The 51,458-nt window shown below is 70.5% G+C and carries 66 protein-coding genes and 1 tRNA gene (1 of these 67 only partly in view); 10 read left to right on the forward strand and 57 right to left on the reverse strand.

Annotation, left to right across the window (positions count from 1 at the left end; genetic code table 11):
- Together V7Z97_RS03060 and V7Z97_RS03065 are read left to right on the forward strand one after the other, a co-directional pair.
- Nucleotides 1-827, forward strand: the 3' portion of a protein-coding gene (locus tag V7Z97_RS03060) for a S8 family serine peptidase (RefSeq protein ID WP_334161351.1). Its footprint begins 391 nt before the window's first position; 827 of the gene's 1,218 nt are visible here — the last part of the coding sequence; its start codon lies beyond the left edge, outside the window; its stop codon occupies nt 825-827.
- 241 nt (nt 828-1,068) lie between these two features.
- Nucleotides 1,069-1,902, forward strand: a complete 834-nt coding sequence (locus V7Z97_RS03065) for a helix-turn-helix domain-containing protein (protein WP_334161353.1) — start codon at nt 1,069-1,071, stop codon at nt 1,900-1,902.
- A gap of 1 nt (nt 1,903) precedes the next feature.
- Here V7Z97_RS03065 and V7Z97_RS03070 read toward each other — a convergent pair whose 3' ends face one another.
- The 6 genes from V7Z97_RS03070 to V7Z97_RS03095 form a co-directional block, all read right to left on the reverse strand.
- Nucleotides 1,904-2,308, reverse strand: coding sequence for a DUF3574 domain-containing protein (locus V7Z97_RS03070; protein WP_334161355.1), 405 nt, complete (start codon nt 2,306-2,308; stop codon nt 1,904-1,906).
- Between the two features lie 14 nt (nt 2,309-2,322).
- Nucleotides 2,323-3,489 carry an isovaleryl-CoA dehydrogenase gene (locus tag V7Z97_RS03075; RefSeq protein WP_334161356.1) on the reverse strand — a complete coding sequence of 389 codons (1,167 nt, stop codon included), beginning with the start codon at nt 3,487-3,489 and terminating at the stop codon, nt 2,323-2,325.
- A gap of 46 nt (nt 3,490-3,535) precedes the next feature.
- Nucleotides 3,536-4,864, reverse strand: coding sequence for a lysozyme (locus V7Z97_RS03080; protein ID WP_334161357.1), 1,329 nt, complete (start codon nt 4,862-4,864; stop codon nt 3,536-3,538).
- A gap of 89 nt (nt 4,865-4,953) precedes the next feature.
- Nucleotides 4,954-6,366, reverse strand: coding sequence for a magnesium transporter (mgtE, locus tag V7Z97_RS03085; protein ID WP_334161358.1), 1,413 nt, complete (start codon nt 6,364-6,366; stop codon nt 4,954-4,956).
- Between the two features lie 133 nt (nt 6,367-6,499).
- Nucleotides 6,500-6,584: transfer RNA gene (locus tag V7Z97_RS03090), tRNA-Leu, on the reverse strand.
- 74 nt (nt 6,585-6,658) lie between these two features.
- Nucleotides 6,659-6,967, reverse strand: a complete 309-nt coding sequence (locus V7Z97_RS03095; protein ID WP_334161359.1) for a FliM/FliN family flagellar motor switch protein — start codon at nt 6,965-6,967, stop codon at nt 6,659-6,661.
- A 29-nt stretch (nt 6,968-6,996) separates the two neighbouring features.
- On the opposite strand from V7Z97_RS03095, the gene lipB reads away from it, so the two are divergent.
- The gene (gene lipB / locus V7Z97_RS03100) at nt 6,997-7,722 is read left to right on the forward strand and encodes a lipoyl(octanoyl) transferase LipB (protein ID WP_334161360.1); all 726 of its coding nucleotides are present in this window, start codon (nt 6,997-6,999) and stop codon (nt 7,720-7,722) included.
- On the opposite strand, the gene V7Z97_RS03105 is transcribed toward lipB, so the two are convergent.
- Genes V7Z97_RS03105 through V7Z97_RS03115 form a run of 3 tightly spaced genes read right to left on the reverse strand, consistent with a single transcriptional unit; the run spans nt 7,719 to nt 10,451 of the window.
- Nucleotides 7,719-8,126: a DUF805 domain-containing protein gene (locus tag V7Z97_RS03105; protein WP_334161362.1), complete on the reverse strand. Its 408-nt coding sequence runs from the start codon at nt 8,124-8,126 to the stop codon at nt 7,719-7,721. The genes lipB and V7Z97_RS03105 overlap by 4 nt on opposite strands.
- Before the next feature lie 25 nt (nt 8,127-8,151).
- Nucleotides 8,152-10,119 carry an acetyl/propionyl/methylcrotonyl-CoA carboxylase subunit alpha gene (locus tag V7Z97_RS03110; protein ID WP_334161363.1) on the reverse strand — a complete coding sequence of 656 codons (1,968 nt, stop codon included), beginning with the start codon at nt 10,117-10,119 and terminating at the stop codon, nt 8,152-8,154.
- Between the two features lie 8 nt (nt 10,120-10,127).
- Nucleotides 10,128-10,451, reverse strand: a complete 324-nt coding sequence (locus V7Z97_RS03115; RefSeq protein ID WP_334161364.1) for a heavy metal-binding domain-containing protein — start codon at nt 10,449-10,451, stop codon at nt 10,128-10,130.
- Nucleotides 10,452-10,504: 53 nt separating this feature from the next.
- Here V7Z97_RS03115 and msrB point away from each other — a divergent pair, with 53 nt between their 5' ends.
- A complete protein-coding gene (gene msrB, locus V7Z97_RS03120; RefSeq protein WP_334161366.1) occupies nt 10,505-10,996 on the forward strand; it encodes a peptide-methionine (R)-S-oxide reductase MsrB in 492 nt (163 codons plus the stop codon).
- On the opposite strand, the gene V7Z97_RS03125 is transcribed toward msrB, so the two are convergent.
- Both V7Z97_RS03125 and V7Z97_RS03130 read right to left on the reverse strand, forming a co-directional pair.
- Nucleotides 10,997-11,488, reverse strand: coding sequence for an ion channel (locus V7Z97_RS03125; RefSeq protein ID WP_334161367.1), 492 nt, complete (start codon nt 11,486-11,488; stop codon nt 10,997-10,999).
- Between the two features lie 54 nt (nt 11,489-11,542).
- Nucleotides 11,543-12,361, reverse strand: coding sequence for an aminoglycoside phosphotransferase family protein (locus V7Z97_RS03130; RefSeq protein WP_334161368.1), 819 nt, complete (start codon nt 12,359-12,361; stop codon nt 11,543-11,545).
- Nucleotides 12,362-12,433: 72 nt separating this feature from the next.
- Between V7Z97_RS03130 and V7Z97_RS03135 the strand changes: the two genes are divergently transcribed.
- Nucleotides 12,434-13,231 carry a phytanoyl-CoA dioxygenase family protein gene (locus V7Z97_RS03135; protein WP_334161370.1) on the forward strand — a complete coding sequence of 266 codons (798 nt, stop codon included), beginning with the start codon at nt 12,434-12,436 and terminating at the stop codon, nt 13,229-13,231.
- A 126-nt stretch (nt 13,232-13,357) separates the two neighbouring features.
- Here the strand turns inward: V7Z97_RS03135 and V7Z97_RS03140 are convergent, their stop codons facing one another.
- The 3 genes from V7Z97_RS03140 to V7Z97_RS03150 form a co-directional block, all read right to left on the reverse strand.
- Nucleotides 13,358-14,713, reverse strand: coding sequence for a BON domain-containing protein (locus tag V7Z97_RS03140; protein WP_334161371.1), 1,356 nt, complete (start codon nt 14,711-14,713; stop codon nt 13,358-13,360).
- A gap of 116 nt (nt 14,714-14,829) precedes the next feature.
- Nucleotides 14,830-16,356: an acyl-CoA carboxylase subunit beta gene (locus V7Z97_RS03145; protein ID WP_334161373.1), complete on the reverse strand. Its 1,527-nt coding sequence runs from the start codon at nt 16,354-16,356 to the stop codon at nt 14,830-14,832.
- 90 nt (nt 16,357-16,446) lie between these two features.
- On the reverse strand, nt 16,447-17,220 hold the full coding sequence (locus V7Z97_RS03150) for a hypothetical protein (RefSeq protein ID WP_334161374.1): 774 nt from the start codon (nt 17,218-17,220) through the stop codon (nt 16,447-16,449).
- A 139-nt stretch (nt 17,221-17,359) separates the two neighbouring features.
- Here V7Z97_RS03150 and V7Z97_RS03155 point away from each other — a divergent pair, with 139 nt between their 5' ends.
- The 4 genes from V7Z97_RS03155 (at nt 17,360) to V7Z97_RS03170 (ending at nt 21,866) form a co-directional block, all read left to right on the forward strand.
- Nucleotides 17,360-19,174, forward strand: a complete 1,815-nt coding sequence (locus tag V7Z97_RS03155) for a hypothetical protein (RefSeq protein WP_334161375.1) — start codon at nt 17,360-17,362, stop codon at nt 19,172-19,174.
- A 69-nt stretch (nt 19,175-19,243) separates the two neighbouring features.
- Nucleotides 19,244-20,011 (forward strand): sterol desaturase family protein, encoded by a 768-nt coding sequence (locus V7Z97_RS03160; RefSeq protein WP_334161377.1) that lies wholly within the window; start codon nt 19,244-19,246, stop codon nt 20,009-20,011.
- Between the two features lie 77 nt (nt 20,012-20,088).
- Nucleotides 20,089-20,901, forward strand: coding sequence for an alpha/beta fold hydrolase (locus tag V7Z97_RS03165; protein ID WP_334161379.1), 813 nt, complete (start codon nt 20,089-20,091; stop codon nt 20,899-20,901).
- 17 nt (nt 20,902-20,918) lie between these two features.
- A complete protein-coding gene (locus V7Z97_RS03170; protein ID WP_334161380.1) occupies nt 20,919-21,866 on the forward strand; it encodes a homocysteine S-methyltransferase family protein in 948 nt (315 codons plus the stop codon).
- 10 nt (nt 21,867-21,876) lie between these two features.
- On the opposite strand, the gene V7Z97_RS03175 is transcribed toward V7Z97_RS03170, so the two are convergent.
- From V7Z97_RS03175 to V7Z97_RS03215, 9 genes are all read right to left on the reverse strand, one after another.
- Complete coding sequence (locus tag V7Z97_RS03175) at nt 21,877-22,605, reverse strand: ATP12 family chaperone protein (protein ID WP_334161381.1); 729 nt, start codon at nt 22,603-22,605, stop codon at nt 21,877-21,879.
- Nucleotides 22,606-22,647: 42 nt separating this feature from the next.
- Nucleotides 22,648-24,141 (reverse strand): putative 2OG-Fe(II) oxygenase, encoded by a 1,494-nt coding sequence (locus V7Z97_RS03180; protein WP_334161382.1) that lies wholly within the window; start codon nt 24,139-24,141, stop codon nt 22,648-22,650.
- Nucleotides 24,142-24,201: 60 nt separating this feature from the next.
- The gene (locus V7Z97_RS03185) at nt 24,202-25,182 is read right to left on the reverse strand and encodes an RluA family pseudouridine synthase (protein ID WP_334161383.1); all 981 of its coding nucleotides are present in this window, start codon (nt 25,180-25,182) and stop codon (nt 24,202-24,204) included.
- Nucleotides 25,179-25,562, reverse strand: a complete 384-nt coding sequence (crcB, locus tag V7Z97_RS03190) for a fluoride efflux transporter CrcB (protein ID WP_334161384.1) — start codon at nt 25,560-25,562, stop codon at nt 25,179-25,181. Before crcB ends, V7Z97_RS03185 begins: the two co-directional genes overlap by 4 nt.
- 33 nt (nt 25,563-25,595) lie before the next feature.
- Nucleotides 25,596-26,096, reverse strand: coding sequence for a CC0125/CC1285 family lipoprotein (locus V7Z97_RS03195; protein WP_334161385.1), 501 nt, complete (start codon nt 26,094-26,096; stop codon nt 25,596-25,598).
- Between the two features lie 80 nt (nt 26,097-26,176).
- Complete coding sequence (locus tag V7Z97_RS03200) at nt 26,177-26,920, reverse strand: RluA family pseudouridine synthase (protein WP_334161387.1); 744 nt, start codon at nt 26,918-26,920, stop codon at nt 26,177-26,179.
- 9 nt (nt 26,921-26,929) lie between these two features.
- Nucleotides 26,930-27,391, reverse strand: coding sequence for a hypothetical protein (locus V7Z97_RS03205; protein ID WP_334161388.1), 462 nt, complete (start codon nt 27,389-27,391; stop codon nt 26,930-26,932).
- A gap of 70 nt (nt 27,392-27,461) precedes the next feature.
- Nucleotides 27,462-28,772, reverse strand: coding sequence for a replication-associated recombination protein A (locus V7Z97_RS03210; protein ID WP_334161389.1), 1,311 nt, complete (start codon nt 28,770-28,772; stop codon nt 27,462-27,464).
- Nucleotides 28,773-28,817: 45 nt separating this feature from the next.
- On the reverse strand, nt 28,818-30,053 hold the full coding sequence (locus V7Z97_RS03215; protein WP_334161391.1) for an acyl-CoA dehydrogenase family protein: 1,236 nt from the start codon (nt 30,051-30,053) through the stop codon (nt 28,818-28,820).
- Nucleotides 30,054-30,183: 130 nt separating this feature from the next.
- Here V7Z97_RS03215 and V7Z97_RS03220 point away from each other — a divergent pair, with 130 nt between their 5' ends.
- Nucleotides 30,184-31,029: a hypothetical protein gene (locus tag V7Z97_RS03220; RefSeq protein WP_334161393.1), complete on the forward strand. Its 846-nt coding sequence runs from the start codon at nt 30,184-30,186 to the stop codon at nt 31,027-31,029.
- A gap of 158 nt (nt 31,030-31,187) precedes the next feature.
- Here V7Z97_RS03220 and V7Z97_RS03225 read toward each other — a convergent pair whose 3' ends face one another.
- The 34 genes from V7Z97_RS03225 to V7Z97_RS03390 form a co-directional block, all read right to left on the reverse strand.
- Complete coding sequence (locus V7Z97_RS03225; RefSeq protein WP_334161395.1) at nt 31,188-31,475, reverse strand: GIY-YIG nuclease family protein; 288 nt, start codon at nt 31,473-31,475, stop codon at nt 31,188-31,190.
- 99 nt (nt 31,476-31,574) lie between these two features.
- On the reverse strand, nt 31,575-32,984 hold the full coding sequence (locus tag V7Z97_RS03230) for a Do family serine endopeptidase (RefSeq protein WP_334161396.1): 1,410 nt from the start codon (nt 32,982-32,984) through the stop codon (nt 31,575-31,577).
- Between the two features lie 68 nt (nt 32,985-33,052).
- The gene (locus V7Z97_RS03235) at nt 33,053-34,345 is read right to left on the reverse strand and encodes a TCR/Tet family MFS transporter (protein WP_334161397.1); all 1,293 of its coding nucleotides are present in this window, start codon (nt 34,343-34,345) and stop codon (nt 33,053-33,055) included.
- 56 nt (nt 34,346-34,401) lie between these two features.
- Nucleotides 34,402-34,863, reverse strand: a complete 462-nt coding sequence (locus V7Z97_RS03240; protein WP_334161398.1) for an SRPBCC family protein — start codon at nt 34,861-34,863, stop codon at nt 34,402-34,404.
- On the reverse strand, nt 34,860-35,192 hold the full coding sequence (locus V7Z97_RS03245; RefSeq protein ID WP_334161400.1) for an ArsR/SmtB family transcription factor: 333 nt from the start codon (nt 35,190-35,192) through the stop codon (nt 34,860-34,862). Before V7Z97_RS03245 ends, V7Z97_RS03240 begins: the two co-directional genes overlap by 4 nt.
- The gene (locus tag V7Z97_RS03250) at nt 35,189-35,641 is read right to left on the reverse strand and encodes a VOC family protein (protein WP_334161401.1); all 453 of its coding nucleotides are present in this window, start codon (nt 35,639-35,641) and stop codon (nt 35,189-35,191) included. Before V7Z97_RS03250 ends, V7Z97_RS03245 begins: the two co-directional genes overlap by 4 nt.
- Nucleotides 35,642-35,775: 134 nt before the next feature.
- Entirely contained in the window at nt 35,776-36,192 is a 417-nt protein-coding gene (rplQ, locus tag V7Z97_RS03255; RefSeq protein WP_325458292.1) for a 50S ribosomal protein L17, read from the reverse strand.
- Nucleotides 36,193-36,371: 179 nt separating this feature from the next.
- Complete coding sequence (locus V7Z97_RS03260; protein ID WP_334161402.1) at nt 36,372-37,388, reverse strand: DNA-directed RNA polymerase subunit alpha; 1,017 nt, start codon at nt 37,386-37,388, stop codon at nt 36,372-36,374.
- A 76-nt stretch (nt 37,389-37,464) separates the two neighbouring features.
- Nucleotides 37,465-37,854 (reverse strand): 30S ribosomal protein S11, encoded by a 390-nt coding sequence (rpsK, locus tag V7Z97_RS03265; RefSeq protein WP_056018114.1) that lies wholly within the window; start codon nt 37,852-37,854, stop codon nt 37,465-37,467.
- Between the two features lie 15 nt (nt 37,855-37,869).
- Nucleotides 37,870-38,238, reverse strand: a complete 369-nt coding sequence (gene rpsM / locus V7Z97_RS03270) for a 30S ribosomal protein S13 (RefSeq protein WP_296451334.1) — start codon at nt 38,236-38,238, stop codon at nt 37,870-37,872.
- Nucleotides 38,239-38,607: 369 nt separating this feature from the next.
- Entirely contained in the window at nt 38,608-39,180 is a 573-nt protein-coding gene (locus tag V7Z97_RS03275; RefSeq protein ID WP_334161405.1) for an adenylate kinase, read from the reverse strand.
- A gap of 59 nt (nt 39,181-39,239) precedes the next feature.
- Nucleotides 39,240-40,589 (reverse strand): preprotein translocase subunit SecY, encoded by a 1,350-nt coding sequence (secY, locus tag V7Z97_RS03280; RefSeq protein WP_334161406.1) that lies wholly within the window; start codon nt 40,587-40,589, stop codon nt 39,240-39,242.
- An 86-nt stretch (nt 40,590-40,675) separates the two neighbouring features.
- The gene (rplO, locus tag V7Z97_RS03285) at nt 40,676-41,158 is read right to left on the reverse strand and encodes a 50S ribosomal protein L15 (protein WP_325458285.1); all 483 of its coding nucleotides are present in this window, start codon (nt 41,156-41,158) and stop codon (nt 40,676-40,678) included.
- 169 nt (nt 41,159-41,327) lie between these two features.
- A complete protein-coding gene (gene rpmD, locus V7Z97_RS03290; protein ID WP_395672706.1) occupies nt 41,328-41,504 on the reverse strand; it encodes a 50S ribosomal protein L30 in 177 nt (58 codons plus the stop codon).
- A gap of 5 nt (nt 41,505-41,509) precedes the next feature.
- Nucleotides 41,510-42,097 carry a 30S ribosomal protein S5 gene (rpsE, locus tag V7Z97_RS03295; RefSeq protein WP_012521805.1) on the reverse strand — a complete coding sequence of 196 codons (588 nt, stop codon included), beginning with the start codon at nt 42,095-42,097 and terminating at the stop codon, nt 41,510-41,512.
- A 9-nt stretch (nt 42,098-42,106) separates the two neighbouring features.
- Nucleotides 42,107-42,466, reverse strand: a complete 360-nt coding sequence (gene rplR / locus V7Z97_RS03300) for a 50S ribosomal protein L18 (protein ID WP_325458283.1) — start codon at nt 42,464-42,466, stop codon at nt 42,107-42,109.
- A gap of 2 nt (nt 42,467-42,468) precedes the next feature.
- On the reverse strand, nt 42,469-43,002 hold the full coding sequence (rplF, locus tag V7Z97_RS03305) for a 50S ribosomal protein L6 (RefSeq protein ID WP_334161409.1): 534 nt from the start codon (nt 43,000-43,002) through the stop codon (nt 42,469-42,471).
- A 1-nt stretch (nt 43,003) separates the two neighbouring features.
- The gene (rpsH, locus tag V7Z97_RS03310) at nt 43,004-43,399 is read right to left on the reverse strand and encodes a 30S ribosomal protein S8 (RefSeq protein WP_325458281.1); all 396 of its coding nucleotides are present in this window, start codon (nt 43,397-43,399) and stop codon (nt 43,004-43,006) included.
- Nucleotides 43,400-43,411: 12 nt separating this feature from the next.
- Nucleotides 43,412-43,717, reverse strand: coding sequence for a 30S ribosomal protein S14 (gene rpsN, locus V7Z97_RS03315; protein WP_325458280.1), 306 nt, complete (start codon nt 43,715-43,717; stop codon nt 43,412-43,414).
- A 17-nt stretch (nt 43,718-43,734) separates the two neighbouring features.
- Nucleotides 43,735-44,295 (reverse strand): 50S ribosomal protein L5, encoded by a 561-nt coding sequence (gene rplE, locus V7Z97_RS03320; protein WP_334161410.1) that lies wholly within the window; start codon nt 44,293-44,295, stop codon nt 43,735-43,737.
- The gene (gene rplX / locus V7Z97_RS03325) at nt 44,288-44,605 is read right to left on the reverse strand and encodes a 50S ribosomal protein L24 (protein ID WP_334161429.1); all 318 of its coding nucleotides are present in this window, start codon (nt 44,603-44,605) and stop codon (nt 44,288-44,290) included. The genes rplE and rplX overlap by 8 nt, the downstream gene beginning before the upstream one ends.
- Nucleotides 44,605-44,973, reverse strand: coding sequence for a 50S ribosomal protein L14 (rplN, locus tag V7Z97_RS03330; protein WP_325458277.1), 369 nt, complete (start codon nt 44,971-44,973; stop codon nt 44,605-44,607). The genes rplX and rplN overlap by 1 nt, the downstream gene beginning before the upstream one ends.
- An 11-nt stretch (nt 44,974-44,984) precedes the next feature.
- Nucleotides 44,985-45,239: a 30S ribosomal protein S17 gene (gene rpsQ / locus V7Z97_RS03335; RefSeq protein WP_325458276.1), complete on the reverse strand. Its 255-nt coding sequence runs from the start codon at nt 45,237-45,239 to the stop codon at nt 44,985-44,987.
- Nucleotides 45,240-45,252: 13 nt separating this feature from the next.
- Nucleotides 45,253-45,447 carry a 50S ribosomal protein L29 gene (rpmC, locus tag V7Z97_RS03340; protein ID WP_334161413.1) on the reverse strand — a complete coding sequence of 65 codons (195 nt, stop codon included), beginning with the start codon at nt 45,445-45,447 and terminating at the stop codon, nt 45,253-45,255.
- The gene (rplP, locus tag V7Z97_RS03345; protein ID WP_325458274.1) at nt 45,447-45,878 is read right to left on the reverse strand and encodes a 50S ribosomal protein L16; all 432 of its coding nucleotides are present in this window, start codon (nt 45,876-45,878) and stop codon (nt 45,447-45,449) included. Before rplP ends, rpmC begins: the two co-directional genes overlap by 1 nt.
- Nucleotides 45,879-45,889: 11 nt before the next feature.
- Nucleotides 45,890-46,654: a 30S ribosomal protein S3 gene (gene rpsC, locus V7Z97_RS03350; RefSeq protein WP_334161414.1), complete on the reverse strand. Its 765-nt coding sequence runs from the start codon at nt 46,652-46,654 to the stop codon at nt 45,890-45,892.
- Nucleotides 46,654-47,034, reverse strand: coding sequence for a 50S ribosomal protein L22 (gene rplV / locus V7Z97_RS03355; protein ID WP_325458272.1), 381 nt, complete (start codon nt 47,032-47,034; stop codon nt 46,654-46,656). The genes rpsC and rplV overlap by 1 nt, the downstream gene beginning before the upstream one ends.
- 2 nt (nt 47,035-47,036) lie before the next feature.
- Complete coding sequence (gene rpsS, locus V7Z97_RS03360) at nt 47,037-47,315, reverse strand: 30S ribosomal protein S19 (RefSeq protein ID WP_111458899.1); 279 nt, start codon at nt 47,313-47,315, stop codon at nt 47,037-47,039.
- A gap of 3 nt (nt 47,316-47,318) precedes the next feature.
- Nucleotides 47,319-48,155 (reverse strand): 50S ribosomal protein L2, encoded by an 837-nt coding sequence (gene rplB, locus V7Z97_RS03365; RefSeq protein ID WP_334161415.1) that lies wholly within the window; start codon nt 48,153-48,155, stop codon nt 47,319-47,321.
- 4 nt (nt 48,156-48,159) lie between these two features.
- Nucleotides 48,160-48,462: a 50S ribosomal protein L23 gene (locus V7Z97_RS03370; RefSeq protein WP_332049711.1), complete on the reverse strand. Its 303-nt coding sequence runs from the start codon at nt 48,460-48,462 to the stop codon at nt 48,160-48,162.
- Nucleotides 48,462-49,100 carry a 50S ribosomal protein L4 gene (rplD, locus tag V7Z97_RS03375; protein WP_334161418.1) on the reverse strand — a complete coding sequence of 213 codons (639 nt, stop codon included), beginning with the start codon at nt 49,098-49,100 and terminating at the stop codon, nt 48,462-48,464. The genes V7Z97_RS03370 and rplD overlap by 1 nt, the downstream gene beginning before the upstream one ends.
- Entirely contained in the window at nt 49,100-49,882 is a 783-nt protein-coding gene (gene rplC / locus V7Z97_RS03380; RefSeq protein WP_325458268.1) for a 50S ribosomal protein L3, read from the reverse strand. Before rplC ends, rplD begins: the two co-directional genes overlap by 1 nt.
- 13 nt (nt 49,883-49,895) lie before the next feature.
- A complete protein-coding gene (rpsJ, locus tag V7Z97_RS03385; protein ID WP_012521787.1) occupies nt 49,896-50,204 on the reverse strand; it encodes a 30S ribosomal protein S10 in 309 nt (102 codons plus the stop codon).
- A 310-nt stretch (nt 50,205-50,514) separates the two neighbouring features.
- Nucleotides 50,515-51,348 carry a GIN domain-containing protein gene (locus V7Z97_RS03390; protein WP_334161422.1) on the reverse strand — a complete coding sequence of 278 codons (834 nt, stop codon included), beginning with the start codon at nt 51,346-51,348 and terminating at the stop codon, nt 50,515-50,517.
- Nucleotides 51,349-51,458: the final 110 nt, after the last annotated feature.

The following is a 51,458-nucleotide window of genomic DNA, read 5'->3' on the forward strand; positions in this document are numbered from 1 at the left end:
GCGCCGCGCCGGCCGCCGGCCTGGCGCGGGTCCGGCCGGACCCCAGCATCCGCGTCGGACTGGTGGACGGCGCCGTGGCCCGGGGCCATCCGACGCTGGCGGGCGCGAAGCTTGTCCAGAAGGCCTTCGTGCCCGGCAAGACGCCGCCCACCGCCCATGCGACCGCCGTGGCCTCGCTGATCGCCGGCGCCTACGGCCCGTTCCGCGGCGCGGCGCCCGGGGCGACCGTCTACGTCGCCGACGTCTATGGCGCGACGCCGACCGGCGGCTCCGTCGAGGCCCTGGTGCGGGGCCTCGCCTGGCTGGCCGAGAACCATGTGCCGGTGATCAATGTCAGCCTGGTGGGCCCTCCGAACCGCCTGCTGGCCGCCGCCATCCAGTCGCTGACCGCCCGCGGGCACGTGGTGGTCGCCGCGGTCGGCAACGACGGCGCGGCCGCGGGGCCGCTCTATCCGGCCGCCTATCCCGGCGTGGTGGCGGTGACAGCGGTCGACGCCCGCCGGCGCGCGCTGCCCGAGGCCGTGCGCGGTCCGCACGTGGACTTCGCCGCCCCGGGCGCGGACATGGCCGCCGGCGGGCTGGCGGGCTTCGTGAAGGTGCGCGGCACCTCCTTCGCCGCTCCCATCGCGGCCGGCCGGCTGGCGCGGATGATCCGCCGGCCCGACCCGGCGGCGGCCGCCCGCGCGGTCGCTGCGCTCGGGGAGGAGTCGACCGACCTCGGCGTGCCCGGCCCGGATCCCGTCTACGGCAAGGGCCTCGTGGCCTTCGAGCTGCGCACCGATCCGCTGTCGGTCGGCGCGCAGCGCACGGCGCTCCGGGGCCCCTGAGGCACGCTTTTTTTCGCCCCCGGCGGATGAATCCACGGGGCCGTGTCGTTGGTCCCTCCGGAAGGTGACATGCCTCCCGTCAGCCTCGGCGCCTGCGGTCCTCCCGTCCGCGCGCGCCGACGCTGCGGCCGACGCGACGGACTTTGGAGAGGCCCGAGAGGGTCTGTCCGGCGCGAGCCCAGTGGCGGGTCGCCGGAGGACTCCGGCGACCCGCAGCGGCGCGGCCCTTACCTGCGAGGTCATGGACGGACGCCGCCACGCCGCTATCGTCCCGGGCATGCTCGCTTCGCCCCGCCCCGTCGGCGACCATCTGCGCGAATGGCGCCAGCGCCGCCGCATGAGCCAGCTCGACCTCGCCCTGGAAGCGGATATCTCCACCCGCCACCTCAGCTTCATGGAGACCGGGCGCGCCCAGCCGAGCCGCGAGATGGTGCTGCGTCTGGCCGAGCAGCTCGACATCCCCCTGCGGGAGCGCAACGTCATGCTGGTGGCCGCAGGCTTCGCGCCCGTGTTCCCCGAACGCGCCCTGGACGACCCGGCCATGGCCGCCGCGCGACGGGCCGTGGACCTGATCCTCGCCGGCCACGAGCCCTACCCCGCCCTGGTCGTCGACCAGCGCTGGAACCTGGTGGCGGCGAACCGGATGGTCGCCCCGCTGCTGGAGGGCGTGGACCCGGCGCTCCTGGCGCCGCCGCTGAACGTGGTGCGCCTGTCGCTGCACCCGCAGGGGCTGGCGCCACGAACGGTCAACGCCGCGGAGTGGCGGACACACATCCTGGAGCGGCTGCGCCGGCAGGCGGAACTGAGCGCCGATCCGGCGCTGATCGAGCTGATCGCCGAGGTGAAGGCCTATCCGGTCCCGCCCGCTCCGGACCGGCGGCCGGAGGATCTCGGCGGCGTGGCCATTCCGTTCCAGGTGATGCTGGGGGACCGCATGCTCTCGTTCTTCAGCACCACCACCGTCTTCGGGACGGCGGTGGACATCACGCTCTCCGAACTGACGCTGGAGACCTTCTTCCCGGCCGACGCCGGTACGGCCGAGGCCCTGCGCCAGGCGCACGCGGCGCTGGCCTGAGCTAGAAGGAGACGCAGGCCGCCTGGGTGATCAGCAGGACCGTCTCCTGCGAGAACCGGGTCTTGTAGGCGTCGCGCACGGCGTTGATCTTCTGCAGGGCGTCGCCCTTCCGCGGCAGGACGATCAGCACCACCTTGGCCGCCTCGCGGATCAGCTGGTTCTCGCTGCCCCGCCACTGGCCGCCGCCGTCCATGACCGTCAGGCCGTCGGGGAAGCGCGGCGTGATCTCCTGGTCCACGAACTGGCTGAAGGCGGCCTCGCTGACGTTCGGCGTCTGGCCCGCGCTGCGGCCGAAGAACAGCTGGGCCGTGCGCAGGTGCTCCTGGCCGGCCGGGCACGCCGGCTCCCGCGGCGCCTGCGCCCGCTCGATCGTGGCGCAGCCCGACAGCGCCAGCGCCAGCAGCAAGCCCCCTGCCCGCCTCATCCGCCGATCAGCTCCCTTCCGATCAGGAAGCGCCGGATCTCGTTGGTCCCGGCGCCGATGTCGTACAGCTTCGCGTCCCGCAGGAATCGCTCGACCGGATAGTCCTTGGTATAGCCCGCGCCGCCGAGGGCCTGGATCGCCTCCAGCGACACCTTCACGGCGTTCTCGCTGGCCATCAGGATCGCGCCGGCGGCGTCGAAGCGGGTGGTCAGGCCGGCGTCGCAGGCCCTGGCCACGGCGTAGACGTAGGCCCGGGCGGAGTTCAGGGCGACGTACATGTCCGCGACCTTGCCCTGCATGAGCTGGAACGAGCCGATCGGCTTGCCGAACTGCTTGCGCTCGCGGACGTAGGGCAGAACCACGTCCAGGCAGGCCTGCATGATGCCCAGCGGCCCGGCCGAGAGCACGGCCCGCTCGTAGTCGAGGCCGCTCATCAGCACGCCCACGCCCCCGTTCTCGGGCCCCATGACGTTCTCCTCGGGCACTTCGCAGTCCTCGAAGACCAGCTCGCCGGTGTCGGAGCCGCGCATGCCCATCTTGTCGAGCTTCTGGCTGACCGAGAACCCCTTGAACCCCTTCTCGATCAGGAAGGCGGTGATGCCCTTGGAGGACTCCTCGGGCGAGGTCTTGGCGTAGACCACCAGGGTGTCGGCGTGCGGCGCGTTGGTGATCCAGAACTTCGTGCCGTTGAGCACATAGCGGTCGCCGCGCTTCTCGGCGCGCAGGCGCATGGAGACCACGTCCGACCCCGCGCCGGCCTCGCTCATGGCCAGGGAGCCGACGTGCTCGCCGGAGATCAGCTTGGGCAGGTAGCGCCGCTTCTGCTCCTCGGTGCCCCAGCGACGGATCTGGTTCACGCAGAGGTTGGAGTGGGCGCCGTAGGACAGGCCGACCGAAGCCGAGGCCCGCGACACCTCCTCCATGGCCACCACGTGCTCCAGGTAGCCCAGGCCCAGCCCGCCGTAGGCCTCCTCCACGGTCACGCCGTGGAGGCCGAGCTCGCCCATCTGGGGCCACAGCTCGCGGGGGAATTCATTGGTCTCGTCGATCTTCGCCGCGATGGGCGCGATCTTGTCGGCGGCGAAGCGCGCCGTGGTCTCGCGGATGGCGTCGGCGGTCTCGCCGAGGCCGAACTCCAGGGAGGGGCCGTGATTGGGGATCATGGGCGAGCGTTAGCATGCGTCGCCGCGGGTCGCGAGACCGGGAAGCCTAGATCCGCGGGTTCCCGTCCGCCCGCTCGGCCGCCTGCCCCAGCCGCTGGAGCAGCAGGAACAGGGCGATGGAGAAGAAGCCGACGCCGGCCACGCAGGCCAGGGCCCCCACGACCTTCGGCGACATCCAGGCGGGCTGCTCCAGGCCAGCCTGGGCGTTCACCGCCCAGAACAGGCCACCCGCGAAGAAGGCCAGGCCCAGCACCGCCAGGCTGACCAGGGAGAGGTAGCCGTCCTTGGGCCGCTGCAGCGGCTGCACCGGCGTCGGGATGAACTCGTAGGGCGCGGTATCGTCGATGACGACCCGTTCGCGGGCGGCGGCCTCGGCCTCGTCGACGGAGGGCGCCTCGGCGGCGCGGGCGTCGTTGGCGGGCGACGGCTGCTCGAACAGGTCGGGCGCGGCGGGCCCTTCGACCACGCGTTCCGGCTCATTCTCCTCGATGACCAGCTCGGGAGCCTCTTCGGCGGCAGGCTCCGGCGGGACCAGTTCGAAGGGCTCGGCCTCCGGCTCGGCGGCGTCCTCGCCGCCCGTGTCGACGGTGATCGGCGGGGCGAAGTCGGCCTGCGGCCGGGCGTCTTCGAGATGGGGAGCGGGTTCGGCCTCGGGCTCGGGCTCGGCGGCAGGCGCGGCGGCCTCGTCCGGGAAGACAGTGGCCAGGCGCGCGGTCACCGCCTCCGCGGCGGCCGTCACCGGGCTCTCGCCTTCCGGCGGCAGGGGCCGCGGCGCAGGCTCGTCCTCGCGCAGCACCCGGACCGCCTCGCCCTCCAGCGACGTGACCACCGGCGCCGGCGGGCTGGCGGGGACCAGGGCCTCGGCCTCGATGTCCAGGCCCGGCTTCAGCACGGCGGAGGGAACCGGAACCCAGGCGCCGCCCGGCGGCGTCAGGAACAGGGCCTTCTCGGCCGCGCGCCGGCGGACCAGGGCGTCGATGAGAATCACCTCGCCCTCGAACTCGGCCTTGCGCCACAGCTCCATGCCGCATGCGGCCTGGATCAGTGCGCCCTCGTTGACCTGCTTGAGGACCCGGCTGGCGCGGAAGCTCTCGACACCGATGTTGAAGGCGAAGGCGCAGAGCGCGTCGAACTGGTTCTGGGTGAGCGGCGTGAAGGTGAGCTCGTTGACCGCCTTGGCGACGGCGATCAGGTCGTAGAGCAGCAGCGCCTCGGCGTCGTCCTCGGAGACCTCGGCCCCCTGGCGCGCCGTCAGCGTATGGCCGTAGCCGATCGTCCAGCGCCCGTCGGGCAGCTGGGCGGCCTTGCGGCGATAGCCCTCGAACCGCTTGATCAGCTCGATCGCGGTCCGGGAGACGTGGTGGCGCGGCTTCATGCCCTCACTGACCCGTTCTGACACAGGCGCCGAAGCGCCCAGCCAGGGTTAAGCAATCCCCGGGCCGAGTGTCGTAACCCGGCTAAGGTTTACAACAGGATGAGAGCCGCAAGTCCCAGGAAGGCGAAGAAGCCGGTGAAGTCGGTCACGAAGGTGACGAAGACCACCGAGGATACCGCCGGATCCCGGCCCATCCGGTCGAGCGCGAGGGGGATCAGCGCGCCGGCGAGCGACGCGACGAACAGGTTGATCACCAGGGCAAGGCCGAAGGCCAGGGAAAGACCCGCGTCCCGGAACAGCAGGTAGAGCACCAGGCCGGTCACCACGGCCAGGGCGCAGCCGTTGACCATCCCCACCAGCGCCTCGCGGCCGATGGTGCGCACGGCGTTCACCGCCGAGAGCTCGCGGCTGGCCAGGGCGCGCACGGCCACGGCCAGGGTCTGGGTGCCGGCGTTGCCGCCGAGCGAGGCCACGACGGGCATGAGGACGGCGAGCACGGCCAGTTGCACGATCTGGCCCTCGAAGGCCCGGATCACGCTGACCGCCAGCGCAGCCGTCAGGGTGTTGAGCAGCAGCCACGGCAGGCGCGAGCGCACCATGCCGAAGACGTCGGCGTCGCGGCCCGCGTCGGATACGCCGGCCAGCGCCAGGATGTCCTCCTCGCGTTCCTCCTGGATGACGCCCACGATATCGTCGACGGTGATCTGGCCCACGAGCCGGCCGCCAGGCTCCACCACCGGGGCGGAGATCAGGTGGTACTTGTCGAAGATGTAGGCGACCTCTTCCTGGTCCATGTCGACCGGGATCTCGGTAACCTGCTCCATGATCTGGGCGAGCGGGATCTCCCGGCGCGAGCGCAGCAGGTGGCTCACCGGCACGGCGCCCACCGGCTTGTAGCTGGGGTCGACGACGTAGACGTCGAAGAACAGCTCCGGCAGGTCGTCCTCTTCCTTGCGGAAATGGTCGATGGCCTGCCCCACGGTCCAGAACTGCGGCGCGGCCACCACCTCGCGCTGCATCAGGCGGCCGGCGGTTTCGTCCTCGTAGGCGAGCGAGGTCTCGATGGCCGCCCGCTCCACCTCGGGCATGGCGGCGAGCACCTGGGCCTTCTTGTCCTCCTCGAGGTCGTCGACGACATCGGCGGCGTCGTCGGAATCCATCTCGCCCAGCGCCTTGGCGAGGATGGCCGGGGAGACGTGCTCCAGCACGTCCTCACGGATCTCGGTGTCGAGCTCGTTGATGACATCGCCCAGGACCTCCGGGTCCAGGTGGGGCAGGAGCTCCTCGCGGTCGTCCGCCGAGAGGAAGCCCATCAGGTCGGCGATGTCCTCGGCCCGCAGGGCGCCGAGGAGTTCGCGCAGCCGCTCCGAATCGCCGCGGTCGAGCGCGTCGGCGACCATCCGGACGAATTCGGGATTGAAGGCGTAGTCCTCGCCGAGCGCGAGGTCTTCCAGGTCTTCGTCGGCTTCCATCAGCTCGGGGTCGTCCGTTTCGCGAACCATGCGGACCTCCCCTTGCACTATGTGATGGACGGACTCTTCCTAGCCGATCGAATGATCCTGATTCACCGCGGCCGTCGAGGACGGCGGCCGGTGCGTTCCACTAATCCTGCGGGGCCCAGAGGGCGAAACAGGATGGTGCGGTCGAGAAGACTCGAACTTCCACGGGTTGCCCCACAGCGACCTCAACGCTGCGCGTCTACCAATTCCGCCACGACCGCTCGTGGTGAGGCGCGGCAGGTAGCAAACGCCGATGGGTTTGTGAAGGGCGGCTTTCGGCCGCTACCGATCGCGCCTACTGGCCGCCGCCGGCCATGTAGTCGTAGACGTTGGCCTCGCGGGTGACCGCGATGGAGATGCGATCCTCGTTGATCTGGATCTCGCCGCGATAGACCGGGTGGTTGTTGGCCAGGATCCAGACTTCCTCGTTCACCGTGGCGTCCAGGGGAATCACCGCGCCGCGGCCCATGCGCAGCAGCTGCTGCATGGGGAGCTGGGAGCGCCCCAGCACCACCTGGATCTCGACATTGACCGCCTTGACCTGGCTCACGGACGATACGCCCCCACGCGTAAGACGAACTCGGCACACTCCCGGCTTTCGCATCGCCGGGCAGACGCCCACATTGGTTCAACATGCTTGACCGCACGTTAAATCCCGCCGCCGCCGGACCGCTTTTCGGCCGGAGCGATAAAGCGCCCGCCGGCTGGGCCGTCTCGCAGGGCCGCGTGGGCTATCCCGAGGCGGTGGCTGCCATGGAAGCCCGCGCCGAAGCCATCGCCGAGGGCCGCGCCGGCGAGCTCGTCTGGCTGCTGGAGCATCCGCCGCTCTACACCGCCGGCGTCTCGGCCAAGCCGGGGGACCTGCTCGACGCCGACCGATTCCCGGTGTTCCGCACCGGCCGCGGCGGCCAGTTCACCTACCACGGGCCCGGCCAGCGGGTGGCCTACGTCATGCTGGACCTGACGAAGCGCCAGCGCGACGTGCGCGCCTTCGTCGCCGCCCTGGAGGCGTGGGTGATCGGGGCGCTGGACGCCTTCAACGTAAAGGGCGAGATGCGCGAGCGCCGCGTCGGCGTCTGGGTGGAGCGCAAGGCGCCCGGCGCGCCGCCGCGCGAGGACAAGATCGCCGCCATCGGCGTGAAGCTGCGCCGCTGGGTCTCATTCCATGGGATCGCGCTCAACGTGGAGCCCGACCTTTCCCACTTCTCCGGTATCGTGCCCTGCGGCGTGACGGAGCACGGGGTGACGAGCCTCGTGGACCTCGGCCTGCCGGTGACCATGGACGAGGCGGACGCGGCCCTGAAGGCCAGCTTCCGCCGAGTGTTCGGCGAGGTCGTCGACGCCGCTCCCCCGCTCTAGGCGGCGAGGCCCACGCGCAGCGGGTTTGGGCCGTAGCGGTTGGTCCCCTGCTCGCCCGGCATGGCGCCGAGCTCGATGGCGGCCCAGACCAGGACCAGGAAGAAGACGAAGTCGAGGAAGCCGTTCGGGTGCGGCCAGACCGCCACCACCGAGACCAGGATCAGCGCCGCCCACCAGCCCGAGCGGCCGCGGTCGTGCAGCCGCTTGGAGAGCACGCAGGCGCCGCAGTAGACGAGCGCCGGATAGACGAACCAGCCGGTGAGCCAGTGGAGCGTCGGCCCGACCAGCGCCTCGTACACCGCAGCCACGGCGAGCAGCACCAGGGTCGCCAGCCAGGACGGCGCGCGCGCCGCCCGGCCACTGGCGGAGAAGAAGAGCTCGCCCCAGGCGATCTGGCCGTTCATGGCGCGACTATAGCCGAGCTCTCTGTCAGGCGAACTCCACCAGGACCTCGTCGGCCGCGACGCTGTCGCCGGAGCGGGTGTTCACCGCTTTCACGACGCCGTCCACCTCGGCGCGGATGATGTTCTGCATCTTCATGGCCTCGAGCACGGCCACGACCTCGCCGGTCTTGACCTCCTGGCCCGGCGCCACCTCGACGCTGACCACCAGGCCGGGCATCGGTGAGAGCACCATCTTCGAGGTGTCGGCGGCCTTCTTCGGCGGCAGCTTCTCGTGCAGCTCGGCCGAGCGCGGGGTGAGCACCAGGACATGCCCCTGGGCCGCGCGGTGGCGGATGACGAAGCCCTCGGCGGCCGGCCGCACCTGGGCCGTGAACGGCACGCCGTCGAGCACGCCCGCGAAGGTCGGCTGGCCCGGACGCCAGTCGACCCCGGTGAGCCGCAGGGTGCGGCCCTCGCCGAGGAACTCCAGGGCGCCGTCGCTGACGCGAACCACGCGCCTGTCGCCGTTCTCCACGACGATCCATTCCTGGCGCAGCAACTCCGGCGCGGAGCGCTTCACCAGCACCCGGTGCATGTGGGTGGCGACCACCGCCATCACGTCGCGCTGGAAGGCGGTGGGCGACGTCCCATGGAAGCCCTCGGGGAATTCGTCCTTGATGTAGTTGGTGGAGATCTTGCCGGAACGGAACCGGTCCTGGTCCATCACGGCGGCGAGGAACGGGATGTTCTGGCCCAGGCCCTCGATGTGGAAATCCTCCAGCGCCCGGCCCATGGCGTCGATCGCCTTCTCCCGGGTCGGCGCCCAGGTGGAGAGCTTGGAGATCATCGGGTCGTAGAACATCGAGATCTCGTCGCCCTCGCGGACGCCGGCGTCGTTGCGGATCACCGTGTCGGCGGCCTTGCCCTCGGCGGGCGGGTCGTAGCGCACGAGGCGGCCGATGGACGGCAGGAAGCCGCGGTACGGATCCTCGGCGTAGATCCGGCTCTCGATCGCCCAGCCGTTGATCTTCAGGTCCTTCTGGCCGAACGGCAGCTTCTCGCCGGCCGCCGAGCGGATCATCTGCTCCACGAGGTCGACGCCGGTGATCAGTTCGGTGACCGGGTGCTCCACCTGCAGGCGGGTGTTCATCTCCAGGAAGAAGAAGCTGCGGTCCTGACCGGCGACAAACTCAACGGTGCCGGCCGAATCGTAGCCGACCGCCTTGGCGAGCGCGACGGCCTGGTCCCCCATGGCCTTGCGGGTCTTCTCGTCGAGCAGCGGGCTCGGCGCCTCCTCGATGACCTTCTGGTTGCGGCGCTGGATCGAGCACTCGCGCTCGAACAGGTGGACGACGTTGCCGTGCTTGTCGCCCAGCACCTGGATCTCGACGTGCCGGGGGCTCTCGATGAACTTCTCGATGAAGATCCGGTCGTCGCCGAAGCTGGCCTTGGCCTCCGCGCGAACGGCCGGGAAGCCCTCCTCCACGTCCTTGCGGTTCCAGGCGACGCGGATGCCCTTGCCGCCGCCGCCGGCGGAGGCCTTGATCATCACCGGATAGCCGATCTCCTCGGCGATCCTGATGGCGTGCTTGGTGTCGTCGATCTCGCCCACGTGGCCGGGGACCGTCGAGACGCCCGCCCTGGCGGCGAACTTCTTCGATTCGATCTTGTCGCCCATGGCCTCGATGGCCTTGGGGTTGGGCCCGATGAAGACGATGTTCTCGGCCTGCAGCCGCCGGGCGAAACCGGCGTTCTCGGACAGGAAGCCGAAGCCCGGGTGTACGGCCTGGGCCCCCGTCTCCCGCACCGCGTCGACGATCTTGTCGGCGACGAGATAGCTCTCGGACGCCGGCGCGCCGCCGATGAAGACGGCCTCGTCGGCCATCTCCACGGCCATGGAGTCGGCGTCGGCCTCGGAGTAGACGACCACCGTGGCGATGCCCATGCGGCGGCAGGTCTTGATGATCCGGACGGCGATCTCGCCCCGGTTGGCGATCAGGATTTTCTTGAACATTCCGCTCTTTACGCGCCCAGCTTCACGGCCGTCCCGGCCGCCGTGACCATCAGCATGCTGCCGTCGGGACCGAGGGTCTCATAGTCGAGGTCGACGCCGATGACGGCGTCGGCGCCCAGGCGGGACGCCTCGTCCTGCATCTCCTTCAGCGCGATGTCGCGCGCCTCGCGGAGCGCCCGCTCGTAGCCGCCGGCCCGGCCGCCGATGATGTTGGTGATGCCCGCGAAAAGGTCCCGGAAGATGTGCGCTCCGATGATCGCTTCGCCGCTGACGACGCCCAGGGTGCGGCTGACCCGTCCCTCGGCGACCTCCGGCGTGGTGGCGATGATCATTCTGCTCGTCTCCGGTCTTTCAGCGGCGAAGGGCGGACCTTAGATTGCAGGCCATGAGCACGCCAGCGGTCTCCCTCTCCGGTTTCGATCTCTCGCCGCCTAACGCTGAGGAACGCAAGCGACTGGAGGCCGACCTCTCGCGCGAGGAGGCCGACGTCCTGCTGCACCACGGCACCGAGGCGCCGTTCTGCGGCGGCCTGCTCGACCAGAAGGACGACGGCGTCTACTGCTGCCGCCTCTGCGCCCTGCCGCTGTTCCGGCACAGGACCAAGTTCGAGAGCGGCACCGGCTGGCCCTCCTTCTGGGCGCCGTTCGACGAGGCCCATGTGAAGGCGGTGCGCGACACCTCCTACGGCATGATCCGCATAGAGACCCGCTGCGCCCGCTGCGACAGCCACCAGGGCCACGTCTTCCCCGACGGCCCGCCACCGACCCGGCTGCGCTACTGCATCAACTCGGTGTCGCTGGAGTTCGTGCGCGACGGCGAGCCCCTGCGCGACCCCCTGGGGCGCGGCGACAACGCCCACCTGCAGCCCGCCGGGTAGTCAGTCCGGATCCGGTCGGCGGCGGCGGCGCGCGATGGCGCCCTTCGGCAGGCTCTGGCGCTCGTCGTCCTCGGCCCACATCAGGTGGTGCAGGATCTGGAACAGGAAGGCCGTGGACCAGCCGATCAGCAGCATGCCGTTGATCGCCTCCAGCACGCCCACGATCCGCCAGGCCTGGGGCAGCAGGGCCCCGGTCTCGCCGACGGTGGAATAGGCGCTGGTGGAGAAGTAGAGCGCCTCCTCCAGGCTGTGGAGCATGCCGGCCTTCCAGTAGATCAGGGCGTAGAGCCAGATCTCCACGGCGTGCAGGACGAACAGCCCGAGCACGATACCCAGCGGCACGATCAGGCGGTCCACGCTCACCCAGCGGGTGAGCCGCTTCAGGTGCCAGCGCACCAGGCCCTGCAGGGCGTCGAGGCCCACCAGGTGGATCACGATCGTGGCCGAGACGATGGCCGTGGCGATCCACAGCTGATGGAAGAGCGAGGGCATCGGCGGTCAGTCTCCACGGCGGGCGCCGCGCCGCCTTGATCGGCGACAAGGCCCTCAGGCGTCCAGGCGGGCGAAGGCGAGGTCGATGAAGTCCATCGAACGGTCCGGATACATGCCGTCCTCGAGACACCAGGCGAGCGACAGCACGGCGTGCGCCGCCACCCACTGCAGCATGCGCCGGGGCTCCAGCCCCGCCAGCCGGCAGACGAGGTCGAGCTGGCGCTCCAGGCGGCCGGGCGACAGGGGGGTCTCCATGTCCGGGTTGCGGAAGAGGTTGGCGTAGTCGTAGGCGCGCTCGCCCAGCACGCCCTTGGGATCGATGGCCAGCCATCCGAGCGGCCCGAAGTCGAGGACATTGCCGTGATGCATGTCGCCGTGCAGCGGCCGGACGTCCTGCGGCTCGGCCAGGAGGGCGCAGGCAAGTTCGTGGCCGCGGGCGAACACCTCGCCCTGGGGGACAGCCCGCGCGACGGAGCGGAACCAGTCCTCCAGGGGGATCAGCCCCTCCGGCGGCGGGCGGGGCCTGGGCCCGTGGAGCTCGGCGAGCGCGCCGCAGAGGATCGCGGTGGCCTCGTCGTCGCGGCCCTCGGCGACCAGGGCCTTCAGGTCCCCCTCGCCCCCGGCGCGGAGCAGGAGCAGGGCGTGGTCCTCGCGCGCCAGGACCGGGGCGGCCCCCTGCCCGGCCCACCAGGCAATCATCGCAGCGCCGCGCACCTCCTCGTGATAGGTGGCGAGCTTCAGCATGGCGGGTCGACCGTCCTGGCGAACCGGCAGCAGCAGGCTGCGGGTGAAGACCGTGGAGAACGGCCAGCCGTCGGGCTCCAGCCCCCAGCGGGCGAGCCAGGGCGAGACGTCTGTGGATAGTCCGCTCATGCGACGATCCGCCCCCGAAGCTTGGCTGGACGACCGGCGTTACCCTGAAGCGGTCGGATAGGGAACACCGCCATGAAGCTCACGCCTGCCGAAGCCCGGGCCCATGCGGACGAGGTCCGCCGGACCAGCGTCACCATGCTGCGCGGCCTGATCCCGGTCGAGACCATCGACCGCTGGAACGCCGCCTTCCAGCCGCTGCTGCGGGAGGCGATCCGGCGCGAGGGGGACAACCCGAACCGCGGGGCGCACCGCTACTACGTCACCCTGCCCTTCGAGGACCTGTGGGCAGACCCCGGGATCATCGACAACGACGCGGTGATGGCGGTGGTCGAGGAGCTGGTCGGCGCGGACGGCGTCATGTGCCAGCTCGCCAGCGACACCCCCTGCCTGGGCTCGGAGCACCAGGAGCTGCACCGCGACACCCAGCTGCTGTTCCCCGAAAGCGGCGTCGAGACCCCGCCCTACCAGCTGGCGGTCAACTTCCCGCTGGTCGACGTCACCGACGAGACGGGGCCGATGGAGTACGCGCCGGGCACCCACATGATGTCCAAGGCCGACGGCATGCGGGCGATCGCCACCGGCGAGATCCCGCTGGTGAAGGGCTACATGAACCGCGGCGACGTGATGATCCGCGACGTGCGGCACATCCACCGGGGGACGCCCAACCCGTCGGCGACGCCCCGGCCGATGGTGGTGATCGGCTATTCGCGGCGCTGGCTGTTCCGGCCGGAGGTGAACATCCGGGTCCCGGCCGAGGTGCTGGTCGCCCTGCCCGAGCGGGCGCGGCGCTGGCTGCGCTTCAACCCGGTGTTCGAGACCCGGGCCGAGGCCGCCCAGCGCGAGGAGAGCTACCGGGCGTTCGCCTACTGAGCCGTTTTCGGACAGCCCCGATGCGCGGCTGGACGACTATTACGAGACGCCCAAATTCGATAGGGATTACAATGAGAAAGACCGCCCCCAAGGATAGGGGCGGCCTTTCGGGAAGTCCAAGATTCGCTAGGTCGTCTTGCGGCCGGCCGTCGACTGCCCGGCGCCCGCGCCGCCGGAGCCGTTGGACGCCGGCTCGTCCCGGCGCATCTGGGCCTCGACGGCGCTGTCGCCGAAGCCGTGGCCGGAGCCGGTCAGCCCGCCCGAGGTGATCCGCAGGTTGTTCTGGACGTGGTGGACGCCCGAGATGTCCTCGACCAGGCGCTCGGCCCGGTGCTTGGACTCGCGGTTGTCGACCGTACCCGACAGGGTCACCTCGCCGTCCGAGACCTTCACGTCGATGCCGGAGGCGTCGAGCCAGCTGTCGTCGGCCAGGCGCTCGTGGACGTCGTCGCTGATCCGCTCGTCGGAGCGCTTGTAGCCCTTCGGCCCGCGCCCGCGATGACCGCGGTCCTCCATCCGCCATTCGCGGCCGAAGTCCTCGCGGAAGCCGCGGCGCTCGTCGCGGCCGCTGTCGCCCATCAGGTCGTCGCCGCGGAACCAGCTGGCCACCTTCTGGCCGGCCCGGCTGAGGAAGTCGCCGGCCCGGTCCATGCCGCCACGGTCGTCGCCGTCCCAGTCGCGGCGGCCGCCGTCGCCGTAGCCGCGGTCATAGTCGTAGCCGCCGGTGCCGCCGGAGCCGACGCCGCCGTAGGCCGGGCGCGCATTGCCGTAGCCGTACTGGCCGCCGGACTGGTTCCCGCCGTACTGGCTCCCGCCGTACTGGCCGCCGCCGTAGCCGCGGCCGGCGTCATAGCCGCGCGGCACGTCGCCGTACTCGCGCCCGCCCAGGCCGTACTCCTCGCGGTAGATCGGCTGGCGCTCGTCGTCGCCGTAGTAGCGGCCACCCTGGCTGTAGTCCTGGCCGCGGGTATAGTCCTGCGAGCGGAAGGCGGGGCTGGTCCCGCCGTAGTCGCGATCCTGCCACTGGCGGCCGTGGACGGCGCCCTGGTCCTGGTTGCGGAAGGCGGGGCTGGTCCCGCCGTAGTCGCGGGCCTGCCAGTCGCGGCCGCCGCCCATGCGACCGCCGCCGCGGCCCTGGTAGCCGGAGGGCCGGCCGCCGGCGCCGCGGCCGTAGCTCTCGCCGCCGCCGTAGCTCCCGCCCGCGCCATAGGCGCCGCCGCCGGAGGTCATGCCGGTCCCGCGGGTGTAGTTCTCGCCGGTCTCGCGCTCACCGAACACCCGGTCGCGGTCGGGCCCGGACATGCGGGCGCCGAACTCGTCGTCGCCGGAGCCGAAGCTGCGGCCTTCGGGCGAGCGGCCGCCGTAGTCGTCGTCACGTCCGTAGTCACCCTGGCGGTTGTCGCCCCGTCCGTACTGTTCGGACCGGCGCCAGTCGCGGTCCCGCATGCGGCGGTCGCGATCGTCCATCCATCTGTCGGCCATGGGGCAGTCCTCCGTGTTTCAGGCTTCGAGGGCGCAATCGGCCCTGTGGGCACAACACGGGTCGGCCGGGGACGTTCCGGCGGGGGCCGGCGCCTCTCGGCTTCGTGAGACCTCGGCTACAGTGGGATGTTGTCGTGCTTCTTCCAGGGGTTGGTGAGCTGCTTGCCGGCGAGGTTCTTGAGCGCCCGGACGATGCGGCGCCGCGTGCCGTGGGGCATGATCACGTCGTCGATGTAGCCGCGGCTGGCGGCGACGAACGGGTTGGCGAAGCGGGCCTTGTACTCGGCCTCCCGCTCGGCGAGCTGTTCCGGGGTCTGGTTGCGGAAGATGATCTCCACCGCCCCCTTCGAGCCCATCACCGCGATCTCGGCGGTCGGCCAGGCGTAGTTGATGTCGCCGCGGATGTGCTTGGAGCTCATCACGTCGTAGGCGCCGCCGTAGGCCTTGCGGGTGATCAGGGTGATCTTCGGCACGGTGGCCTCGGCGTAGGCGAACAGGAGCTTGGCGCCGTGGCGGATCAGGCCGCCCTGCTCCTGCCTGGTGCCCGGCATGAAGCCCGGCACGTCGACAAAGGTGATGATCGGGATCTCGAAGGCGTCGCAGAAGCGCACGAACCGCGCGCCCTTGCGGCTGGCGTCGATGTCCAGCACGCCGGCCAGCACCTGGGGCTGGTTGGCGACGATGCCCACCGGCTGGCCGTCCATGCGGGCGAAGCCGACGATCATGTTCTTGGCGAAGTCGGGGCTGATCTCGAAGAAGTCGGCCTCGTCCACGACCTTCAGGATCAGCTCCTTCATGTCGTAGGGCTTGTTGGGATTGGCCGGGACCAGGGTGTCGAGGCTGGGCTCGTCGCGGTAGGGCTCGTCGAAGCTCTCGCGGACCGGCGGCTTCTCGCGGTTGCAGCTCGGCAGGAAGTCGACCAGCCGGCGGACCTGGGTGAGCGCCTCCAGGTCGTTGTCGAAGGCGCCGTCGGCGACGCCGGACTTCATGGCGTGGATGCGGTAGCCGCCGAGCTCCTCGTGGCTGACGTCCTCGTGGGTGACCGTCTTCACCACGTCGGGGCCGGTCACGTACATGTAGGAGGTGTCCTTCACCATGAAGATGAAGTCGGTGATGGCCGGCGAATAGACGTCGCCGCCGGCGCAGGGGCCCATGATCACCGAGATCTGCGGGATGACGCCCGAGGCCAGGGTGTTCTCGAGGAAGATGTCGGCGTAGCCGGCCAGGCTCTCCACGCCCTCCTGGATGCGGGCGCCGCCGGCGTCGAACAGGCCGATGATCGGGGCGCCCATCTTCAGCGCCTGGCGCTGCACCTTGAGGATCTTCTGGGCGTGGGCGCCGGAGAGCGAGCCGCCGAAGACGGTGAAGTCCTTGGAGAAGACGAAGACCGTGCGGCCGTTGATCCGGCCCCAGCCGGTGACCACGCCGTCGCCGGGGATCTTGTTCTCGGCCATGCCGAAGTCGACGGCCCGGTGCTCGACGAACATGTCGAACTCCTCGAAGGAGCCCTCGTCGAGCAGGAGGTCGATCCGTTCCCGGGCGGTAAGCTTGCCCTTAGCGTGCTGGCTGGCGATCCGCTTCTCGCCGCCGCCCTGGCGGGCGTTCTCGCGACGCTTTTCGAGTTCTTCGAGGATCTCTTTCAACTCAGGACTCTCCCTACGTGCGGCAAGGCGTAGAGGCGTCCGGGGGCGGAGGCAAGCTCACGCGGGGTCACCCCCACGGGCGGCCCGGGATCAGGCCCAGAGCGACCGCTGGAAGGCGAGCGCTTCGGCTCCCGCGACCTTCATCACCGCGAGCGCCGCCTGCCCCTGGTAGGCCCGGCCCAGGCTGCGGAGGGTGATCGCCTGCTCGCGGGTGAGCGTGAGCGGCGCGATGGCGGCGTCCGTCCCGCGCTGGGAGAAGGGCTCGGTGGTCCCGGGCGCAACGACCGGCTTGCGGATCTCCTCCAGCACGGCGCGCAGGCGCTGCGCCGGATAGGGCGAGTCCACGACCGGCGCGGGCGCCGGCGTCACCGGCGGCGGCTGGACCACCACGGGCGGCGGTTCGGCGGGCGGCTGGACCACGACCGGCGGCGGTTCGGGCGGCGGCTGGACCACGACGGGCGGCGGTTCGGCGGGCGGCGGAGTCACGGGCGGCCTCGGCGGCCAGCCGGGCAGGCGGTCGCGCAGGCGCTCGAGGACGTCCTCGAGGGCGTCCCAGGCGCGGTCGGCGCGGTCGTCGTCCTGGCCGGGGCGCTCGCCGCGGCCCCGGCCTTCGCGCCCGCGGCCCTCGTCGCGCCCGTCGGGCTGGGACTGGAGCTGGAGCAGGGCTTCGAACGCGGCCGGCGCCAGGGCCGCCAGGGCCGATTCCGCCTTGTGGGCCGCGGCCCGGGGTTCCGGGCGGCCCTGGGAGAAGCCGCGGCCGGACTCGGCCGGGGTCACCGGCGCGACCGGCGTGACCGGCGCGACGACGGGCGCGTGGCCGAAATGGCCCGCCTCCGTCGCGATCGTGCCGATCCTGAACGACATCCCTGACTTCCGCTCCATTCCGGCACAGGCGCCGGGGTCTTCGGGACCAGAGGAGCAACGCCCGGGCCAGCCGCCCCCCCACGATCAGGTGACCGCGGTCACTGTTGGTGCGGGCCCGGCGCTGCTGTAAGAGCGAACAATGTTCTTCAAACGAGACTCCGTGGGCCCGGCGGTCGATCGCCGGGCGACCGCCATCGCCGTCGCGCCCTTCGATCCGGCGCCGCTGGACGCCGACCGTGCGCGCATCGCCGGCGCCTTCCTCGAGGACCTGATCGCCGAGCTGGCGCGGTTCCCGAGCCTGGAGGTGCTGGCGGCGCGCACGTCGCTGTCGCTGAGCCCCGAACAGCTCGAGCCCCGACGCATCAGCGCGGCGTTCGGCGTCACCCACCTGCTGGACACCGCCGTCCGGCCGGCGACGGACGGGCTGCAGGTGAAGGTCAGCCTGATCGACACCCTGACCGCCCAGCAGCTCTGGACCCACGGGTTCGACGTGCCGCTGCGCGAGGTGCTGCAGGCGCCGGACGAACTGGCCGCCCAGGTGGCTAACCACCTGTCGGCGAAGATCGACCACACCCGCCTCGCCCGCGCCAAGACCCGGCCGCTGGCCAGCCTCGAGGCCTACGACCTCTGGCTGCGCGGGCGCGACGCCCTGCGGCGTGGGACCTGCGAGGCCGACGCCGAGGCGCGCGACTTCTTCGAGCAGGCGCTGGCGCTGGATCCCACCTATGCGCGGGCCTACGCCGGCCTGTCGCTCAGCCACTTCAACGACTGGAGCTGCCAGCGCTGGACCCACTGGGAGGAAGGCGAGCGGCTGGCGTTCGACTACGCCTGCCAGGCCGAGGCGCTCGACGAGACAGACCCGGTGGTCCAGGCGGTGCTGGGCCGCATCCAAATCTACCGGCGCAACTTCGGCCAGGGCCGGCGCCACCTGGAGCGGGTGCTGGCGCTGGCCCCCAACGACGCCGACGCCCTGATGCAGACCTCGCTCTGGTGGAGCTACCTGGGCGAGGACGAGCGGGCGCTGGAGATGGCGGCCAAGGCCTTCCGGCTCAATCCGCTGCACGACGCCTGGTACTACGTCTACGCCTTCCTCGTGCACTTCCTGGCGCGGCGGCCCGAGGAGGGCCTGGCGCTGGCCGAGATGTCGCCGCCGCACCAGATGGTGGACCAGTCGGCCTACATGGCCGCGGCCTACGCCCATCTCGGCCGCCTGGACGAGGCGCGCCGGCACGCGGACATGTTCCGCGAGGTGTTCCGCGAGAAGATCACCTTCGGCCGCGAGCCCGGCCCGGACGAGCCGGTGAGCTACCTGCTGCACGTCAATCCGTTCAGCCGTCCGGCCGACGCCGAGCACCTGGTCGAGGGGCTGCGCCTGGCGGGCGTGGCCGGCCGCTGGAACGGCGCGGCCTACCTGCACAACGACGGCGCCGAGCAGGCCCGCTTCGCCCGCAGCGGCGACATCTGGGAGGCGGCCTACGCCGGCCGGACGGTGGTCATCGCCGACATGAAGGGCTGCCGGGACCTGGCGCTGCTGCTCGCCGCGCCGCGGGAGCGGATCCACTGCATGGAGATCGCCGGCCGGGTGGCCGAGGCCGATTGCGGCCGGGTGATGGACGCCCGGGCCCGCGCCGAGTGCCAGGCGCGCATCCGCGACCTGCAGGAGGCGCTGGCTGAGGCGGAGCGCGACGGCGACCTGGCCCGCTCCGAGCGGCTGGGCGCGGAGCTCGACGCCCTGATCGAACAGCTCTCGGCGGCGATGGGCCTGGGCGGCCGCGGGCGCAAGCTGGGAGATCCGGCCGAGAAGGCGCGGACGGCGGTCACCTGGCGCATCCGCAGCGCCATCGGGAAGATCGCCCGGGCGCATCCGGAGCTCGGCCGCCACCTGCAGGCCTCGATCCGCACCGGCGCCTTCTGCGCCTACCAGCCGGAGAAGCCGGTGCGCTGGGCCACCTGACGGGCCGCCTCACAATGTGAGGCGCGGGCTCACGCCCTTGGGGAAAACCTCGAGAAAAGGAGTTCCCCCGTGTTCGGGTTCTACGACTACCTGCTGTTCGGCCTGTTCGCGGCCTTCGCCGCGCTGGACGTCCTGGCGCCGGCCCGCGCCTTCCCGGCCGTGCGCGGCTGGCGGATGAAGGGCGTGGTCTCCGCCGTGCTCTACTGGCTGATCGCCACCCGCGCGCCGTTCCTGTGGGACGGCTTCCTCGGCCAGCACACCTTGATCGACGCCCGGGCCCTGCCGCTCTGGGCCCAGGCCCCGCTGGCCTTCCTGGCCTACGAGCTGGGCGTCTACGCCTGGCACCGGACCATGCACGGCTCGGACCTGCTCTGGCGGACCTTCCACCAGACGCACCACTCCGCCGAGCGCGTGGACATCTGGGGCAGCCTCTACTTCCACCCGCTGGACATGCTGGGCTGGGCGTTCCTCGGCAGCTTCACCCTGGTGTTCGCGTTCGGCTTCGCGCCGGAGGCGGTGCTGTTCGCCTTCTCGGCGGCGACCTTCTGCGGCCTGTTCCAGCACGCCAACCTGAAGACGCCCCAGTGGCTCGGCTGGTTCGTGGCCCGGCCGGAGATGCACAGCCTGCACCACGAGCGCGGCGTGCACAGGTTCAACTACGGCGACATTCCGCTGTGGGACATGGTGTTCGGCACCTGGCGCAACCCGAAGACCTGGGCCGGCGAGGCCGGCTTCTACGACGGCGCCTCGCAGCGCCTCGGCGACCTGCTGATCGGCCGCGACGTGGCCGGCGGCGAGCAAGGCTGCCTGCGGCCCGCCCCCGAGGGCGCGCGCTGATGGTGTTCGTCGCCGACTTCCCGCCCCCGCCCGAGCCGCGGGACTTCATCCATCCTTCCGTTTCGAAAGCGAAGTTCATGCATACGCGTCTGAAGCTTCAGAGCGGGGTCGAGCTGGACGTCATCCAGTCCGGCGACCCCACCGGCGTCCCGCTGCTGCTGCTGCACGGCATCAGCGATTCCGCGCCGTCCATGCGGCCCTTCATGTCGGAGCTGCCGCCGAACGTGCGGGCCATCGCCATCAGCCAGCGCGGCCACGGCGACTCCTCCAAGCCGGCCGGGCCCTACACCCTCGACGCCATGGCCGCCGACGCCGCGGAGGCGCTGGACCGGCTGGGCGTGCGCCGCACCGTGGTGATGGGCCATTCCATGGGCAGCATGGTCGCCCAGCGCTTCGCCGCGGCCCATCCGGACCGGACGCGCGGCCTGGTGCTGGTGGGGGCCTTCCCGGGGCTGAAGGGCAACCCCGAGGTGGACGCCTTCTACCAGGAGGGCATCCGCGACCTGCAGGACCCCATCGATCCCGCGTTCGCCAGGGGTTTCCAGGAAAGCACCCTCGCCCGGCCCGTTCCGCCGGACTTCCTGGACATGGTCTCGGCCGAGTCGCTGAAGCTGCCGGCGCACGCCTGGAAGGCGCTGTTCGCCGACATGATGAGCCGCGACCTGGGGCCGGGGCTGGCGCGGGTGCGGGCGCCCACCCTGCTGCTCTGGGGGGACCGGGACGCCTTCGCCTCGGCCCGGGACCAGGAGCGGCTCCTGAAGGGCCTGCCGGACGCGACGCTCAGGACCTTACCCGGGACCGGCCACGCGCCGCACTGGGAGGAGCCGGCGGCCGCGGCCCGGGCGGTGGCCGAGTTCGTCGGGCGCCTGCGCGCGCCGGCGGCGGCCTGAGCGGGGAGGACGCACCGATGCCCCGCATCCCTGCCCTGCCGCAGACGAAGGGCGGCCTGTTCCTCACCGACGGCGGCCTGGAGACCACCCTGATCTTCCACGAGGGGATCGAGCTGCCGCACTTCGCGGCCTTCCTGCTGCTGAAGGAGGCCGAGGGGCGCGCGACGCTGCGCGCCTACTACGAGCGCTACCTGGCCATCGCCCGGGCCGAGCGCCTGGGCTTCGTTTTGGAGAGCCCCACCTGGCGGGCCAGTCCCGACTGGGCCGACCGGCTGGGGATCCGCCGCGACGAGCTCTCGATGCTCAACCGGCGGGCCATCGCCCTGCTGCAGGACCTGCGCGCCGGCTGGAGCGGCGAGGTGGCGCCGATCGTGGTCTCCGGCTGCGTCGGCCCGCGCGGGGACGGCTACGACCCCGGCGAGGCGATGACCGCGGAGGAGGCCTGCGCCTACCACCGCGGCCAGGTGGCCGACTTCCTGGTGGCCGGGGCGGACATGGTCTGCGCCGTCACCATGACCAACACGCCGGAAGCGATCGGCGTCGTCCGGGCGGCGAAGGCGGCGAAGCTGCCGGCGGCGGTCTCCTTCACCGTGGAGACCGACGGGCGGCTGCCCACCGGCGAGCCGCTGGGCGAGGCGATCGAGGCCGTGGACGCGGCGACCGGGGCGGCGGCGGCCTATTTCATGGTCAACTGCGCCCACCCGAGCCACTTCGGCCAGGCGCTCGCCACCGACGCGCCGTGGGTGAAGCGGATCGCGGGGGTGCGGGCCAACGCCTCGCGGCGCAGCCACCAGGAGCTGAACGACAGCCCCGACCTGGACGACGGCGATCCGGCGGCGTTCGGCGCCGAGCACGCCGAGCTCCTGCGCCGGCACGGCCATATCCGGGTGCTGGGCGGCTGCTGCGGCACGGACCACCGGCACGTGGCGGCGATGAGCCGGGCCTGTACGGCGGTGACCGCCTGAGCCTGGGGGCCTAGGCGTCGAGGCCGCGGAACCAGCGCTCCAGCATCTGCGCCTCGACGCGCAGGCGTCCGGCGCGCTCGGCGGCCTCGGCGTCGACGCCCCACTTCTCCTCCTGCCAGGCCTCGTCCAGGCGGGAGAGGTCGAAGGCCTGTTCGCCGGTGAGCCAGCCGCGCTGCAGGCCGAGCGCGAGGACGGAGGAGCCGAACAGGGCCGCGCCGAAGGCCAGGCCCGCCAGGCCGAAGTCGTCGAGCGCCAGCGCCAGGGCCCTCACCTCGGCGAGGGTCGGCTCCGGCTGGCTGCGGTGGACGATGCCGGCGCAGCGCACGAAGGCGAGGCCCAGGTCGCGCTCGGCGCGGTCGAGCACCGGGCCCCAGTGCGCCTGCTGGCGGCTGACCAGGCCGGCGGGCTGCTCGGCGAAGTAGCAGACCAGGTCGGAGCCGGCGTAGTCGGCCACCGACTGGGCCGTGGCCTCGCGCGCCTGCGGGATGGAGTCCAGGGCGGTGTTGGCGAGGCGGGTGGCGTGCATGCCGGCGAGCTCGATCGTCTCCCCCTGCCCGGCCCACTCCCCGGCCACCTGCTCGGCGATCGGACGGGTGGGCAGGACGAGGCGCGCGCCCTTCGGGGTCCGCACGTTGCGGGCGTCCAGCAGGACGGCGAAGCCGCCCTCGGCCTCCGCGACAGCGACATCCTTGTAGAAGCGCCGGGGCTTCTCCACCGGCTCGTGAAATCCGCGTTGCATCCGGGGTGAATGGGGAGCCTCGCGCCCGAACGCAAGCCTGCCTCAGGCCGGGACCACGTCGAAGGCGATGGTCATGCGCCGCTCGTCCGTCGTGAACGGCTCGGTGCCGTGCCACATGTAGGAGGGGAAGAGCACCAGCCGACCCGGCTGCGGCCTCACCCAGTGCTCCGGCGGCAGGGCGGGATCGGTGCGGAACGGCGGCTTGCCGAAGCGGATCCAGCCGGCCCGGTCGTCGCCGGCCAGGGCCCGGTCGGGGGTCTCCACATAGAAGGCCGAGGAGAGCCAGCCCTCGGGGTGGAAGTGGTCCTTGTGGAAGCCGCCGGGGCGCAGGCGCACCGACCAGGCGCCCTGGATGCGGTAGTCGCCGGTGGCGCGGCGGCGGAGCGGGTCGGTCCCCGTCCCCAGCCTGGCGATGTGCTCGCGGATCGGGGCGTCGAGGGCGCGGAAGAAGGCCTGGATCGCCGGGTCGTCGGAGCCGGTGAGCAGGTGCATGGTCTGGCTGCCGTGCAGCAGGGACTGGTTGGACGGATGCTCCCGGTAGAGGTGCATGGCGTTCAGCGCCGCGGCGAGGTCGGCGAGGAAGGCCTCGCGGGACGTCCAGCCCTCGGGGGTCGGCAGCTCGTAGACCCCGACCATGGCCTCGTAGTCGTAGAGCTCGGCGTGCAGCGGGTCGCCCACGGCGCGGGCCGCGGTCGCCGCCCAGCCCCAGAGTGACTGGTTCTCGGGCGCGATCTCCAGGCCGCGGCGGGCCTTGGCCAGCGCCAGGTCGGGACGGCCCTGGGCGAGGGCGACGATGGCCAGCTGGTTGAGCACGCCCGGATGGTCGGGCCGCAGGCGCTCGGCGGCCTGGGCGAGGCGCTCGGCCTCGTCGAGGCGGTCGGACTCCAGGGCGGCCTGGGCCGCGGCCATGAGGATGATGCCGTCCTCGGGCAGGCGCTCGGCGGCCCTGGCCAGCAGGTCGGCGGCGCGGCCCTGCTCGCCGGCGGCGGCGTAGAGCTTGGCCTTGGCCAGCAGCAGCGGCGGGGCCTCGCCGCCGGCGTGGGCGCAGCGGTCGAGGACGGCGTCGGCGGCGGCGAGGTCGCCGTGCCGCATCCAGACGACGTTGGCGTACTCCGCGGCCGTCGCGGCGTGGGCGGGGGCGCGCCGGATCGCCTGGCGATAGGCCTCCTCGGCGGCGTCGAGCTCGCCGGTGGCCAGCCGGGCGCGGGCCAGCACGCCCCAGCTCTGCGCGCCGTCCAGCCCGAGGGCGAAGGCCTTTTCGATCGCCCGGGCCGACTCCGCGCCGCGGCCGAGGTCGCCGAGCGTGGCGCCGAGGTTGTGCCAGGCGACGGCGCTGGTCGGGAAGCGGGCCACCGCCCGGCGGTCGAAGGTCAGCGCCTCCTCGCGGCGGCCCAGGCCCTTGAGCGCGGTGGTGTGGAGGGCCAGCGCCCGGTGCGGCGCCTCAGCGGCCTCGGCGAGCGGCGCGGTGATGGCGAGCGCCTCCGAGACGCGCCCGGCGTCGAGCAGCCCCTTCGCCTGATCCAGCACGTCGCCCATTCCACGCCACCACCCCCTCCAGAGGAGCAGGGGCGCAGGATTCAGGCAAGCGGCGTTCGATCAACGACGTTTTCTGCCGAACGGCTCCGGGTCGGCCTCGTGCTCGTCGAAGCCGAAGCGCTCGAACCCGGCCTTCAGCTCGGGGCTGATCGGCGCCTCCAGGATCAGGGTCCCGCGGGAGGGATGCGGCAGCTCCAGGCGCCTCGCATGGAGCTGCAGCTTCAGTCCCTGCGAGAGGGCGACAGAGGCCTCGTTGTTGTATTTCGGGTCGCCGAGGATCGGGTGACCCAGGGCCAGCATGTGGGCGCGGAGCTGGTGGGTGCGGCCGGTGTGCGGCCAGAGCGCCATCCAGGCGACCTTGTCGGCGGCGCGGCTGAGGGTGACGAACTCGGTTTCGGCGGTCTCGCCGTGCGGGTCCTTGGGATCGGTGGGGACCATCATCTCGCGGTCGCCGACTCCCTTCTTGGCGAGCGGCAGCTCCAGCACGCCCTCCCCGGGCTTGGGCAGGCCGGCGACCAGGGCCCAGTAGGTCTTCTGGGTCCGCCGGCGGGCAAAGGCGCCGGCCAGCTTCGCGGCCGCGCCGGGCGACTTGCCGAGCACCAGGACGCCGGAGGTGTCGCGGTCGAGCCGGTGGACCAGCCTCGGCCGCTCCAGCCCCTCGCCCCAGGCCGAGAGCAGCCGGTCGATGTGCTTCGAGGTCTTGGTGCCGCCCTGGACGGCGAGGCCCGAGGGCTTGTTGAGCGCCAGCACCTCCTCGTCCTCGTAGAGCACCAGGGAGCGGGCGAAGGCGGCCTCGCGGGGATCCAGCCGGCCCTTCTCGTGCGGCGCGGGCGCGTCCGGCAGCGGCGGCACGCGCACCTGCGAGCCGGCCGAGAGCCGGGTGTCGGGCTTGGCGCGGGCGCCGTCGACGCGGATCTGGCCCGAGCGGGTCAGCTTCTGGATCTGGATGTGGTTGAGGTGCGGCCAGCGGCGCTTGAACCAGCGGTCGAGGCGCACGCCCTCCTCGCCCTTGTCGACGTAGAGGGTGCGGACCTCCCTCACGCGAACACCCGCCGGGCGACGAGCAGGCCCGCGAACAGCGCCAGGGTGGAGAGCGTCACCGAGGCCAGGGCGTAGACGGCGGCGCTGGTGAAGGCGCGCTTCTCGAGCATCAGGGCGAGCTCCAGGGAGAAGGCCGAGAAGGTGGTGAAGCCGCCCAGGACGCCCACGCCGAGCAGCAGGCGCCAGCGCTCCTGGTCCAGGCCGCCGCGGTGGGCCAGCACGCCGGCCAGCAGGCCCATCAGCAGGCCGCCGGCGGTGTTCACGGCGAAGGTGCCGTACGGCCAGCCGGACCCGAAGGTCCGGAGCGCCTGGACGCCCACGAGGTAGCGGGCCAGGGCGCCCAGGGCGCCGCCGAGCCCGACGTAGAGGAGAGTCTGCATCGGGTGGGTTATGCGACGGCGCGCGGACTTGGGCTAGGTGGCGGTTCCCATCAGCGTGCTGCGGATGGCGCGGGCGTCGTAGATGTCGCCGCCGGGCGGCTTCGGCCCGCGGCCGAGCAGCACCTCGAGGGTGGCGGTCACCGAGGGGCCGCCACCGAGGTTGAACCCGGTGCCGACGCCGACGCCGACGCTGGAGCCGCTGCGATAGCCGTAGTGGCCGCTGCCGCCGCCGACGCCCAGGCTGACCCGGGGGCCACGGTTGGGCTGGCCCTGCAGGAAGCGGTCGGACACCCGGAACCAGTCATAGCCGTTCGCCAGCGCCAGGTCGGCGGCGCGCAGCAGGGCGAGGTCGGTCACCCGGTCGGCCGAGGCCCCGGGGCCGCCACGGAAGGTGACGCGGTAGCGGTCGGGCTCGATGCGGTACTCGGACCAGCCCACGGCCTGTGGCCCCATGGCCGGCTGGTAGGTGGTGGGCGTGGTGGCGCAGGCGGCCAGGGAAAGGGCGGCGAGGGCTGGCAGGACGAGGCGTTTCATCGTTCAGGTTCCGGCGGAAAACCCATTGTGGTTCCGCAGCTTGCCGCAGGAAACGGGCAAGTCGGAGGCGGCGTTCCGTCTCAGGCCAGTTTCAGCGCGGCCAGGAGCGCCGCCATGTCGTCGGGAATGGGCGCCTGCAGGCGCATCTCGCCGCCGCCGGGATGCGGGAAGGTCAGCGCCGCGGCGTGCAGCATCAGCCGGGGCGCGGGATGGCCGCCGACCACCAGGGCGCCGCCGTAACGCGCGTCGCCGGCGATCGGCCGGCCGAGCGAGGCCAGGTGGACGCGGATCTGGTGCATGCGGCCGGTCTCGGGATCGGCCTCAAGCAGGGCCGCGCCCGGGGCCTGGGCCAGGGTGCGGTAGCGGGTGCGGGCGGTCTCGGCGTCCGGGTGGTCGGGCGCGCAGACGCGCATATGGGCCTCGCGGCCCAGCTCCTCGCGGCGCAGCGGCGCCTCGATCACCCCCTTCGGCGGGACCGGCGCCCCGGGGGTGACGATGGCGCGGTAGGTCTTGAGGAACCGGCGCGCCATCATCGCCTTGCCGAGGAAGCCCGCGGCCGGCTTGGTCTTCGCGGTCAGGATCACGCCCGAGGTGTCGCGGTCGAGCCGGTGGATCAGCCGCGGGCGCGCCTTGCCGGGCCGGGCGAAGGCCCAGAGCAGTTCGTCCAGGGTGTTCGCCTGGCCCCGGCCACCCTGGCTGGACAGGCCCGAAGGCTTGTTCAGGGCCAGGATGTCGGCGTCCTCGTACAGCACGAGGGACCGCACGAGCGCGGTCTCCTCGGGCGTCAGGCGGACGGGAACGGGCTCTGTCTTGCGGGCCTTCACCAGGCCCGTTTAGCGGAGCACCCCGCGCTTGCCCATCGCCCAGGCGTACCAGGCGAAGAGCAGGCAGCTCGCCAGGATGACGACCTGCATGATCATCACCGTCTGGCCCATCACCGCCGCGCCGTCGCTGAGGGCGTAGTTGTAGATCAGGCTGACGACGAAGGCGGCCAGCGACGCCACGAAGGCGTGCAGGGCCCACTTCGAGCGGACGAGCAGCAGGATGGCGCCGATCACCCCGCCCCACACCCCGATCGCCCATACCGCCCCCATCCAGGCGGGCATGGCGTTGAAGTGCGCGATCTGGGCGTCGGTCATGCCGGCGCTGCGCATGTAGGCGTCGCCCTGAAGCCGGGTCATGACGTAGTCGTAGCCGCCGAACCCGTTCCAGAGCAGGGCGACGACGCCGACGACCCAGAGATGCCAGGGCGCGGCGCTGCGGGCGGAGCCCGCGTCGTTGGTTGCTGTGGTCATTTGAGCTTCCCCCCTAAGGATGCTGGGCGCGAGCCTACGCCGGGCCGGCTGGGAGAACAATGATCGCCGATCAGTCGCCGCCGCCGCGCTCGCGGCGCAGGGCCGCCCAGCGGTCCAGCCGCTCCTTGATGCGCGCCTCGGTCCCCTCCCCGCGCGGCTGGTAGAACTGCCGCCGCTCCATGCCGTCCGGGAAGTAGTTCTGGCCCGAGAACCCCTGCGGCGCGTCGTGGTCGTAGGCGTAGCCCTTGCCGTAGCCGAGCTCCTTCATGAGCTTGGTGGGCGCGTTCAGGATGTGCGACGGCGGCGTCAGGCTGCCGGTCTCCTTGGCCGCCTTCATCGCGGCCTTGTAGGCCACGTAGACCGCGTTGGACTTGGGCGCGGCGGCCAGGTGGACGACGAGCTGGGCGAGCGCGATCTCGCCCTCGGGGGAGCCCAGGAAGTCGTAGGTGTCCTTCGCCGCATTGGCGAGCACGAGGGACATGGGGTCGGCCTCGCCGATGTCCTCCGCGGCGGCGCGGATCAGCCGGCGGGCGATGAACAGCGGGTCCTCGCCGCCCTGGAGCATGCGGGCGAGCCAGTAGAGGGCGGCGTCCGGGTCCGAGCCGCGGATCGACTTATGCAGGGCCGAGACGAGGTTGTAGTGCTCCTCGCGGTCCTTGTCGTAGGCCGGGCTGCGCTTCTGCAGGATCTGGCCCAGCTCCTTGATGGTCAGGGGCCTGGGCGAGCCGATGTTGAACAGGGTCTCGGCGAGCGTCAGCAGGTAGCGGCCGTCTCCGTCGGCCAGAGCCACCAGGGCCTGGCGGGCGTCGGGCTCCAGCGGCAGGGGGCGACCCTCGAAGGCCTCGGCCTTGGCGAGCAGCGCCTCCAGCGCCGCCTCGTCCAGGCGCTTGAGCACATAGACCTGGCAGCGGGACAGGAGGGCGCCGTTCAGCTCGAAGGACGGGTTCTCGGTGGTCGCACCGACCAGGGTGACGACGCCCTCCTCCACGAACGGCAGGAAGCCGTCCTGCTGGGCGCGGTTGAAGCGGTGGATCTCGTCGACGAACAGCAGGGTGCTCTGGCCGGCCGAGCGGCGGACCTTGGCCTGTTCGAACGCCTTCTTGAGGTCCGCCACGCCGGAGAAGACGGCCGAGAGCTGCTGGAACTCGTAGCCCGCCTCCTTGGCCAGCAGGCGGGCGATGGTGGTCTTGCCCGTGCCCGGCGGGCCCCAGAGGATCATCGAGGACAGCCGCCGGGCCTCGGCCATGCGGCGGATCGGGCCCTCCGGGCCCAGCAGGTGATCCTGGCCCACCACCTCGTCGAGCTTCTGCGGCCGCAGCCGGTCGGCGAGCGGGGACGGGGCGGAGGGCGTCATCCCCGCGGCTTCGAAGAGGTCAGCCATGCGTTGGGCTTAGCACCGCGGACGGCCGCCCCCAACTGGAGCCGGTCAGATCAGGTCGCCGCCGGCGGCCGACGCGGTGGTGCCGTGCGCCTTGAAGGCCTTCACCACGTTGCGCCCGGTGGTCCAGCGGTGGACCTCGTCCGGCCCGTCCACCAGCCGCTGCGAGCGGATGTGGGTGTACCAGCGGGCCAGGGGGGTATCGAGGCTGTAGCCCAGGGAGCCGTGCAGCTGGATCGCGGTGTCGACGACGTGGTGGACCATGTTGGCGAGGTAGACCTTGGCGATGCCGTTCTCCTGTCGCAGGTCGAGGCCCTTCTCCGCCTTGTAGGCGATGTGCAGGAGCATCAGGCGGCTGATGTAGAGCTGGGTGGCGCACTCGGCGAGCATGAACTGGACCGCCTGGCGCTCGGACAGCGGCTTGCCGAAGGTCTCGCGCCCGATGACCCGCTCGGTGGCCATGTCGAGCGCGCGCTGGGCCATGGCGACGTTGTGCATGCCGTGCCGCAGCCGGCCGTAGGCCAGCCGGTGCTGGCCCATGTTGAAGCCGTTGCCCTCCCCGCCCAGCAGGTTCTCGGCCGGTACGACGAGGTCCCTGATCTCGACTTCGGAGTGGCCGCCGCCGAGCACGTGGGTCAGCGGCCCCTCGAGCGCCATGGTCTGGATGTCGCGCTTGATGTTGTAGCCGGGGTTCGGCAGCTCGACGATGAAGGTGGAGTAGCGCTGGTGGCGCGGCGCGTCGGGGTCGGTCATGGCCATGACCACCGCCAGGTCGGCGACGCTGGCGGCCGAGGAGAACCACTTCTCGCCGTTCAGCACATAGGCGTCGTTGCCCTGCTTCACGGCCCGGGTCTGCATGCCGGTGGCGTCGGCGCCGGCCGCCTTCTCGGTCATGGAGTAGCAGACCCGCTTCTCGCCGTTCAGCAGCGGCTTGAGGTACTTCTCCTTCTGGAAGTCGGTGCCGTGCGCCAGGATGGTCATCATGGTGGCGTCGTCGGGGCCCTGGGTGTTCATCGACAGCGCGCCCAGGTAGCTCTCGCCGAGCTCCATCTGCACCAGGGCGTTGGCGAGCGGGCCCAGCCCCATGCCGCCGTATTCCTTGGGGATGAACGGGCACCACAGGCCCCGCGCCCGCGCCTTCTCCCGCAACTCGGCCAGCAGGGTCTTGTAGTCCGCGCCGTCCATGAGCCGCTTCTCGGCGGGGATGCACTCGTCGTGCACCCATTCGCGCACCTTCTGCCGGATCGCCTTGGCGTCCTCCGGGATCTCGAAATCGATGGCCATGGCGTCCTCCGCTGGCTCTGCCTCGGTCGAGCGTGACGAGGTTGACGCCGTGGCAGGCAAGCGGGGCGAAGGTCGGCTCGGACGATCTGCGGAATTGACCGCCTGCTCGCCGCGCGGCGATGCTGGTCCGATGGCGGTCTCCACGCCCCTGTTCGCCCTTGCCGCCGCCCTGCTCGTCCAGGGCGCCACTGCCGCCGAGCCGGAGCGGGCCGCGCCGCCCACGACGGTCGAGGGCGTGACGGTCCAGGCCCCAGGCCAGCCGCTCGACGACCGGGTGCGCGAGTTCGTCGGCGGAGCCCTCGGCCACCGGCTGGATGGCTCCATCGTCCGTTGGCGCGAGCCCGTCTGCCCCCTGGTCTCCGGCCTGCCGAGACTAATCGGTGAGGCCGTCCTGGCGCGGCTTTCCGAGGTGGCGCGCCGCGTCGAGGCGCCGTTGGCGGGGCCCGAATGCCGGCCCAATCTCTATGTGGTCGTCAACCGTCAGCCCCGCGCCCTTCTCGAGCGCTGGCGCAGGCGCGACACCCACCTGTTCGGCGAAGCCTCGCCGGGGGCGGTCCGGCGGATAATCGACACCGACCGGCCGGTGCGGGCCTGGCACAACTGGCGATACGAGGAGCCAGGCCTGCCGCGCGCCAGCCGGCTCGTTCGCAACGCCGTGCGGAACACCACCAGCGCGATCGTCGTGATCGACGCCCGGCGCCTCGACGGCGTGACCGTGGCCCAGCTCGCCGACTACGTGGCGATGGTCGGCCTCGTCGAGATGCAGCCGGACGTCGAGACGCGACAGGCCGCCACCATCCTGGCGCTCTTCGAAGAGGATCGCGAGCCGCCGCCTGGCCTCACCCGCTGGGACGAGGCCCTCCTGTACGGCGCCTACAACACGCCGCAGGAAAACGTGCTGCAGCGCTCGGCCATCGCCAGGCAGGTGATGCGCGAGGCGCGACGCCCGGATTCGCCGGAGGGGGCCAGCCCCTAGGGGCTTGGCCGAAGCCAAGCCCGCCTCGAGCGGCCGAGCGGGCCCGTTCAGCCGGGATAGCGCTCGAACGCGGGCAGTTCGTGGGCGGTCGCCATCCCGCCGATGCGGCGCCCCCCTCCCGCTCATCCCCGCGAAAGCGGGGACCCAGGTTTTTTCCGTTATTCAGGCTCAAGCTCGTCCAGCAGGTCCCGCCATCCGGGATTGAACCGCTCGATCAGCTCCACCTTCCAGGCGCGCCGCCACTTCTTCATGGCCCTTTCGCGGGCGAAGGCGCCTTCCCGCGTCTCGAAGTATTCGTAGTAGACGAGCCGCCTGACCCCATACCTCGCCGTGAAGCCCGGCCGCAGGCCTTCCCGGTGCTCAAGCGCCCGACGGCTGAGGCTGTCGGTATGCCCGATGTAGAGCGTGCCGTTCCGCTGGCTGGCGACGACGTAGACGGCGAGCATCGGCGATGGAAAAAGCCTGGGTCCCCGCTTTCGCGGGGATGAGCGGAGTGGGATCGGACGAGTTAATCCCGGGGCTCAAGCCGCTGCAACGTCCCCCGATCAGGCCCGGTAGGTCGCGGTGACGAGCTGTCCGTTGCGCTGGATGGTGATCTGCCAGGCGGGGACGCGGGCCGTGAGCGCCGCGGCGAGGTCGCGGGTGCTGCCGACTTCGCGGCCGTTGACGGCGCGGACGATGTCGCCCGGCCGGAAGCCGGCGCTCATGGCGAAGCCGCGGCCGACGTTGGTGATCAGCACGCCGGGACCGGCGAAGACATCGACGCCCAGCTCGTCGGCCACGGCCGGCGAGAGGTTGACCACGGTCGCCCCGTTCAGCGGGTTGGAGCCGCTGATCAGCCGCTCGTCGCGGGCCGGCGTGGCCGGCGGGGCCTCGGCGCGCAGGCTGAGCTGCAGGTCGCGGTCGCCGCGGCGCACGGTCAGGCGCAGGCTCTCGCCCGGACGGCGGTTGCCGACGGCGTAGTTGAGGCTGGCGGCCTCGACGATGGGCTGGCCGTCCACGGCGGTGACCACGTCGCCCTGGCGCACGCCGGCGCGGTCGGCCGGGCCGCCGGGCCAGACGTCGGCCACGAGGGCCCCGGTGGGCCGGGCCAGGCCCAGGGTGCGGGCGATGTCGCCGTCGACGCTCTGCAGACGCGCCCCGAACCAGGGCCGCACGACCGCGCGGCCGCCGCCGGCGGCGGTCTCCACCGCCCGGCGGACGACGGCGGCGGGGACGGCGAAGCCGACGCCCGAGGAGGTGCCCGAGCGCGAGAGGATGAAGCTGTTGATCCCGATCAGGTCGCCGTCCATGTCGACCAGGGCGCCGCCGGAGTTGCCCGGATTGATGGCCGCGTCGGTCTGGATGTAGCTGGTGGCCGCGTCGCCGGTGGGGTCGGCGGTGCGGTTGAGCGCCGAGATGATGCCGTTGGTGACGGTCTGGCCGACGCCGAACGGGTCGCCGATGGCCAGCACGAGGTCGCCCACCTGGGCGTCGCCGGTGTCGTCGATGGCCAGGGTCGGCAGGCGCTCGCCCGGCGGCACGTCGATCTTGAGCACTGCGATGTCGGTGCGCGGGTCGGCCAGCAGGATGCGGGCGGTGAACTCCCGGCGGTCGGCCAGCGAGACGGTGATTTCCTGGCCGCCCTGGACCACGTGGTTGTTGGTGACGATCACGCCGTCCGGCCGGACGATGACGCCGGAGCCCAGGGAGCCCTGCACCCGCGCCCGGGGCGCGCCGAGCCCGAACAGCTCCCAGAACGGGTCGGTCTGGGCCCGGACGAGGCGCTTGGAGGAGATGTTGACCACCGCCGGCGCCGCCCGCTGCACCACGGGCGCGAAGGACTGCTTCATCGCCATGGCGCTGGCCGGCGGGGCGCGGTTGGGCTGGGCGAGCATCGGCTGGGCCAGGCCCGTGACGGGCGCGGCGGCGATCAGGAGCGCCAGGGTGGACACGAGAACGCGGGGACGGCGCATGGTCTCTCCGGAAAACCTCAGAACGCTGCGGAATCTGCCGAGGTTTCAGGCGCAAAAATGGCGGCGCTTCAAGCCCTGGCCGGCTCCGCGGCCGGGGCGTGCGCCACCTTCAGCGTCAGGGCGAAGGCGAGCGCCAGCAGGCCCGCGGCCAGGTAGATGGCGAGGCCCGGCGCGTGCAGGGTCGCGTCGTGGCGCACCGACCAGGCGAACACCAGGCCGAACAGCGGCGGGCCGGTCACCGAGGCGATGCCCGTGAGGCTCTGGTTGGCGCCCTGCAGCTGGCCCTGCTCGTGCGGCTGCACGCGGCGGGTCATCAGGCCCTGCAGGCCCGGCATCATGAAGCCGATGCCGGCGAAGATCGGCGCGCCCAGGAGGTAGAGCCAGCCGGTGGAGGCCGCGCCGTACCAGGCGAAGCCCAGCACGCCGCACGCGGCGCCCAGGAGGACGGCGTTGCGCTCGCCGATCCGGGCCACCACGGGGCCGACCAGGAACATCTGCACGATCACGCCCAGCACGCCGGTGAGCAGGAAGGTGGCCCCGAGGACGCCCGGGCTCCAGCCGTAGCGGTAGGTGGTGTAGAGGACGAAGATGGTGGGCAGCACCATGTGCGAGATCTGGAACAGGAAGCCGACGCCGGCGAGGCCCAGGAGGCCGGGGCGCGAGCGCAGGAGCTTCAGGGCGCCCAGCGGGTTGGCGCGGGACCAGTCGTAGGTCTTCGCGCGGCGCCCCGGCGGCAGGGATTCGGGCAGGATGAACAGGCCGTAGAGCCAGTTGGCGAAGGTGAGCGCGGCGGCGGCCATGAACGGCAGGCGCAGGTCGACCTCGCCCAGCATGCCGCCCAGCGTCGGGCCGATGATGAAGCCGAAGGAGAAGGCCGAACCCATCCAGCCGAACACCTTGGCCCGGCGCTCCGGCGGGGTGACGTCGGCCAGGTAGGCGTTGGCGGTGGAGAAGCTGGCCGCCGTGGCGCCGTTCAGCACCCGGCCGACGAACAGCCACCACAGCGTCGGGGCGAAGGCCATGAACAGGAAGTCGACGCCCAGGCCGAACAGGGAGAGCAGCAGCACGGGGCGGCGGCCGAAGCGGTCCGACAGCATGCCCAGCATCGGCCCGAACACGAGCTGCATCAGGCCCCAGGTGGTGGCGAAGAGCACGTTCCACTCGGACGCCGCGGCGGTGTCCCCGCCGGTCATCTCGCGGATCAGGTTGGGCAGGATCGGGATCATGATCCCGAAGGAGATCGCGTTGATCAGGGCGCTGCCGAAGATGAAGCCGAAGCCGGCCTGGCGGCGCGGCCGGCCGCGCCCCGCCGCGGTCTCCGGCGCGACCTCCGGGCCCTGCGGCGGCGTGATCTCGGCCATGGTCTATCCCCCAGAGCGGCGGAACATGAAACAGAACGGGAACATGCGCAACCGCGTTATGCGACCTGCTTGAGGGAGGCCAGCAGCGCCTGCCACCACTCGGCCAAGCGGAGCAGCAGGACCTCGTCCGGGAAGCCGTGGCGGGCGGCGCCCTCCGGCACCCGGTCGAAGCCGCGGTGCTCGACGCTGACCCGGGTCTCCGCCCCCACCGCCTCGAAGCGGACCTCGACCTCGGTGGCGAGCTCCGGCGGGAAGTTGGCCTGGCGCCAGGTGAAGACCAGCCGCGACGGCGGCTCCCAGGCGAGGATCCGGCCGATCTCGAACACCTTGCCGCTGGCCAGGGTCTCGGTGAGCCGGCCGCCCTCCCCCGGCTCGAAGGCCAGGATCCCGGGGGCGCGGGGCGTGGTCTGGAAGAGGCCGTTGGGCCGCCACCAGGCGCCGATCTCGCCGGTGAAGGCGGCGAAGGCGCGCTCCGGCGTCGCCTTCACCCGGAGGGCCACATAGACCTTCGACGTCATCCGTCGGCCTCGACATGGGCCTTGAAGGCGGCGAGCTGCCCGCTCCAGAGCCGTTCGCTCTCCTCCAGCCAGCGCAGCAGATGGACCATGGGCTCCGGCCTCAGGGCGTAGATGCGGACGCGCGCGTCGAACTCGGGATGGGATTCCTCCACGAGCCCCGTGGCGCGCAGGGTCTTCAGGTGGCGGCTCATGGCCGGCGGGCTGAGGTCGAGGGCGCGGGCCAGCTCGCCGGCCGGGCGCGGCCGCTCGGCCAGCAGCTCCACCACCCGGCGGCGGTGGGGATCGGCCAGGGCGGCGAGCGTGCGGTCGACCGCGACGGCCTCAGTCAAACCCAGCCCTCGATCTTCAGCCCGCTGGCCGCCTCGGCCTCCTCGCGGCTCACCGGCTTCACCGTCTGGCCGACGGTCCAGATGTGACCCTCGGGATCGCGGCAGCGGTAGGTGCGGTCGCCGTAGAACTGGTCGGCCGGCTCCATGATGATCTCGAAGCCGGCGGCGCGGGCCCGGGCGCAGTGGGCGTCCACGTCGTCGTCGATGTGGATATGGATGGTCTGGGTGGTCTTGCCGCCGATCGAGGCCGGGCTGCGGGTCTCCTCGGACCATTCGGAGCCGACCATCACCACGCCGTCGCCGAAGCGCATCTCGGAGTGGACGAGGTTCCCCTCGGCGTCGTCGATGCGCATGAACAGCTCGAAGCCGAAGGCGCGCTCCAGGAAGTCGAGCGCGGCCTTGGGATCGCGGTAGCTGACGGCGGACGTGAGGTTGGGGCGTCGGGACATGGGTCAGGCCTCCTCGGCGTTTGGTTCTCACTCGCCGTAATATTTAACGCCTTTTGCAATCATCGCGTCAAGCGGCCACGAAAAAGGCCCCGGAACCGGGTTCCGGGGCCTTTCGGATCTCTCTGCGGGGGCCGTCAGGCGTCGGCGAAGTTCTGCTCGGCGGTCGGGCCGGAGTCCTTGCCCTTCTCGGCCGGGTCGCGGTCCACGAACTCGATCACGGCCAGCGGGGCGTTGTCGCCGTAGCGATAGCCGGCCTTCAGGACGCGGATGTAGCCGCCGTTGCGCTCGGCGTAGCGGGGGCCGAGGACGGCGAACAGCTTGCCGACCTGTTCCACGTCGCGGACCTGGCTGATCGCCTGGCGGCGGGCGTGCAGGTCGCCGCGCTTGGCCAGCGTCACCAGCTTCTCGACGAAGGGCCGCAGCTCCTTGGCCTTCGGAAGCGTGGTCACGATCTGCTCGTGCTTGATCAGGCTGGCGGACATGTTCGCGAACATCGCGGTCCGGTGGGCGGTCGTACGACCCAGTTTGCGGTGGGCTTTGCCGTGACGCATCTCGATATCTCCTGGGCGCTCCGGCCCACCTGGCGCTCCGGTCGTCTGGAGGGCGCCTGCCTAACCAAGTCCCAGCCTGCTCCCGCCTGGGTCAACACGAAGCGCCGGGGCCCTCCACCGCTGTTGCGGCTTCGTCGGGCCCGACCGCGGAAGCGGCCTGGAACCAGCGCGGTAGTGGCTTACATCTGGTCTTCGAACTTCTTCGCCAGCTCTTCGATGTTCTCCGGCGGCCAGTTCGGCACGTCCATGCCGAGGTGCAGGCCCATGCCGGCGAGGACTTCCTTGATCTCGTTGAGCGACTTGCGGCCGAAGTTCGGCGTGCGCAGCATCTCGGCTTCGGTCTTCTGGATCAGGTCGCCGATGTAGACGATGTTGTCGTTCTTCAGGCAGTTGGCCGAACGGACGGAGAGCTCGAGCTCGTCGACCTTCTTCAGCAGCGCCGGGTTGAACGGCAGTTCCGGCTTGGCCTCGCCCTCGACCTTCTTCTTCGGCTCTTCGAAGGTGATGAAGATCTGAAGCTGGTCCTGGAGGATGCGGGCGGCGTAGGCCACGGCGTCCACCGGGCTGACCGCGCCGTTGGTCTCCACTTCCATGATCAGCTTGTCGTAGTCGAGGCTCTGGCCCTGGCGGGTGGGCTCGACGCGGTAGGCGACGCGCTTGACCGGGGAATAGAGGGCGTCGACGGCGATCAGGCCGATCGGGGCGTCCTCGGGGCGGTTCATTTCGGCCGGGACGTAGCCCTTGCCGGTGTTGACCGTGAACTCCATGCGCACCGAGGCGCCGTCGTCCAGCGTGCAGAGCACGTGGTCGCCGTTCAGGATCTCGATGTCGGACGGGGCGTCGATCTGGCTGGCGGTCACCGCGCCGGGGCCGGTGGCGCGCAGCGTCATGCGCTTCGGGCCCTCGGCGTGCATGCGCACGGCGAGCTGCTTGATGTTGAGGACGATGTCGACAACGTCCTCACGCACGCCTTCCAGCGACGAGAACTCGTGCACGACGCCGTCGATCTGCACGGCGGTCACCGCCGCGCCCTGCAGCGACGACAGGAGCACGCGGCGCAGGCTGTTGCCCAGGGTCACGCCGAAGCCGCGCTCGAGGGGCTCGGCCACCAGACGCGCCTTGCGGGCAGCGTCGGCGCCGGTCTCGATCTGCGGCTTCTCGGGACGGATGAGCTCGTTCCAGTTTCTTTCGATCACGTATGGGTGTCCCTTGGAACGCAGGATCGCCGGCCGCGAACGCGGTCCGGCGCCTTGAATTGCGGTACTTTGTTACTCAGACGCGCCGGCGCTTCGGCGGCCGGCAGCCGTTGTGCGGAATCGGGGTCACGTCGCGGATGGTGGTGATCGTCATGCCGACGGCCTGAAGGGCGCGGAGCGCGGACTCACGGCCCGAACCGGGGCCGGAGACGTTCACTTCCAGCGTCTTCACACCGTGCTCGGCGGCCTTCCGGCCGGCGTCCTCGGCCGCCATCTGGGCGGCGTACGGGGTCGACTTCCGGGAGCCCTTGAAGCCCATCATGCCGGCGCTCGACCAGGAGATGGTGTTCCCCTGGGCGTCGGTGATGGTGATCATGGTGTTGTTGAACGAGGCGTTCACGTGCGCCACGCCCGAGGTGATGTTCTTGCGCTCGCGGCGTTTGACGCGCGCCGGTTCCTTGGCCATCGGAGGTACGCTCTCTTACTTCTTCTTGCCGGCGATCGGCTTGGCCGGACCCTTGCGGGTGCGGGCGTTGGTGTGAGTGCGCTGACCGCGGACCGGCAGGCCCTTGCGGTGACGCAGGCCGCGGTAGCAGGCCAGGTCCATCAGGCGCTTGATGTTGACCGCGGTCTCGCGGCGAAGGTCGCCTTCGACCATGTAGTCGCGGTCGATGGTCTCGCGGATCTGCAGCACTTCCTGGTCGGTCAGCTGGTTGACGCGCCGGGCGTCCTCGATGCCGACCTTGCTGACGATCTCGCGGGCCTTCGCCTCGCCGATGCCATGGATGTACTGCAGCGCGATCACGACGCGCTTGTTGGTGGGAATGTTGACGCCAGCGATACGGGCCACGTGGGAATCTCTCCTGATCACGCAAGAGAAGCGCGAACGGCGCCCCGGCCCCCTTCGCCCAAAGGCACAGGCCGGCGCGTCCTTCGCGCTCTTTCGCGGAAGCGCCTCGTTATAGGGATCGGCGCGCCTCCGTCAATGCGGAATGCGCCCATTTGTGAACGAATTGTCTCCGGCGCAAGGGCGGCCCCTGCGCAAGCAGAACGATCGGCACAGCCCGGGTCGCCCCAGGATGGTTATGAGGATGCATGAAGCCCTCCCCCGGCGCAATTGCGGCGGGTCGCCGCCGTGGCGGGCGGCCGCAAGCGGTGTCTCGGGCGGGAGGCTGCAGGGAGACCGCGCCGCGAATCGCGGGCGGGGCCCCGGGAGACGCTAGGGCTTGCAGGCCTCGAGGGCGGCGTCGATGGCGGCGGCGACCTCGTCGATCGAGCCCATGCCGTCCACTTCCACCAGCTTGCCGGCGTTCTCGTAGTACGGCAGCAGCGGCGCGGTCTGGGCGTTGTAGGCGCCCAGGCGGACCTTGAAGCTCTCGGGGTTGTCGTCGGCCCGGCCGCTCTCGGCGAACCGGCCGGCGATGCGCTGCAGCAGGGCCTCGTCGTCGACCTTCAGGCGGACCACCAGGTCGATCTGCCGGCCGCGGCCCTTCAGCATGATGTCCAGCGCCTGGGCCTGGGCGAGCGTCCGCGGGAAGCCGTCGAAGATCGCCCCGCCGGCCGCCTCGGCCTCCGGCAGGCGGCTCTCGATCAGCTCGACCACGATCTCGTCGGAGACCAGCTCGCCCCGCTCCATGATCCCGGCCACGCGCTGGCCGAGCTCGGAGCCGGAGGCGATGGCGGCGCGCAGCATGTCGCCGGTGGACAGCTGGACCATCTTGCGGGTCTCCACCAGACGCTTGGCCTGGGTGCCCTTCCCCGCCGCCGGCGGCCCGAACAGGATCAGATTCATGTGCGCCCCTCCGCGCCGGCCCTCTTGGCGGGGCCGGCGTTCCTCGACTTGCGTGGCCGCTAGCGGCCGCGCGATCCCCGCAGCTTGGATTTCTTGATCAGGCCTTCGTACTGGTGCGCCAGCAGGTGCGACTGGATCTGGGTCACCGTATCCATCGTCACGCTCACCACGATGAGGATCGAGGTGCCGCCCAGGTAGAAGGAGATGTTGTAGAAGCTGATCAGCGCCTCCGGCAGCAGGCACACCGCGGTGATGTAGGCCGCCCCGATCACCGTCAGCCGCGTGAGCACGAAGTCCAGGTACTCGGCCGTCCGCTTGCCCGGGCGGATGCCCGGCAGGAAGCCGCCGTACTTGCGCAGGTTCTCGGCCGTCTCGTCCGGATTGAACACGATCGAGGTGTAGAAGAAGGTGAAGAAGACGATCAGCGCCCCGTAGAGCAGCATGAACAGCGGCCGGCCGTGCTGCAGCTGGCCCGTGGCCGCCGGCAGCCAGTCCATCCAGGTGGGCAGGTCGCTGTTGGCGGCGAAGCCCATCACCGTGGTCGGCAGCAGCAGCAGCGACGAGGCGAAGATCGGCGGGATCACGCCCGAGGTGTTGATCTTCAGCGGCAGGAACGAGGTGTCGCCGCCGAACATGCGGTTGCCCTGCTGGCGCTTCGGATACTGCACGAGCAGGCGCCGCTGCGACCGCTCCATGAAGACGATGGCCACGGTGACGCCGATCACCAGGATGGCGATCACCAGCAGCGCGCCGCCGCTCATGGCGCCGGTGCGGGTCATGGAGAAGGCCTGGGCGATGTAGCGCGGCAGGACCGCGACGATGCCCGCGAAGATGATCAGGCTGACGCCGTTGCCGACGCCGCGGCTGGTCACCTGCTCGCCCAGCCACATCAGGAACATGGTGCCGCCGGTCAGCGTCACGACGGTGGAGAGGACGAAGAAGGTGCCGGGGTTGTCGACGAGGCCGGGCGAATTGGCCAGGCCCATGGCGATGCCGAAGGACTGGAAGACCGCCAGCACGACGGTCAGGTAGCGGGTGTACTGGTTGAGCGTCTTGCGCCCCGCCTCGCCGCCTTCCTTCTTCAGCTTCTCCCACGGCGGATAGACCGAGCCGAGAAGCTGCACGATGATCGACGCCGAGATGTAGGGCATCACGTTCAAGGCGAAGATCGCCATCCGTTCCACGGCGCCGCCGGAGAACATGTTGAACATGCCCAGGATGCCCTGCGCCTGGCCCTGGAAGGCCTGCTGCAGGGCGACGGGGTCGATGCCCGGGATGGGGATGTAGCACCCCAGCCGGTAGACGATCATCGCGCCCAGGGTGAACCAGATGCGCTTATGAAGCTCCGTCGCCTTCGCGAAGGCGCCGAAGTTCATGTTGGCGGCGAGTTGCTCGGCGGCCGAAGCCATTCACCAATTCCCCTGACTCGTGGTCCCGCTCAGATAGGACTCTCCGGCCCCGATAGCGAGGCCGGAATAGTCGCAGGCCCGTGGGCTCAGGCTTCCGCCGCGGCTTCCGGCTTGGTCGTGGTGAGCGTGCCGCCCGCCTTCTCGACGGCCGCGCGGGCCGAGGCGGTGGCGGAATAGACCGTGATGTTGATCTTGGACTTCAGCTCGCCCTTGCCCAGCAGCTTCACGCCGTCCTTGGCGCGGCGCAGGACGCCGGCCTTGATCAGGACGTCGGCGTCGATGGCGGCCTTGGCGTCCAGCTTGCCGGCGGCGATCGCCTGCTCGATCCGCCACAGGTTCACTTCCGCGAACTCCTTGGCGAACGGGTTGTTGAAGCCGCGCTTGGGCATGCGCATGTGCAGCGGCATCTGGCCGCCCTCGAAGCCCGTGATGGCGACGCCCGAACGGGACTTCTGGCCCTTCACGCCGCGACCGGCGGTCTTGCCCTTGCCCGAGCCCGGGCCGCGGCCGACGCGCATGCGGTTCTTGGTGGAGCCTTCGCGCGGGGCGAGTTCGTTCAGCTTGGTCATGTGCCTCTCCTTGGAGATCTGGCGCCGGGAGCAGCTCCCGACTCGGCGGATGTGCGGCCCTCCCCTTCCGGGCAGGCCAAAACGGATCGAGGGGGTTGAACCCTGCCAGAGCGGCGGATGCAACCCCCTCGACGGTATTACAGGGCTTCCCGGCGGGAAGCCGGCAGTCCTACTCGACCACTTCCACCATGTGGGCGACCTTGGCGATCATCCCACGGACGGAGGGGGTGTCCTCGAGCGTGGACACGCGGCCCACGCGGTTGAGGCCGAGACCGGCGAGCGTGGCGCGCTGGTCCTTCTTCCGGCGGATCGGGCTGCCGGTCTGGCGAACGGTGACAGTAGCCATGTGACTTATCCTTCCGCGTCCGCGGCGGGCTGGGCCGCCGAGGCGCCGTCGGCGCGGCGGCCGATCACGTCGGAGACCTTCTTGCCGCGCTTGGCGGCGACCTGGCGGGGCGAAGACTGGGCCTTCAGCGCCTCGAAGGTCGCGCGCACCATGTTGTAGGGGTTCGAGGAGCCGACGGACTTGCCGACGACGTCCTGGACGCCCAGGGTTTCCAGAACCGCGCGCATCGGACCGCCGGCGATGACGCCGGTGCCCGGAGGCGCCGCGCGGACCATGACCTTGCCCGCGCCCCAGCGGCCGGCGCCGTCGTGGTGCAGGGTGCGGCTCTCCCGGAGCGGCACGCGGATCATCGACTTCTTGGCCTCTTCGGTCGCCTTGCGGATGGCTTCCGGCACTTCACGCGCCTTGCCGTGACCGAAGCCCACGCGGCCCTTCTGGTCGCCCACAACCATGAGGGCGGCGAAGGAGAACCGGCGGCCGCCCTTCACGGTGGCCGCGACGCGGTTGATGTGGACCAGCTTCTCGACGATTTCGCTGTCGCGCTCTTCTTCGCGATTGCGACGGTCGCCGCGCTCTTCGTTCCTGCGAGCCATGATCGTTCCTTAGAAATCCAGGCCGGCTTCGCGCGCGGCGTCAGCCAGGGCCTTGACCCGGCCGTGATAAAGGTAGCCGCCGCGGTCGAAGACCACGGCCTTCACGCCCTTTTCGATGGCGCGCTGGGCGACCAGCGCGCCCACGCGGGCGGCGGCGTCCTTGTCCGAGCCCTTGGTCTTGTTCTCGCCGCCTTCCAGCGACGAGGCCGCAGCCAGGGTCACGCCGCGCTCATCATCGATGACCTGGGCGTAGATGTTCTTGGACGAACGGAAGATCGACAGCCGCGGACGGCCGTTCGCCTGCTTGCGCAGCCGGGTGCGGACGCGTTGCGCGCGGCGCTTGGTGGAGTCGCGAGGGGAGAGCGCCATGGCTACTTCTTCTTGCCTTCCTTGCGGCGGACCTGCTCGCCGGCGTAGCGGACGCCCTTGCCCTTGTAGGGCTCGGGCGGACGGATGCGGCGGATGCGCGCCGCGGTCTCGCCGACCAGCTGCTTGTCGATGCCGGAGATGGTGATCTCGGTCTGCTTCGGCACCGCGAACGAGATGCCCTGCGGCGCAGGAACGTCCACGTCGTGGCTGAAGCCGAGCTGCATGGAGAGCGCCTGGCCCTTCATGGCGGCCCGGTAGCCGACGCCGACCAGCTCGAGCTTGCGCTCGAAGCCCGTGGTCACGCCCGTCACCATGTTGGCGACCAGGGTGCGGGAGAGGCCCCACATCGCCTGGGCGCGGGTGTCCTCGACGCGCTTGGACAGCAGGAGCTCCTGCCCTTCCTGGCGCACCTCGATCTCGTCGGCCACGGTCCAGGTGAGCTGGCCCTTGGGCCCCTTCACCGACACCGTCTGGCCTTCGAGGGTCACCGTCACCCCGTTGGGGATGGCGACCGCCTTCTTTCCGATCCGCGACATCTTAGTAGACCCGGCAGAGGACTTCGCCGCCCACGTTGGCGTCACGCGCCGCGGTGTCCGACATGACGCCCTTCGGCGTCGACAGGATCGAGATCCCGAGGCCGTTCTTCACCGGCTTCAGGTCCTTGATCGACGAATAGACGCGGCGGCCCGGCTTGGAGACGCGGCTGATCTCCACGATGACCGGCTGGCCATCGAAGTACTTCAGCTCGATCTCGAACTCGGGGAACGCGCCCGGCTTCTCCACCAGGTGGTAGCCGCGGATGTAGCCCTCGTCGGCCAGCACGTCGAGGAGCCGCGCACGCATCTTGGACGCGGGCGTGGAGACCTTCGAGCGGCCGCGTTGGGCGGCGTTCTTGATGCGGGCGATCAGATCGCCGATGGGGTCGTTGACCATGAGACCCTCTCCTTACCAGCTCGACTTGACGAGGCCGGGGATCAGCCCGTGCGAACCGAGGTCGCGCAGGGAGATCCGGCTCATCCTCAGCTTGCGGTAGTAGGCGCGCGGACGGCCCGTGACTTCGCACCGGTTGCGGATGCGGGTCTTGGACGAGTTGCGCGGCAGTTCCGCCAGCTTCAGCCGGGCTTCGAAACGTTCTTCCAGCGGCAGGCTCTCGTCGTTGGCGATCGCCTTCAGCGCATCGCGCTTGGCGGCGTGCTGCTTGACGAGCTGCTTGACGCGTTCGTTACGGTTGACGGCGCTTTTCTTGGCCATGTGCTCTTTCCTTCCCGCTACGCTTGCACGAACGGGAACTGGAATTCCTTGAGAAGCGCGCGCGCTTCGTCGTCGGTCTTCGCAGTCGTGGCGACGATGATGTCCATGCCCCACATCTGCTCGATCTGGTCGTAGTTGATCTCCGGGAACACGATGTGCTCACGAAGACCCATGGCGTAGTTGCCACGGCCGTCGAACGAGGTGGGCTTCAGGCCCCGGAAGTCCTTCACGCGCGGCAGCGCGATCGTGATCAGCCGGTCCAGGAATTCGTACATGCGGTCCTGGCGCAGGGTGACCTTGGCGCCGATCGTCATGCCTTCGCGCAGCTTGAAGCCGGCGATGGACGTGCGGGCCTTGGTCGCCACCGGCTTCTGGCCGGCGATGCGCGCCAGGTCGGCCATGGCCGACTGGATCTTCTTGGAGTCACCGACGGCTTCGCCGACACCCATGTTCAGGACGATCTTGTCCAGCTTGGGGATCTGCATCTCGTTAGTGTAGCCGAACTGGTCCTTCAGCGCCTTGCGGATGCGCGAACGGTATTCGGTCTTCAGCCGCGGTTCGTAAGCTTGGTCAGCCATTGGTGATCACCTCGCCGGTCGTCTTGGCGAAACGGACCTTCTTGTCGCCTTCCACGCGGAAGCCGACGCGGGTCGGCTTGCCGGCGGAATCGACGAGGGCCACGTTCGACAGGTGGATCGACGCTTCCTTGTTCTTGATGCCGCCCTGGGGATCGGACTGCGACGGGCGGGTGTGGCGCTGAACCATGTTCAGGCCTTCCACGACGACGCGCTCTTCCTTGGGGAGCACTTTCAGGACGGCGCCCTGACGGCCCTTGTCCTTGCCGGTGAGGACCACGACGCGGTCCCCCTTGCGAATCTTGGCAGCCATCACAGCACCTCGGGGGCGAGAGAGATGACCTTCATGTGGTTCTTGGCGCGCAGTTCACGGGGAACCGGGCCGAAGATCCGCGTGCCGATCGGCTCGCCTTGCTTGTTCACGATCACGGCGGCGTTCTTGTCGAAACGGATGACAGAGCCGTCCTTGCGCTTGATCGCCGAGGACGTGCGCACGACGATCGCCTGCAGCACGTCACCCTTCTTCACGCGGCCGCGCGGAATGGCTTCCTTCACGGACACGACGATGCGATCGCCGACGCTGGCGTAACGGCGCTTCGCGCCGCCCAGCACCTTGATGCACATGACCCGGCGGGCGCCGGAGTTGTCGGCGACGTCCAGGTTAGTTTGCATCTGGATCATGGTCTGATCCCTTACGCTTGCTGCTGGTCCGCGCCGCCCTTAGGCAGCACTTCCCAGGTCTTGGTTTTGGACTTCGGGGCGCACTCGATGATCCGAGCGACCTCGCCGGCCTTGTAGGCGTTGGCCTCGTCATGGGCGTGGTACTTCTTCGACCGACGGACGGTCTTCTTCAGCACCGGGTGCAGGAAGGTCCGCTCGACCTTCACCACCACCGTCTTGTCGCCCTTGTCGGAGACGACAACGCCTTCGAGAATTCGCTTAGGCATTATTCGTATCTCCTCAGGCCTGCGCCTGCTTGGTCCGCAGCACGGTCTGGATGCGCGCGATGTCCTTGCGCACCTCGCCCACGCGGTGGGTCTTCTCGATCTGGCCGGTCGCGGCCTGGAAGCGCAGGTTGAACTGCTCCTTCTTCAGGCTGACGAGCTGCTCGGCCAGCTGGTCGGGGGTCATCCCCCGGACGTCGTCGATCTTCATCACGCGTGCTCCGCGGCGGGGGCGTCGATCCGGGTGACGATGCGGGTCTTCACCGGAAGCTTCGCCGCGCCGAGGCGCAGGGCTTCGCGGGCCACATCGTCCGGCACGCCGTCGATTTCGAACATGATCCGGCCCGGGTGGACGCGGGCGGCCCAGTACTCGACCGAGCCCTTGCCCTTGCCCATCCGCACTTCGGCCGGCTTGTCGGTCACCGGAACGTCCGGGAAGATCCGGATCCAGACCCGGCCCTGACGCTTCATCTGGCGCGTGATCGCCCGGCGGGCGGCTTCGATCTGGCGCGCGGTGATCCGCTCCGGCTCAACCGACTTCAGACCGTAGGAGCCGAAGTTCAGCGTGAAGCCGCCCTTCGCAACGCCGTGGATCTTGCCCTTGAACTGCTTGCGGTACTTGGTCTTCTTCGGAGAAAGCATGCTTCAGACCCTTAAGCGTTCTGCGGCTCGCCGCGGCGCTCGCGGCGCGGGCCGCGGTCCGGACGGTCGCCACGTTCACGGCCGCCGCCCTCGCCCGCCGGGCCGCTTTCGCCGGCCAGGCGCTTGTCGAGAGCCATCGGGTCGTGCTCGAGCACTTCGCCTTTGAAGACCCACACCTTCACGCCGATGATGCCGTAGGTGGTCTTGGCTTCGGTGAAGCCGTAGTCCACGTCGGCGCGCAGGGTGTGAAGCGGCACGCGGCCTTCGCGATACCATTCCATGCGGGCGATTTCCGCGCCGCCGAGACGGCCGGAGACGTTGATACGGACGCCCTTGGCGCCCAGGCGCATGGCCGACTGCATCGAACGCTTCATGGCGCGGCGGAAGGCCACGCGGCGCTCGAGCTGCTGGGCGATGTTCTCGGCGATCAGCTGGGCGTCGGTCTCCGGCTTGCGGATCTCGACGATGTTCAGGTGCACCTCGGCGCCGCCGGCCATCGCCGCCACGTCCTTGCGCAGCTTCTCGATGTCCGCGCCCTTCTTGCCGATGATCACGCCCGGGCGCGCGGCATAGATGGTGATGCGGCACTTCTTGTGCGGACGCTCGATGACGATCCGCGAGACGCCGGCTTGGTACAGGCGCTTCTTCAGCGCGCGGCGGATCTTGATGTCGGCGTGCAGCAGCTTGCCGTACTCGGCGCCGTCGGCGAACCAGCGGCTGTCCCAGGTGCGGTTGATGCCGAGGCGAAGCCCGACCGGATTGATTTTCTGACCCATCAGGCGGCCTCACCCAGTTCGCGGACCACGATGGTGATCTCGGAGAACGGCTTTTCGATCCGAGACGCCCGGCCGCGCGCACGGGCGGCGAAGCGCTTCATGATCAGGTTCTTGCCCACGAAAGCCTCGGCGACGACCAGGTTGTCGATGTCGAGGTTGTGGTTGTTCTCGGCGTTGGAGATCGCCGAGTAGAGCGCCTTGCGCACATCGCGGGCGATGCGCTTGTGGCTGAACTCCAGCTCGTTCAGCGCCCGCTGGACCTTGAGGCCGCGGATCGACTGGGCGACCAGGTTGAGCTTGCGCGCGCTGGTGCGCAGGGTGCGCACCTTCGCCATCGCCTCGATGCCCGTCAGCCGGCGTGCTTTCGCTTGCTTGGACATCGTTACTTCCTCTTGGCCTTCTTGTCGGCCGCGTGGCCCGGGAAGAAGCGGGTGGGCGCGAACTCACCGAGCTTCATGCCGACCATGTCCTCCGACACCAGCACGGGGACGTGCTTCTGGCCGTTGTGCACGCCGAACGTGAGACCCACGAACTGCGGCATGATGGTGGAGCGGCGCGACCAGGTCTTGATCACGTCCTTCCGGCCCGAGCCCTGAGCGGTCTCGGCCTTCTTGAGCAGGTACCCGTCGACGAACGGGCCTTTCCAGACAGAGCGGGTCATGCCTTAGCGAGCCTTCCTGGCGTGACGCGAGCGGATGATGAACTTATCCGTCGCCTTGTTCGTACGGGTCTTGCGGCCCTTCGTCGGCTTGCCCCACGGGGTGACCGGGTGGCGGCCGCCGGAGGTGCGGCCTTCGCCGCCGCCGTGCGGGTGATCGATCGGGTTCATGGCGACGCCGCGGACGTGCGGACGACGGCCCTTGTGCCGGTTGCGGCCGGCCTTCCCGAGGACCTCGTTCATGTGGTCGGGGTTGGACACCGCGCCCACCGTGGCCATGCAGCTGTCCTGCACCATGCGCAGCTCGCCCGAGTTCAGGCGGATCTGGGCGTAGCCGGCGTCACGGCCGACCAGCTGGGCGTAGGCGCCCGCCGACCGGGCGATCTGGCCGCCCTTGAGCGGCTTCAGCTCGACGTTGTGGATGATGGTGCCGATCGGCATGCCGCGCAGCGGCATGGCGTTGCCCGGCTTCACGTCCGCCTTCTCGGAGGCCACCACTTGGTCGCCGGCCTTGAGGCGCTGCGGGGCCAGGATGTAGGCGAGCTCGCCGTCGGCGTACTTGACGAGCGCGATGAAGGCCGACCGGTTCGGGTCGTACTCCAGGCGCTCGACCACGCCCACCACGTCGAACTTGCGACGCTTGAAGTCCACCTTGCGGTAGAGGCGCTTGGCGCCGCCGCCGCGGAAGCGCACGGCCACGCGACCGCCGCCGCCACGACCGCCGGACTTGGACAGGCCCTCGACGAGGGACTTCTCCGGGCGGCCCTTGTGGAGCTCGGACTTGTCGACCAGGACCAGCTGGCGGCGGCCCGGCGACGTCGGATTGTACTGCTTCAACGCCATCGGATCAGAGCCCCGTGGTGATGTCGATCGACTGGCCCTCGGCCAGGGTCACGACAGCTTTCTTGACGTCCGAACGACGGCCCTTGATGCCGCGGAAGCGCTTGGTCTTGCCCTTCACGTTGAGGGTGTTGACCTTGGTCACGTTGACCTTGAACAGCGCCTCGACCGCCGAAGCGATCTCGTCCTTGGAAGCGTCGGCGGCGACGCGGAAGACGACCTTGTTCTGCTCCGAGAGCAGGGTGGCCTTCTCGGTGATCACCGGCGACAGGATGGTGTCGTAATGACGGGCGGTGGGTTGCTCGGCCATCACGCGGCCTCCTTAGCCTGGAAGCGCGCGTTGATCGCTTCGACCGCGTCCTTGGTAAGGACGAGGGTGCGGCGACGCAGCACGTCATAGACGTTCAGGCCGGCGTTCGGCAGCACGTCCACGTTCGGGATGTTGCGGGCCGCCAGCTTGAAGTTGTTGTCGACCTCGGCGCCGGCGATCACCAGCGCGTGGGTCACGCCGATCTTGCCGAGCTGCTCGCGAAGGGCGGCCGTCTTGGCCTCCTTCACCGCGACGCAGTCGACGATGATCAGCGAGCCGTCCTTGGCCTTCGAGGACAGCGCGTGGCGCAGGGCCAGGGCGCGGATCTTCTTGGGCAGGTCGAAGGCATGGCTGCGGACCACGGGACCGTGGGCCTTGGCGCCGCCGACGAACTGGGCCGCCCGGCGCGAGCCGTGACGGGCGCCGCCGGTGCCCTTCTGCTTGTACATCTTCTTGCCCGTACGAGAGACCTCGTTGCGGACCTGGATCTTGTGGTTGCCCGAGCGGCGCTTGGCCAGCTGCCAGGTGACGACGCGTTGCAGGATGTCGCCGCGGATCTCCTCGATGCCGAAGATCTCGTCGGCCAGCTCGATCGAGCCGCCCTTCCCGCCGTCCAGCTTGATGACGTCGAGTTTCATTACGCTTGTTCCCCAGCTTCCGGAGCTTCCGCCGCCGGAGCCTCAGTCGTCGCAGCCTCTTCGGCCGGAGCTTCCTCGGCCGCCGCTTCCACCGGCGTGGGCTCGCCCGACTTGCGGAAGCCACCCGGCTTCGGAGCGTCGGCCGGCAGAGCCGCCTTCACCGCGTCGCGGATCTTCACGAACGTGCCCTCGGTGCCGGGCACGGCGCCCTTCACCAGGATCAGGTTCCGCTCGGTGTCCACGCGCCAGACGGTGACGTTGAGGGTGGTGACGGTTTCCTGGCCGAGGTGGCCGGCCATCTTCTTGCCCTTGAACGTCCGGCCCGGGTCCTGACGCTGGCCGGTCGAACCGTGCGAACGGTGCGACACGGACACGCCGTGGGTGGCGCGCAGGCCGCCGAAGTTCCAGCGCTTCATGGCGCCGGCGAAGCCCTTACCGACGGTCACGCCGGTGATGTCCACCTTCTGGCCCGGGACGAAGTGGTCGGCGGTCAGTTCCGCGCCCACGTCGATCAGGTTGTCCTCGGACACGCGGAACTCGGCGATCGTCCGCTTCGGCTCGACCTGAGCCTTGGCGAAGTGGCCGCGCATGGCCTTGGAGGTGTTCTTGGGCTTCTTGGCGCCAGCCCCGAGCTGGAGCGCCACGTAGCCGTCCTTGTCCTTGGTACGCTGGGCGACGACCTGGCAGCCTTCGAGGCTGAGCACGGTCACCGGGACATGGGAGCCCGCTTCGTCGAAGAAGCGCGCCATACCCAGCTTCTTGGCGATCACGCCGGTTCGCATCGGACCGATCCCCTTAGAGCTTGATCTCGACGTCCACGCCGGCGGACAGGTCGAGCTTCATGAGCGCGTCCACGGTCTGCGGGGTGGGGTCGACGATGTCGAGCACGCGCTTGTGCGTGCGGATCTCGAACTGCTCGCGCGACTTCTTGTCGATGTGCGGCGAACGGTTGACGGTGAATTTCTCGATGCGCGTCGGCAGCGGGATAGGCCCGCGCACGGTGGCGCCGGTCCGCTTGGCGGTGTTGACGATCTCGCGCGTGGAATGGTCCAGCACGCGGTGGTCGAACGCCTTCAGGCGGATGCGGATGTTCTGACGATCCATATCGCTCTTTTCGTTCCCTACAGACGGCGGCCCGCCCGCGTGATCTCGACCATTTCAAAGACCAACCCGAACCCTCCGAAGAGAGCCCGTACGCGTAAGTCCGCTACAAACGACTGAGGCCCGCGCGCAAGCGGCGAGCCTTTCCCGAAACGCTAGGTTTTAGCACTGTCTCAGGTCGTTCCGCGGGCCGCGTCTGCGCCGAAGCGCACAGCCGGTCCAACAGGAGGCGCGTAAATACCTATGCGACTCGGCTTCGTCAAGCGCCGGCGGGCCGAAACCTGCCCGCCGGGCCCGACGCCCCCGGCGGCGCTCAGCCGCCGATGTTGATGTTCCCCGAGCCCATCACGGTGCGCGAGACCTCGCCCGTCACCTGCTTCACGCGCACGTCGCCGGAGCCGGCGATGCGGGCCTTGAGGCTGTCGGCGACGCCGTCGAACTCGATGTCGCCGGAGCCGGCCACGGAGACCGCCATGGCGGTGGCTCGGCCGCCGCCCACCGTCACGTCGCCCGAGCCCGCCACGGAGACCTCCAGGGGCCCTGAGATGGACGCCACGGCCACGTCCCCGGACCCGGCGATGTTCACGTCCAGGCCGCCGCGGATATCGGCCGCGGCCACGTCGCCGGAGCCCGCGATCCTGAGGCGCGCCGAGCCGGCGGAGCCCGCGCGGGTGTTGCCGGAGCCGGCCTGGCTGACCTTCAGCCGGCCTTCGGTGTTGGCGATGGTCCAGTCGCCGCAGCCGGCGTTGGAGAGCTCGACGCTGCCCGAGCGGCCGATCGCGCCGAACACCGCGCCTTCGGCCTCGAGGCTGACGTCGCGCGGCGTGCGGATCACCACCTGCGGCATGTCGGCGTAGGCGATGTCGCCGAGGCCGCGGACGTGCACGACCGTCCTGTCGCCGGCCCCGCGGCAGCCGCGGATCTGGCGGCCCTGGTCGCCGTCGATGACCGTGCGGCCCTGCACGGTGCGCACCTGCATCGGCAGGCCCGGATGGGTCTTCACCCACTCGACCTTGGTGTCGGTGCGGTTCTCCGGGATCACCGTGACGCGCAGGACGGCGTCCTCGATCTCGACCGAGGCGGCCTGGGCGGCGCCGGCCACGAGCGTCACGGCCGCGGCGGCGAAGAGAGAAATCGGCAGACGCATGATCCAGTCCCCATGTCCAACTTGGCGGGGAAGCTAGTCCGGGCCTGTAGGCAAAGCAGCTTAAATCGAGGTCATGACTTTCCGGTCATGGGGCGGGGGTGCGGGCAAAG

Source organism: Phenylobacterium sp. (genome assembly GCF_036821595.1).
Classification (GTDB): Bacteria; Pseudomonadota; Alphaproteobacteria; order Caulobacterales; family Caulobacteraceae; genus Phenylobacterium.

Bases quoted from the DNA above. Each gene is read 5' to 3' on its own strand.
- V7Z97_RS03105 (WP_334161362.1), bottom strand. From the start codon at position 8,126: ATGAACGGCCAGATCGCCTGGGGCGAGCTCTTCTTCTCCGCCAGTGGC.
- V7Z97_RS03150 (WP_334161374.1), bottom strand. From the start codon at position 17,220: ATGTCGTTCAGGATCGGCACGATCGCGACGGAGGCGGGCCATTTCGGC.
- rpsQ (WP_325458276.1), bottom strand. From the start codon at position 45,239: ATGCCTAAGCGAATTCTCGAAGGCGTTGTCGTCTCCGACAAGGGCGAC.
- rplD (WP_334161418.1), bottom strand. From the start codon at position 49,100: ATGAAACTCGACGTCATCAAGCTGGACGGCGGGAAGGGCGGCTCGATC.
- V7Z97_RS03135 (WP_334161370.1), top strand. From the start codon at position 12,434: ATGAAGCTCACGCCTGCCGAAGCCCGGGCCCATGCGGACGAGGTCCGC.
- V7Z97_RS03275 (WP_334161405.1), bottom strand. From the start codon at position 39,180: ATGAATCTGATCCTGTTCGGGCCGCCGGCGGCGGGGAAGGGCACCCAG.
- rpsE (WP_012521805.1), bottom strand. From the start codon at position 42,097: ATGGCTCGCAGGAACGAAGAGCGCGGCGACCGTCGCAATCGCGAAGAA.
- V7Z97_RS03175 (WP_334161381.1), bottom strand. From the start codon at position 22,605: ATGCAACGCGGATTTCACGAGCCGGTGGAGAAGCCCCGGCGCTTCTAC.
- rplP (WP_325458274.1), bottom strand. From the start codon at position 45,878: ATGCTTTCTCCGAAGAAGACCAAGTACCGCAAGCAGTTCAAGGGCAAG.
- rplC (WP_325458268.1), bottom strand. From the start codon at position 49,882: ATGCGAACCGGCGTGATCGCCAAGAAGCTGGGTATGGCGCGCTTCTTC.
- secY (WP_334161406.1), bottom strand. From the start codon at position 40,589: ATGGCTTCGGCCGCCGAGCAACTCGCCGCCAACATGAACTTCGGCGCC.
- V7Z97_RS03250 (WP_334161401.1), bottom strand. From the start codon at position 35,641: ATGTCCCGACGCCCCAACCTCACGTCCGCCGTCAGCTACCGCGATCCC.
- V7Z97_RS03065 (WP_334161353.1), top strand. From the start codon at position 1,069: ATGGACGGACGCCGCCACGCCGCTATCGTCCCGGGCATGCTCGCTTCG.
- V7Z97_RS03225 (WP_334161395.1), bottom strand. From the start codon at position 31,475: ATGCTCGCCGTCTACGTCGTCGCCAGCCAGCGGAACGGCACGCTCTAC.
- V7Z97_RS03170 (WP_334161380.1), top strand. From the start codon at position 20,919: ATGCCCCGCATCCCTGCCCTGCCGCAGACGAAGGGCGGCCTGTTCCTC.
- rpsS (WP_111458899.1), bottom strand. From the start codon at position 47,315: ATGACCCGCTCTGTCTGGAAAGGCCCGTTCGTCGACGGGTACCTGCTC.
- rpsK (WP_056018114.1), bottom strand. From the start codon at position 37,854: ATGGCCAAGGAACCGGCGCGCGTCAAACGCCGCGAGCGCAAGAACATC.
- V7Z97_RS03075 (WP_334161356.1), bottom strand. From the start codon at position 3,489: ATGATCCCCAATCACGGCCCCTCCCTGGAGTTCGGCCTCGGCGAGACC.
- V7Z97_RS03140 (WP_334161371.1), bottom strand. From the start codon at position 14,713: ATGGCCGACAGATGGATGGACGATCGCGACCGCCGCATGCGGGACCGC.
- V7Z97_RS03370 (WP_332049711.1), bottom strand. From the start codon at position 48,462: ATGGCCGAGCAACCCACCGCCCGTCATTACGACACCATCCTGTCGCCG.
- V7Z97_RS03080 (WP_334161357.1), bottom strand. From the start codon at position 4,864: ATGAAGCCGCGCCACCACGTCTCCCGGACCGCGATCGAGCTGATCAAG.
- rpsC (WP_334161414.1), bottom strand. From the start codon at position 46,654: ATGGGTCAGAAAATCAATCCGGTCGGGCTTCGCCTCGGCATCAACCGC.
- rpmD (WP_395672706.1), bottom strand. From the start codon at position 41,504: ATGGCTACTGTCACCGTTCGCCAGACCGGCAGCCCGATCCGCCGGAAG.
- V7Z97_RS03110 (WP_334161363.1), bottom strand. From the start codon at position 10,119: ATGTTCAAGAAAATCCTGATCGCCAACCGGGGCGAGATCGCCGTCCGG.
- V7Z97_RS03130 (WP_334161368.1), bottom strand. From the start codon at position 12,361: ATGAGCGGACTATCCACAGACGTCTCGCCCTGGCTCGCCCGCTGGGGG.
- crcB (WP_334161384.1), bottom strand. From the start codon at position 25,562: ATGCAGACTCTCCTCTACGTCGGGCTCGGCGGCGCCCTGGGCGCCCTG.
- lipB (WP_334161360.1), top strand. From the start codon at position 6,997: ATGCTTGACCGCACGTTAAATCCCGCCGCCGCCGGACCGCTTTTCGGC.
- V7Z97_RS03180 (WP_334161382.1), bottom strand. From the start codon at position 24,141: ATGGGCGACGTGCTGGATCAGGCGAAGGGGCTGCTCGACGCCGGGCGC.
- V7Z97_RS03155 (WP_334161375.1), top strand. From the start codon at position 17,360: ATGTTCTTCAAACGAGACTCCGTGGGCCCGGCGGTCGATCGCCGGGCG.
- rplV (WP_325458272.1), bottom strand. From the start codon at position 47,034: ATGTCCAAGCAAGCGAAAGCACGCCGGCTGACGGGCATCGAGGCGATG.
- rplB (WP_334161415.1), bottom strand. From the start codon at position 48,155: ATGGCGTTGAAGCAGTACAATCCGACGTCGCCGGGCCGCCGCCAGCTG.
- rplX (WP_334161429.1), bottom strand. From the start codon at position 44,605: ATGGCTGCCAAGATTCGCAAGGGGGACCGCGTCGTGGTCCTCACCGGC.
- V7Z97_RS03240 (WP_334161398.1), bottom strand. From the start codon at position 34,863: ATGACGTCGAAGGTCTATGTGGCCCTCCGGGTGAAGGCGACGCCGGAG.
- V7Z97_RS03210 (WP_334161389.1), bottom strand. From the start codon at position 28,772: ATGGCTGACCTCTTCGAAGCCGCGGGGATGACGCCCTCCGCCCCGTCC.
- V7Z97_RS03220 (WP_334161393.1), top strand. From the start codon at position 30,184: ATGGCGGTCTCCACGCCCCTGTTCGCCCTTGCCGCCGCCCTGCTCGTC.
- rpmC (WP_334161413.1), bottom strand. From the start codon at position 45,447: ATGAAGATCGACGACGTCCGGGGGATGACCCCCGACCAGCTGGCCGAG.
- V7Z97_RS03125 (WP_334161367.1), bottom strand. From the start codon at position 11,488: ATGCCCTCGCTCTTCCATCAGCTGTGGATCGCCACGGCCATCGTCTCG.
- rplF (WP_334161409.1), bottom strand. From the start codon at position 43,002: ATGTCGCGGATCGGAAAGAAGGCGGTCGCCATCCCCAACGGGGTGACG.
- mgtE (WP_334161358.1), bottom strand. From the start codon at position 6,366: ATGGTTCGCGAAACGGACGACCCCGAGCTGATGGAAGCCGACGAAGAC.
- V7Z97_RS03215 (WP_334161391.1), bottom strand. From the start codon at position 30,053: ATGGCCATCGATTTCGAGATCCCGGAGGACGCCAAGGCGATCCGGCAG.
- rplN (WP_325458277.1), bottom strand. From the start codon at position 44,973: ATGATCCAGATGCAAACTAACCTGGACGTCGCCGACAACTCCGGCGCC.
- V7Z97_RS03205 (WP_334161388.1), bottom strand. From the start codon at position 27,391: ATGACCACAGCAACCAACGACGCGGGCTCCGCCCGCAGCGCCGCGCCC.
- rplO (WP_325458285.1), bottom strand. From the start codon at position 41,158: ATGACCAAGCTGAACGAACTCGCCCCGCGCGAAGGCTCCACCAAGAAC.
- rplE (WP_334161410.1), bottom strand. From the start codon at position 44,295: ATGGCTGACCAAGCTTACGAACCGCGGCTGAAGACCGAATACCGTTCG.
- rpsJ (WP_012521787.1), bottom strand. From the start codon at position 50,204: ATGGATCGTCAGAACATCCGCATCCGCCTGAAGGCGTTCGACCACCGC.
- rpsN (WP_325458280.1), bottom strand. From the start codon at position 43,717: ATGGCCAAGAAAAGCGCCGTCAACCGTAACGAACGCGTCAAGCAGCTC.
- rplR (WP_325458283.1), bottom strand. From the start codon at position 42,466: ATGGCGCTCTCCCCTCGCGACTCCACCAAGCGCCGCGCGCAACGCGTC.
- rplQ (WP_325458292.1), bottom strand. From the start codon at position 36,192: ATGCGTCACGGCAAAGCCCACCGCAAACTGGGTCGTACGACCGCCCAC.
- rpsH (WP_325458281.1), bottom strand. From the start codon at position 43,399: ATGGTCAACGACCCCATCGGCGATCTGATCGCCCGCATCAAGAACGCC.
- V7Z97_RS03095 (WP_334161359.1), bottom strand. From the start codon at position 6,967: ATGCGAAAGCCGGGAGTGTGCCGAGTTCGTCTTACGCGTGGGGGCGTA.
- V7Z97_RS03195 (WP_334161385.1), bottom strand. From the start codon at position 26,096: ATGAAACGCCTCGTCCTGCCAGCCCTCGCCGCCCTTTCCCTGGCCGCC.
- V7Z97_RS03165 (WP_334161379.1), top strand. From the start codon at position 20,089: ATGCATACGCGTCTGAAGCTTCAGAGCGGGGTCGAGCTGGACGTCATC.
- V7Z97_RS03390 (WP_334161422.1), bottom strand. From the start codon at position 51,348: ATGCGTCTGCCGATTTCTCTCTTCGCCGCCGCGGCCGTGACGCTCGTG.
- V7Z97_RS03235 (WP_334161397.1), bottom strand. From the start codon at position 34,345: ATGGCCGAGATCACGCCGCCGCAGGGCCCGGAGGTCGCGCCGGAGACC.
- msrB (WP_334161366.1), top strand. From the start codon at position 10,505: ATGAGCACGCCAGCGGTCTCCCTCTCCGGTTTCGATCTCTCGCCGCCT.
- V7Z97_RS03230 (WP_334161396.1), bottom strand. From the start codon at position 32,984: ATGCGCCGTCCCCGCGTTCTCGTGTCCACCCTGGCGCTCCTGATCGCC.
- V7Z97_RS03115 (WP_334161364.1), bottom strand. From the start codon at position 10,451: ATGATCATCGCCACCACGCCGGAGGTCGCCGAGGGACGGGTCAGCCGC.